General features: G+C 41.9%; 34 protein-coding genes and 2 tRNA genes. 14 read left to right on the forward strand and 22 right to left on the reverse strand.

The genetic code is table 11. From position 1 onward, the window contains the following. Nucleotides 1-575: 575 nt before the first annotated feature. Entirely contained in the window at nt 576-1,424 is an 849-nt protein-coding gene (gene pssA / locus AAEZ02_RS15330) for a CDP-diacylglycerol--serine O-phosphatidyltransferase (RefSeq protein WP_233768623.1), read from the reverse strand. A gap of 99 nt (nt 1,425-1,523) precedes the next feature. On the opposite strand from pssA, the gene AAEZ02_RS15335 reads away from it, so the two are divergent. Continuing rightward, a complete protein-coding gene (locus AAEZ02_RS15335; RefSeq protein ID WP_124012390.1) occupies nt 1,524-1,967 on the forward strand; it encodes a DUF4124 domain-containing protein in 444 nt (147 codons plus the stop codon). A 62-nt stretch (nt 1,968-2,029) separates the two neighbouring features. Here the strand turns inward: AAEZ02_RS15335 and clpB are convergent, their stop codons facing one another. From clpB to rluD, 3 genes are all read right to left on the reverse strand, one after another. Then, nucleotides 2,030-4,603, reverse strand: a complete 2,574-nt coding sequence (gene clpB / locus AAEZ02_RS15340; RefSeq protein ID WP_124012391.1) for an ATP-dependent chaperone ClpB — start codon at nt 4,601-4,603, stop codon at nt 2,030-2,032. 154 nt (nt 4,604-4,757) lie between these two features. Beyond that, on the reverse strand, nt 4,758-5,486 hold the full coding sequence (gene pgeF / locus AAEZ02_RS15345; RefSeq protein ID WP_124012392.1) for a peptidoglycan editing factor PgeF: 729 nt from the start codon (nt 5,484-5,486) through the stop codon (nt 4,758-4,760). Next, nucleotides 5,486-6,460 carry a 23S rRNA pseudouridine(1911/1915/1917) synthase RluD gene (gene rluD, locus AAEZ02_RS15350; protein ID WP_101034271.1) on the reverse strand — a complete coding sequence of 325 codons (975 nt, stop codon included), beginning with the start codon at nt 6,458-6,460 and terminating at the stop codon, nt 5,486-5,488. Before rluD ends, pgeF begins: the two co-directional genes overlap by 1 nt. A 134-nt stretch (nt 6,461-6,594) precedes the next feature. Between rluD and AAEZ02_RS15355 the strand changes: the two genes are divergently transcribed. The 3 genes from AAEZ02_RS15355 to AAEZ02_RS15365 all read left to right on the forward strand — a co-directional run bounded on the left by AAEZ02_RS15355 (nt 6,595) and on the right by AAEZ02_RS15365 (nt 7,906). Beyond that, entirely contained in the window at nt 6,595-7,356 is a 762-nt protein-coding gene (locus tag AAEZ02_RS15355) for an outer membrane protein assembly factor BamD (RefSeq protein ID WP_101034270.1), read from the forward strand. A gap of 329 nt (nt 7,357-7,685) precedes the next feature. Then, nucleotides 7,686-7,761 (forward strand) — tRNA-Phe (locus tag AAEZ02_RS15360). A 58-nt stretch (nt 7,762-7,819) separates the two neighbouring features. Continuing rightward, nucleotides 7,820-7,906, forward strand: a tRNA-Leu gene (locus AAEZ02_RS15365). A 307-nt stretch (nt 7,907-8,213) separates the two neighbouring features. On the opposite strand, the gene recJ is transcribed toward AAEZ02_RS15365, so the two are convergent. The 4 genes from recJ to brnQ form a co-directional block, all read right to left on the reverse strand. After that, on the reverse strand, nt 8,214-9,938 hold the full coding sequence (gene recJ / locus AAEZ02_RS15370; RefSeq protein WP_124012393.1) for a single-stranded-DNA-specific exonuclease RecJ: 1,725 nt from the start codon (nt 9,936-9,938) through the stop codon (nt 8,214-8,216). A 115-nt stretch (nt 9,939-10,053) separates the two neighbouring features. Further along, nucleotides 10,054-10,776: a bifunctional protein-disulfide isomerase/oxidoreductase DsbC gene (dsbC, locus tag AAEZ02_RS15375; protein WP_101034268.1), complete on the reverse strand. Its 723-nt coding sequence runs from the start codon at nt 10,774-10,776 to the stop codon at nt 10,054-10,056. Between the two features lie 127 nt (nt 10,777-10,903). After that, on the reverse strand, nt 10,904-11,809 hold the full coding sequence (gene xerD, locus AAEZ02_RS15380) for a site-specific tyrosine recombinase XerD (protein WP_124012394.1): 906 nt from the start codon (nt 11,807-11,809) through the stop codon (nt 10,904-10,906). 89 nt (nt 11,810-11,898) lie between these two features. Further along, nucleotides 11,899-13,230: a branched-chain amino acid transport system II carrier protein gene (gene brnQ / locus AAEZ02_RS15385; protein WP_232772151.1), complete on the reverse strand. Its 1,332-nt coding sequence runs from the start codon at nt 13,228-13,230 to the stop codon at nt 11,899-11,901. A gap of 477 nt (nt 13,231-13,707) precedes the next feature. On the opposite strand from brnQ, the gene AAEZ02_RS15390 reads away from it, so the two are divergent. From AAEZ02_RS15390 to AAEZ02_RS15415, 6 genes are all read left to right on the forward strand, one after another. Beyond that, complete coding sequence (locus AAEZ02_RS15390) at nt 13,708-14,466, forward strand: tRNA1(Val) (adenine(37)-N6)-methyltransferase (protein ID WP_124012395.1); 759 nt, start codon at nt 13,708-13,710, stop codon at nt 14,464-14,466. 55 nt (nt 14,467-14,521) lie between these two features. Next, a complete protein-coding gene (srmB, locus tag AAEZ02_RS15395; RefSeq protein WP_101034265.1) occupies nt 14,522-15,742 on the forward strand; it encodes an ATP-dependent RNA helicase SrmB in 1,221 nt (406 codons plus the stop codon). A 453-nt stretch (nt 15,743-16,195) separates the two neighbouring features. Continuing rightward, nucleotides 16,196-17,395 carry an efflux RND transporter periplasmic adaptor subunit gene (locus tag AAEZ02_RS15400; protein WP_124012396.1) on the forward strand — a complete coding sequence of 400 codons (1,200 nt, stop codon included), beginning with the start codon at nt 16,196-16,198 and terminating at the stop codon, nt 17,393-17,395. Nucleotides 17,396-17,397: 2 nt separating this feature from the next. Continuing rightward, entirely contained in the window at nt 17,398-20,550 is a 3,153-nt protein-coding gene (locus tag AAEZ02_RS15405; RefSeq protein WP_101034263.1) for an efflux RND transporter permease subunit, read from the forward strand. A 135-nt stretch (nt 20,551-20,685) separates the two neighbouring features. Then, nucleotides 20,686-21,303, forward strand: coding sequence for a TatD family nuclease-associated radical SAM protein (locus AAEZ02_RS15410; RefSeq protein WP_124012397.1), 618 nt, complete (start codon nt 20,686-20,688; stop codon nt 21,301-21,303). An 88-nt stretch (nt 21,304-21,391) separates the two neighbouring features. Continuing rightward, complete coding sequence (locus AAEZ02_RS15415) at nt 21,392-23,650, forward strand: PAS domain-containing protein (RefSeq protein ID WP_351123882.1); 2,259 nt, start codon at nt 21,392-21,394, stop codon at nt 23,648-23,650. 142 nt (nt 23,651-23,792) lie between these two features. On the opposite strand, the gene AAEZ02_RS15420 is transcribed toward AAEZ02_RS15415, so the two are convergent. The 8 genes from AAEZ02_RS15420 to tkt form a co-directional block, all read right to left on the reverse strand. After that, entirely contained in the window at nt 23,793-25,235 is a 1,443-nt protein-coding gene (locus AAEZ02_RS15420) for a hypothetical protein (protein WP_101034812.1), read from the reverse strand. Between the two features lie 89 nt (nt 25,236-25,324). Then, nucleotides 25,325-25,912 carry a hypothetical protein gene (locus tag AAEZ02_RS15425; RefSeq protein WP_124012399.1) on the reverse strand — a complete coding sequence of 196 codons (588 nt, stop codon included), beginning with the start codon at nt 25,910-25,912 and terminating at the stop codon, nt 25,325-25,327. Then, nucleotides 25,905-26,612, reverse strand: a complete 708-nt coding sequence (locus AAEZ02_RS15430; protein ID WP_351078503.1) for a hypothetical protein — start codon at nt 26,610-26,612, stop codon at nt 25,905-25,907. The genes AAEZ02_RS15425 and AAEZ02_RS15430 overlap by 8 nt, the downstream gene beginning before the upstream one ends. A gap of 401 nt (nt 26,613-27,013) precedes the next feature. Then, nucleotides 27,014-27,754, reverse strand: a complete 741-nt coding sequence (locus AAEZ02_RS15435) for a DUF481 domain-containing protein (RefSeq protein WP_124012401.1) — start codon at nt 27,752-27,754, stop codon at nt 27,014-27,016. A gap of 860 nt (nt 27,755-28,614) precedes the next feature. Then, nucleotides 28,615-29,679 (reverse strand): class II fructose-bisphosphate aldolase, encoded by a 1,065-nt coding sequence (gene fba / locus AAEZ02_RS15440; RefSeq protein WP_101034256.1) that lies wholly within the window; start codon nt 29,677-29,679, stop codon nt 28,615-28,617. 149 nt (nt 29,680-29,828) lie between these two features. After that, complete coding sequence (locus AAEZ02_RS15445) at nt 29,829-31,004, reverse strand: phosphoglycerate kinase (protein ID WP_351078497.1); 1,176 nt, start codon at nt 31,002-31,004, stop codon at nt 29,829-29,831. Between the two features lie 79 nt (nt 31,005-31,083). Continuing rightward, nucleotides 31,084-32,103 (reverse strand): erythrose-4-phosphate dehydrogenase, encoded by a 1,020-nt coding sequence (gene epd, locus AAEZ02_RS15450; RefSeq protein WP_124012403.1) that lies wholly within the window; start codon nt 32,101-32,103, stop codon nt 31,084-31,086. 190 nt (nt 32,104-32,293) lie between these two features. After that, nucleotides 32,294-34,288: a transketolase gene (tkt, locus tag AAEZ02_RS15455; RefSeq protein WP_124012404.1), complete on the reverse strand. Its 1,995-nt coding sequence runs from the start codon at nt 34,286-34,288 to the stop codon at nt 32,294-32,296. Between the two features lie 773 nt (nt 34,289-35,061). Here tkt and metK point away from each other — a divergent pair. Continuing rightward, nucleotides 35,062-36,213 (forward strand): methionine adenosyltransferase, encoded by a 1,152-nt coding sequence (metK, locus tag AAEZ02_RS15460; protein WP_124012405.1) that lies wholly within the window; start codon nt 35,062-35,064, stop codon nt 36,211-36,213. A 133-nt stretch (nt 36,214-36,346) separates the two neighbouring features. After that, complete coding sequence (locus AAEZ02_RS15465) at nt 36,347-36,955, forward strand: GNAT family N-acetyltransferase (RefSeq protein WP_351078492.1); 609 nt, start codon at nt 36,347-36,349, stop codon at nt 36,953-36,955. Nucleotides 36,956-36,974: 19 nt separating this feature from the next. Here AAEZ02_RS15465 and AAEZ02_RS15470 read toward each other — a convergent pair whose 3' ends face one another. The 3 genes from AAEZ02_RS15470 to AAEZ02_RS15480 form a co-directional block, all read right to left on the reverse strand. Further along, entirely contained in the window at nt 36,975-37,331 is a 357-nt protein-coding gene (locus tag AAEZ02_RS15470) for a hypothetical protein (RefSeq protein WP_351078489.1), read from the reverse strand. A gap of 233 nt (nt 37,332-37,564) precedes the next feature. Then, entirely contained in the window at nt 37,565-38,131 is a 567-nt protein-coding gene (locus AAEZ02_RS15475; protein ID WP_124012408.1) for a GNAT family N-acetyltransferase, read from the reverse strand. A gap of 3 nt (nt 38,132-38,134) precedes the next feature. After that, nucleotides 38,135-38,353, reverse strand: coding sequence for a hypothetical protein (locus AAEZ02_RS15480; protein WP_124012409.1), 219 nt, complete (start codon nt 38,351-38,353; stop codon nt 38,135-38,137). Nucleotides 38,354-38,475: 122 nt separating this feature from the next. Here AAEZ02_RS15480 and AAEZ02_RS15485 point away from each other — a divergent pair, with 122 nt between their 5' ends. Together AAEZ02_RS15485 and argR are read left to right on the forward strand one after the other, a co-directional pair. After that, nucleotides 38,476-38,964: an META domain-containing protein gene (locus tag AAEZ02_RS15485; protein ID WP_335689048.1), complete on the forward strand. Its 489-nt coding sequence runs from the start codon at nt 38,476-38,478 to the stop codon at nt 38,962-38,964. 195 nt (nt 38,965-39,159) lie between these two features. Further along, nucleotides 39,160-39,630 carry a transcriptional regulator ArgR gene (argR, locus tag AAEZ02_RS15490; RefSeq protein ID WP_101034246.1) on the forward strand — a complete coding sequence of 157 codons (471 nt, stop codon included), beginning with the start codon at nt 39,160-39,162 and terminating at the stop codon, nt 39,628-39,630. Between the two features lie 63 nt (nt 39,631-39,693). Here argR and AAEZ02_RS15495 read toward each other — a convergent pair whose 3' ends face one another. The 3 genes from AAEZ02_RS15495 to AAEZ02_RS15505 form a co-directional block, all read right to left on the reverse strand. Then, nucleotides 39,694-40,632, reverse strand: coding sequence for a Dyp-type peroxidase (locus tag AAEZ02_RS15495; protein WP_101034245.1), 939 nt, complete (start codon nt 40,630-40,632; stop codon nt 39,694-39,696). Between the two features lie 293 nt (nt 40,633-40,925). Beyond that, on the reverse strand, nt 40,926-41,675 hold the full coding sequence (locus tag AAEZ02_RS15500; protein WP_101034241.1) for a ferredoxin--NADP reductase: 750 nt from the start codon (nt 41,673-41,675) through the stop codon (nt 40,926-40,928). A 44-nt stretch (nt 41,676-41,719) separates the two neighbouring features. After that, nucleotides 41,720-42,325, reverse strand: a complete 606-nt coding sequence (locus AAEZ02_RS15505; protein WP_351123886.1) for a DUF5610 domain-containing protein — start codon at nt 42,323-42,325, stop codon at nt 41,720-41,722. Nucleotides 42,326-42,396: the final 71 nt, after the last annotated feature.

Below are 42,396 nucleotides of genomic sequence, written 5' to 3' on the forward strand. Positions count from 1 at the left end.
ACGTTGCTAACATGAACATCTTTCGATTTTTCATTCAGCGGCCGTTGACGCTAGGTCGTTGGCTTGGGGTGCGTATTCTACGCTTTCCCGTTGTTGCGTCAAGTGTTTTTTCAAACTTTCTTTTCGCCTTGAACTCAGTGTTTTGAACCACTTAATTCAACCTAACTCGGTGACTGCTTTCGCTGTCTGCCGTGTCAGTGGATGCGCATTATAGGCAATACAAGATTTAGCGCAAGCCCTTTTTCAATGGATTTATCAAAACAACGCCTAACCGAACACAATTCAAACAAAGCGATGTTAAAACGATTAAAATCACATCAAAACCTATCAATTCATAACTTAATTAGTCCTTTTATTGTTTGTTCTTGTTTGTTTACTCATACAAGAAACAATAAAAGGGAAACTAACTATAGTACAAATTTGCTGAATGAAAACACAAATGGCGATTAGATCATATTAAAATGAAAGATGCCTACTGCTAAGTAGGCATCATTAAGCAATCAAAGAAGACTAGTTGGAAGTTAGAGGTGGACTTAACAGAGCTTAAAGCAATGAGGCTCCATTAATAGCAGGTCTTATTGGACATCATCTTTTTGTTGTACTTTATCAGTTGGTGCTGAATGGGAAGATGAATGGCTATGGTTATCAGACTGAGTGGTTTTTTTGCTTATCGGTTCATCACCCATTATGTGTTCTACTTTTAGCTTCTTAATCGTTTTGATAGTGATCACGGGTCCAGAGAGTGCATATATATAGAAACCAAGACAAAGTATGATTGCAGGTTCTACAGAGATAATAACGAAGACCCCTACCAGCAATAACATAACAATGAAATTCACTTTCCCCCGCCAGTCTACTTCCTTAAAGGAATGATAACGGAAATTACTCACCATCAGTAAACCCGTTAACGCAGTGATGATTGCCACTATATAGCTAATATCTGTAGGGTCGACTTCATATTTAGTGCCGCTCCAAATACTCCCAGCAATTAATGCAGCAGCTGCAGGACTTGCAAGCCCTTGAAAAAATCGTTTATCCGCCACACCCACTTGAGTGTTAAATCGAGCTAATCTTAATGCTGCACATGCACAATAGATAAATGCAGCTAACCAGCCGATTTTACCTAAATCCTGCAGGGCCCAGTTGTAGGCAAGAATGGCTGGCGCCATGCCAAATGAAACCATATCGGCCATACTGTCATATTCAGCTCCGAAATCACTTTGTGTATTGGTAAGCCTTGCGACTCTGCCATCAAGTCCATCACAAATCATGGCAATAAAGATAGCAATTGCAGCAGACTCAAAGTGGCCGTTCATTGATGAAATGACAGCATAGAAACCAGAAAACAATCCTGCTGTTGTAAATAAGTTAGGTAATAGGTAAATACCTTTATTTTTTACTGGGTGATCAGGCGATTTTTGCATACACTTCAATCATTACCGTTTTAGATGTTGAATTTATACTCAAAGATAGCATATTTTGAAACATTCAAGCATAACGTCAATTAGCTCTAGGATACTCACATGAGAATTATGCGGATAGTGATTGGTTTGGCCACGTTAGCATTTAGTACATCCACACTAGCGGCGGCGATTTACACTTGGGTCGATACTGCTGGTGTTGTACATTACAGCCAGCAACAACCCTTGAGTGTAGATGCTCGCAAGATTTATAGTGAAGATATAGAACCATCGAAAATTGGAACTCACACCCCACAAAAAAAGGTCTCAACTAAAGTGGAGTCTGAATTAGAACGATCGGCAAAAATCATTAATGAAAAAGATAAGCAACAGGCCAAAGATATCTGTGAAAGTGCTAAGCACAGCCTTAATGTGTTAAAGAGTCACAGCAAATTAAATCAGCAAAATAAAGATACTGGCGAGTCGGTCGTAATGACAGAAGAGCAAAGGCAAGCTGCAATTGCTGAAAATACCGAACGAGTTAGCTTATTTTGTCAGAGTAAATAATAGAAAAAGGGAGCTGATGCTCCCTTTTTTATGCCGATGTCATCTAATAATTCTCAATAACATTATTGAATAAATGCTAGCTTGCCATCTTCCACTATGACTTTAATCATTTTACCCGGTAGCAATTGACCCCGAAGTAATTTTTGAGCTAATGGATTCTCTACTTCTTGTTGTAATGCTCGTTTTAACGGCCTTGCACCATAAACAGGATCGAATCCAGCTTCAGCGATTAATGATAATGCCGCATCAGACAATTCAATATCGAACTCCTTTTCAATCAAACGTTTGCGCAGCAACTCAAATTGAATACTGGCAATATGCTTGATGTTTGCAGCGTCTAAGGGATGGAATACCACAGACTCATCGATTCGATTTAAAAACTCGGGACGGAAACTTTGCGTCACAACATTCATAACCCCAGCTTTCATCTCCTCATATGTCGTATGACCAAAGCCCTCTTGGATAATATCTGACCCAAGGTTTGAGGTCATAATAATCACAGTGTTTTTAAAATCGACCGTTCTACCTTGACCATCGGTTAAGCGACCATCATCTAACACTTGCAGTAATACATTAAATACATCCGGATGCGCCTTCTCAACTTCGTCTAACAAAATGACAGAGTAAGGTTTACGACGTACCGTTTCGGTTAAATATCCGCCTTCTTCATAGCCAACATAACCGGGAGGAGCCCCGACTAGACGCGACACAGTGTGTTTTTCCATAAACTCAGACATGTCGATACGTACCAAAGCGGATTCGCTATCGAATAAAAATTTAGCTAACGCCTTACACAGCTCAGTTTTACCGACACCTGTCGGTCCAAGGAATAAAAATGAACCGATTGGACGTTGAGGATCGGCAAGACCAGCACGACTACGACGAATAGCATTCGATACTGCATCAACGGCTTCATTTTGACCGATGACACGTTGGTGGAGTGCATCCTCCATGTGTAACAGTTTTTCTCGTTCACCTTCAAGCATTTTTGACACCGGAATACCGGTGGCTTTTGATAGCACTTCAGCAATTTCAACATCAGTAACTTTATTACGCAGCAATGTCATATCTTGCATTTCAGCTTGTGATGCTAAATCCAACTGTTTTTCAAGCTCAGGAATACGCCCATATTGCAATTCTGACATTCGAGTTAAGTCACCGGCGCGTCGAGCCACTTCCAAGTCCATTCTCGCTTGTTCGAGATCGGCCTTAATGTGCTGTGTGCCTGCCAATGCGGCTTTTTCGGTATGCCAAATTTCATTCATCTCAGCCGCTTTACTTTCAACATCTCTCAATTCATGTTGTAAAAAATCAAGACGTTTACGACTGGCTTCATCGGACTCTTTACTTAACGCTTGTTCTTCTAACTTAAGCTGAATCGCACGACGTTCTAATCGATCTAGCGCTTCTGGCTTAGAGTCAATTTGCATCCTGATACTAGACGCTGCTTCATCAATTAAATCGATGGCTTTATCAGGCAATTTTCTATCTGAAATATAACGATGCGACATCGTAGCGGCGGCCACAATAGCAGGATCGGTAATCTCAACATGGTGATGTAATTCGTAACGCTCTTTTAAACCACGTAAAATGGCAATCGTGTCTTCAACACTGGGCTCATCTACAATCACTTTTTGAAAGCGACGTTCTAGTGCGGCATCTTTCTCAATATATTGTCGGTATTCATCGAGTGTTGTGGCCCCGACACAATGCAAGTCACCACGAGCCAACGCGGGTTTAAGCATATTACCGGCATCCATCGCGCCCTCGCCTTTACCGGCTCCCACCATAGTGTGTAACTCATCAATGAATAAGATGACTCGGCCTTCTTCTTGGGATAGCTCATTTAAGACCGCTTTTAAACGCTCCTCAAACTCACCGCGGTATTTGGCTCCCGCAATTAACGAGCCCATGTCTAATGATAATACCCGCTTATTTTTAATCCCTTCAGGGACTTCACCATTGATAATACGTTGCGCTAACCCTTCAACAATGGCGGTTTTACCCACACCTGGCTCACCAATAAGTACTGGGTTATTTTTAGTGCGGCGTTGTAATACTTGAATAGTGCGACGGATCTCTTCATCACGACCAATAACAGGGTCTAATTTACCTTGCTCAGCGCGCTCAGTTAAATCAACGGTAAATTTTTTCAATGCTTGGCGTTGATCTTCAGCATTGGGATCATCGACTTTCTGTCCGCCACGCATGTCCTCGATGGTTTTCTCCATTAATTCTTTACTTGCACCAGAGTCTTTTAATGCTTTGGCAAGGGGATCATTATTTTCCAATCCGGCCAAGACAAACAATTCCGATGAAATGAATTTATCTTTACGCTTTTGAGCCAGTTTGTCACACAGATTCAGTAAACGAATTAATCCCTGTGACAGCTGAACATCACCACCAGTACCTTCAACTTGCGGTAAACGCTCTAACTCTTGACTAATAGCTGAGCGAAGTGCGCTTACGCGAATACCCGCTTGGGTGAGTAAAGAATGAATAGAACCAGAATCTTGATTTAATAGCGCCATCATTAAATGAAGAGGTTCAATAAATTGATGATCGCGTCCCAATGCTAGTGATTGGGCATCAGAAATGGCAATTTGAAACTTATTAGTCATACGATCGAGTCTCATACAATCTCCTAGGATCTGATACTAATATAACGGGAAATTAATTCAGAAATGAATAATTTGTTAACTTAAAGATGGGGGGCATTTAATGTAAATTCAAGCTTAAAACATAACCTAGATCAAAAAATTGTTGTTTTTTTGAGCGCCATAACAAAATTTAGGCCTTAAGCCAGATTAGCGAAGCCATTCGACCCGTTTGTTTGTTGCGACGATAAGAAAAGTAATCAGGATCGGTAAAGGTACACACATCAGCACTATAGGTTTGAATTACACCAGCTGCAGACAAACGCAACCTTGCTAATCCGACCAAATCGCCTAAATACTTGCTGTTGTGGCCAACAAAGTGCATTGAAGCTTGTGGGTCTTTATTGATAAAAGCATCACGCACCTCACTGCCAACCTCAAAGGCAGAAGGGCCAATTGCAGGCCCTAAGTATGCGATCAAACTTGACGGTGGAGAATGAAACATCGCCAATGCCTGCTCGATAACGCCCTCACACAAACCTCGCCATCCAGCATGAACAGCGGCTACTTCACTGCCTTGTTGATTGCACAACAATATGGGTAAACAATCGGCGGTCATTACCGTGCAAACATGGCCAAACTGATTACTGTAACTGCCATCCGCTAATGCTATAGCGCTACCTGGTATCAATGTTTGTACATCAACAACGTTAGTACCATGAACTTGCTCGAGCCAAGTTGGCTCAGCTGGCAACGACAATCGTTGGCGTAAAATGGCACGATTAGCCAATACATGTTGAGGCTTATCACCTACATGGAGCCCTAAATTTAGACTATCAAAAGGGCTTAAACTGACACCGCCATAACGATTAGTCATCGCAATGGCGACATTATCAGGTATTGGCCAATCGTGCTTGAGCATTATAAATACACTATCGGATGAAGCTCAGTATCTACTCGAAGTGCTTTTGTCAGCTCAACCATGTCATCAGGAATAGGCGCATGCCAAGTCATGATCTCACAGGTGAAGGGATGAGCAAGTTCTAAACGCACGGCGTGTAAAGCTTGGCGCTTAAAGCTTTTAAGTAATTCAAAAAATTCTGGGCTAGCGGATTTAGGCGGACGAGGACGGCCACCATAAACCGGATCGCCCACTAACTCATGACCAATATGTGCCATATGAACACGAATTTGATGAGTACGACCAGATTCTAAACGTAAACGCAAACGAGTGTGAGCACGAAACTTTTCTGCAACACGGTAATGAGTCACCGATGGACGACCACCATGGATCACTGCCATTTGAGTACGACGAGTAGCATGACGTTCGATAGGCTCATCAACCGTACCACCCGCCGTCATAGTGCCTAATACAATCGCTTCATATTCACGAACGATATCGCGAGCTTGTAGAGCTGCAACTAAATGGGTTTGTGCTTCAACCGTTTTAGCGACAACCATTAACCCTGTGGTGTCTTTATCTAAGCGGTGGACAATACCAGCTCTTGGAACATGCTCAATATCAGGACAATGGTGCAATAATGCGTTCATCAATGTACCGTCGGCATTACCCGCACCAGGATGGACGACCAAACCAGCTTGCTTATTAACCACTAAAATATGATCATCTTCATAAATAATGTTGAGGGCGATATCTTGCGCTTTTGCCCGCACTTCTTCTTCGATAGTCGCGGTCACTTCTATCTGTTGAGTTTCGAAAACCTTTTCCCGTGGCTTGTCGACTGTGATACCGTCAATAGTAATTGCACCAGATAGGATCCATTCCTTGATGCGTGTGCGCGAGTAGTCAGGGAACAAACCAGCTAATGCTTGGTCTAACCTCAGACCGGTTTGTGTTGCTGTGATCTCGCTTTTTAGATTAATCTCTTGTGTCATAGGAACCGTACCCCAGTTTTGGGGTCCAAAGTGAATGAGCTATCTGTTACAATCGGATGTTTTCTATTTTACCGTGATTTTACCGTGAAATAGAAAAAATCTTAACAACAACTTAAAAAGAATTGAATTCAAGTATGCATAAAATTGCCAAAGTTGCCGCACTAGTATTACTTTCACTGGCTATTACAGCCTGTAGTAGCAGTCCAGAAGACGTTGATGTTGCCAGTAAAGCATCACCTGACGTCTTGTATTCTCAAGCACGAACGTCAATGGAATTAGGTAATTACTCTAAAGCCGTCCGTTCACTTGAAGCATTGGACTCTCGTTTTCCATTTGGTCCGCACAAAACTCAAGTTCAATTAGACTTGATTTTTGCGTATTACAAAATGGATGATGCAGCCTCAGGACTTGCCAATATTGATCGCTTTTTACGCCTCAATCCAACGCATCCTAATATAGATTACGTCTATTATATGCGTGGTTTAACCAATATGCAGGCAGATAATTACTTATTTCACGATTTAATGAATATTGATCGTACCGATCGTGACCCAAAAAATGCCCAAGATGCATTTAAAGATTTTGACCGATTGATTAAATCGTACCCAAATAGCAAGTATGCTGCTGATGCACAACAACGTATGCAGTTCTTAAAGAACCGTTTAGCGAAATATTCTATTCAAGTTGCAGAATATTATATCAAAATGAACGCATGGAGTGCAGCGGCAGTTCGTGCCCAATCAGTCATGGAGAAGTTCCCAGGAACACCTTTAACTGAAAGAGCATTAGAGATAATGGCTAAAGCGTATGACGAGTTAGGTCAGGAAAAATTACAACAAAACGTTAAAGCTGTGATGAAAGCAAATTTTCCAAATAATGAGATATTAACTAACTAGTCATTATTGAAGCTCAACGACAGTTAACGAATATTTAGCATTAAACGCTCCTCGGAGCGTTTTTTTATACCTGACTCATCAGCATTAGTAAATTTCATATCTACTTATTTTACTCTTTTTACTTGGCGCTGTTATCACACCAGTAAAAAGGCACCATAACACCTTTTAACTTAGCAACCATCATAGGAATGAAGTATTTATTACACCATGGTGCTTTGGCTGAATAACACTCGATACGACCAAAATACATCCAAACAAATCTAATTTTGATATAAATATAAAAAAACAGGTTGACTCAGCAGGTCAAAACCCTTTAAATTGCGTCCGTCGCCCGAATAGCTCAGTCGGTAGAGCAGAGGATTGAAAATCCTCGTGTCCCTGGTTCGATTCCGGGTTCGGGCACCATATTTATATTGGTGGCTACAGCGACTAATAAAATAAAGTTATTTTGCAATAATGTTTTGCAGGTGTGGTGGAATTGGTAGACACGTCAGCTTCAGGTGCTGATGCTCGTAAGGGCGTGGAGGTTCAAGTCCTCTCACCTGTACCAAATAACTTTATCCGTTTTAACAAAAAGGCCTCGCATTGCGAGGCCTTTTTGTTTTGATTGTCTATCTCATTTCGAAATGCCAAGACAAACTATGTTGGTTTATTCAAATAGTACGACATCACCCCTTCTTCACTTACGGCAGCTAACTTACAGCAATAGCACACTGTAAATGATCCGTGAGTTCGCCATAAAACTCAGTTGCAAGTTAGCGCTTAAATATCAATATGTCGCAAGGTACTATCAAACCGTTTTTCACTGGCAAGTCATTCAACTCGCCAGAACAATCCGCTACCACATAAAAAAGCAATTACATCGGCTCAATATAATCCACCATTAACTGCACGGTTTGTTTACCTCTAAACTCATTAACATCAAGCTTATAGACCACTCGGGCATGTTTAATGGTTGCGTCAGGCCATATTGCTAAATCCACATTAAAGGCAATACCGTCTAACATCGAACTGCCACATTGGGTCTCTAACAATAGCTTTAAATGTTTCTCGCCGACAATGCGCTGCTGGATAACATTAAATATGCCATCAAATAAAGGCTCTTCAAACGACTGTCCCCACGGTCCCGCATTACGTAACATAAATGCAGTATCAAGGGTCATTAGCTCACTTGACAGCTCGCCGTCTGACAGTAACTCTCCGGTCAGCTGTTCATAATCCAATATTTCTCTTACCGCATCATCAAAGGCTTGTTTAAATTGTTCAAATACGTCAGCTTTTAATGATAATCCTGCCGCCATCGCATGACCACCAAACTTAGTTATCATCCCAGGATAGCCACTATTAATGCGTTCGAGTAAATCTCGCATATGCAGTCCTTTAATCGAGCGGGCAGAACCTTTTATTTGACCATCCCCCGCATCAGCAAAGGCAATAACAGGGCGATGATAGCGATCTTTAATCCGTGATGCCAAAATACCAATCACGCCTTGATGCCAATCATCCTTAAAAATGGCGATGCCCCAGGGTAAATCATCTTCATTAAGCGACACTTGCAATAAACTCTTTAATGCCTCTTGTTGCATGCCGGTTTCAAGTTCACGCCGCTCTTGGTTTAGTCCATCCAGTTCGGCAGCCATTCTTCTTGCCAACATGATGTCTTCACACAGTAAGGTTTCTACCCCCAGCGCCATTTCATCTAGGCGGCCAGCAGCATTTAATCTGGGACCAACCGCAAAACCAAAATCGGCAGCAACCATCTTTGCAGGGCTGCGTTTGGCGACTTCTAGCAACGCGGTAATACCAACTCGACAGCGGCCACTTCTAACACGCTGTAAACCAGCATTGACTAAAATACGGTTATTAGTGTCTAACGACACCACATCCGCGACAGTACCCAAGGCGACAATATCAAGTAATGTTGCCAGATTTGGCTCAGTAATTTGTTGCTGTTGATACCAATTACGTTGCCTTAATTCTGCTCGCAAAGCTGACATCAGATAAAATGCCACACCAACACCGGCAATAGACTTACTGGCAAACTGACAACCAGGCTGATTGGGATTTACAATAACATCAGCATTTGGCAAGCTATTACCAGGTAAATGATGATCTGTCACAACGACGGTCATGCCCAGTAACTTGGCAGCCGCAACCCCCTCAATGGAAGATATCCCATTATCAACGGTAATTAATACATCGGCACTCTTCTTGTAGGCTACCGCAACAATTTCAGGACTTAAACCATAACCATAATCAAACCGATTTGGAATAAGGTAATCAAGCCGTTTAGCACCCATCATGTTTAACGCCAGCATGCATACACTCGTTGAGGTCGCACCATCAGCATCAAAATCGCCAACAATCAAAATTGATTGCTGTGCAACAATCGCATCAGCGATCACTACTGCGGCCTCGGCTAGACCTTTCATCGTCTCGGGACGCAATAACTTACTTAACACTAATTCACAGTTATCTTGATTAACACCACGGCGGGCATAGAGTTGTTTCAGTAATGGCGGTAAAGAACTGGGTAAATGATTATCATCAACCTGAGGGCGACGGACTATATTATGAGACAAAAGGCAACCTTAATCGGGCAATAAGAGAATGGAGCATAACAAAAAGGTGAGCCTAAGCTCACCTTGATTTTACGTTTATAGCACAGGCTATACGACTTTGATTTATAAGTGGGCGTTATAAGTTTGATTCAATAGTACGTAATAATTCTGCCGGAGCTTGATAACCTGGCACCATGGTTCCATTTTCTAAAATCAGTGCGGGTGTACCGTTAACACCAAACGACATACCTAACTTATATTGCGCCGCAATATCAATATCACAACTCGCGGCTTTAACATTGCCACCCGCTTTAGCTTCTGTCATCGCTTTTAAAGGATCTTTAGCACACCAAACGGCTTGCATCTCATCAGCATTTGCAGAAGGAATGCCTGCACGCGGATAAGCTAAGTAGCGAATCGTAATACCTAAATCATTATAGCCTTGCATTTGATTGTGTAGCTTACGGCAATAACCACAGTCGACATCGGTAAATACAGTGACGACATGCTTCTCATTTTTAGCTTTGTAAACCAACATTTCATCTACAAATGGTTCGAGCAATGCGATACGAGGTCCGGCTAGTGCTGCCTCGGTTAAGTTTTTCATGCCGTTGTCGATGTCATACAGATTACCATGAAATAACTTAGCGCCATCTTTGGTGACGTATAACACACCTCGGTCGGTCAGCACTTGATATAAACCGTCGATGGGAGATTGCTGAATTGTCATCACGTTGACACCTAGCGTGTCGGTAAGTTTTTGCTTTAATGCTGATTCGTTGGCTACATCAGACGCAGCTGACACCATTGGAGTGATAACAAGGCTGGCAACAAGGGCTAATGTTTTGGTTAACTTCATGATAATTCCTAAATTACACGGGTTCAAAGTGAATAGACCCGATTTTGTCAATAAAACTTACAGGCTTAGTTTAGCTAACGCAACTAAACTCACAGGCTTAAATGTAAGGATTTGATCAACCTCGCACTCAACCGCGCGGATGATGCTGGCTATGCAATTGCTGCAAACGCACTTTTGCCACATGAGTATATATTTGAGTGGTTGATAAATCACTATGTCCCAACAAAAGTTGTACAACCCGTAGGTCAGCACCGTGATTTAATAAGTGAGTGGCAAAGGCATGTCGTAACGTATGCGGTGATAAATGGCACTCAATTCCAGACCTTGCCGCATACAACTTAATTCGATGCCAGAAAGTTTGCCGAGTCATCATTTGCCCACGACGTGACGGAAACAGTACATCGGACTGTTTCATATTTAACAATTCAGTACGAGCAAACTTAATATACTGTTCAACCTCAGTAATGGCCACTTCACCCAATGGAACCAAACGTTCTTTGCCGCCTTTACCCATCACTCGGACTAAACCTTGACGCAAACTGATTTGCTCCATCGTTAAGCTCACTAATTCAGTCACGCGCAACCCGGTGGCATACAAGAGTTCCAACATGGCTTTATCACGACATTCAATCGGATCGTCGGTATTAGGCTCAGATAATAAACACTCAATTTGTGCCTCAGACAAGGTATCAGGCAACTGACGAACTAACTTAGGCGACTTAATCAATGAGGTCGGATCTTGGCTAATTTGCTTTTTTACCAATAAGTAAGCATAAAAACGCCGTAAACTACTGAGTAATCTGGCGGTACTGCTTTTAGCAAATTGTTTGTCAAAACGCTCTGCGAGGTAGTCGCGCAACACGGCTTGATCAACTTGCAGTAAGTCTTTTCCCTGAGACAACACATAACGTTCTAAATGTTGTATGTCGGTGCGATAGGATGCCAATGTATTATCACTTAACCCGTTAGTTGACCATAAGTCATCAACAAACTGGTTAATTAATGGATCGGGTTGATAAGCAGGTTTGGCCAAAGCAGTTTCCAATAAATAATAAAAAACGACGTTAGATAATCTATCATAACGCCGTTATATTGATCCGTTTATTATGGCCTATTTAACGTTTAAGCCTGCACTTTTTGAAGCCTCTTTTTGGGTAAAAACAAACACACAATCGCGGTCAACGCCGTAGGCAGCAACCAAGCCATACCCTCAGCATGTAATGGCATAAAATCTAAGAAGCTCATGTCCATCCCCGCGGTTTGTAACCCATCGAAAATGCCGAAAAAAAGTGCCACAGTTAGCACTATTCGGTGCGAAAACTCAGGTCGAGCAAAACGCTCCGTTAAGAAAGTGACCAACACTAATGCAATAGCGACTGGGTAAATCGTCATTAACACCGGAATACTCACACTAATTAATTGCGCTAAACCAACGTTTGCAACGGTGGCACACACTGCACTTAGCAGGACAACCAACAATTTATACGACAAGCGCGGTAATAATTCATTAAAAAATTCAGCACACGCAGTAACTAAACCGACTGCCGTGGTTAAACAGGCTAAGGTGACAACGGTCGATAACAATAGTGAACCAAGATTACCGAAGTGATACGTGACGTAGTTGGTTAAAATTTGCCCGCCATTGTCAGCGCCAATGGCAAAATCACCCGCAGAAGCACCAAGATAAAACAAAGAAATATACACAAATGCTAGACCACCAGCAGCAATAAAGGCGGCACGAATTAAATACTTGGTTTGATCAGCGGCTTCATTGACACCTTTTTTGCGTAATAAATCGATGATTAACATACCAAACATCAAAGATGCCAAGGTGTCCATGGTATTATAACCTTCAATAATCCCTTTCGTTAATGGACTATTAATGTAATCACCAACGGGTTGGCTCACCTCTGCGCCAGGAATAATAATCACTGAACTGGCCAATCCCACCAATAATAAAATTAATACTGGCGTAAGCACTTTCCCTACGCTGTCCAGTAATTGGCCTGGATATAAAGATAAAAACATCACCACGGAGAAAAACACTAAAGTATAAATAAGTTGGGCAATATTGAATTCTTTACCGCCTAACATCATCAGTGCATCAGGATTACCGATAAAAGGTCTTGCACCAATTTCGAACGCCACCAGAGCGGTACGCGGGGCCGCAAATGCCGGGCCAATAATAATATAAATAGCAATGGCTAATGCCGTTGCAGCAAATCCAGGTAATAATGCCATCACTTTACCGTTGGATTTGGCAACCGCAATTAAGCCTATCAACGGCATACCCACTGCAGTAATTAAGAAACCGAACATCGCAAAAGACATATTCTCGCCAGCAAGCATGCCAGCAAAAGGAGGGAAAATTAAGTTACCCGCCCCTAAAAAAAACGCAAAGGTCATAAATCCTAACCCAAGCGTATCCGTTACACTCATTTTGGTTGTTTGCACTACTCACTCCGCTTTGTTGTTATTTTTTACAAACCTAATTGATTACACCATCATTAGCTACTGCTAAACTGAACCAACAATGATTTGTAAAGTTAAAAATACACTTGAAAAATACTCAATTTGTTAAGACAACAACGGAAACGAGCTGTTAGTTCTATTTTCAGTGTCATGTTCCAGCCAAAATAGCTTAAATTAGACTTTCTACTCAATTTAATGCGTAAAAAAGTGTGCAGACTAATATCAAATATCGCCTTAATACTCAAGCTTCAGCACTCCAAACAATTAAAAAAACCTATTTAGTTGCGATTTGTGGCAAGGCTTGTGTACATATTCAGCACATCTATTGTTTTTAAGTTAATTTAGCATTACAAAAAATCAACGATGACAAGCGCTGGCAATTAAACCGCGACAGTAAAAACCAAAGCCGCTATGATCCTATTGAGTCGTTCATACAGCCCAAAGAGTACTCTATTATCTATGTCTTTTACGTTTAAGCAATTTCATATCGATGATAAACAGTGTGGAATGTCAGTCAGTACAGATGGGGTTTTACTCGGTGCTTGGGCTGAATTATCGCAATCTAGCAACATTCTCGATATTGGTGCAGGAAGTGGCTTGCTAAGCCTGATGGCTGCACAGCGCAGCCCTCATAACGCCAGTATTACTGCTGTAGAATTAGACGGTGCAGCAGCAAATGCCTGCCAATATAATATTCAACAAAGCCCTTGGCCTGAGAAAATTCAGCTATTTCAAGGTGCTATTCAGCATTTTCAACAACAACATAATCAAATATCAGCACCGTTATTCGATCATATCATTTGTAACCCGCCTTACTTTGAACAGGGTTTGCAGGCCAAAAATAGCGCACGAGCCGACGCAAGGCATACCAACACCTTATCTTTCGCTGAGTTACAGTACGTGATCGGTCAATTACTTGCTCCCCAAGGCACGGCTAGTATTATTCTACCGCAACAAAGTTTAGCCCGTTTTAGGCAACAACTTAACGCTCATGGTTTATTCGTTATAAAACACCTTGATGTTATTAGTGTTGAGGGAAAGTCTCCCAATAGAGCACTATTGGCAATACAATACGACCCAATGAGGGTTAATCCCCGACAAACCAATAACAAGGTCACCATTGAAACTCAATGTCTACAACTGGTGATCCGCGACAAACACGGACAATACAGCCAAGCTATGGCAGATTTATGCCGCGAGTTCTACTTAAAGCTTTAGCCTGCTCATTAGGTCAGTTATAATACTCAACTATTTTTCAGCGAGACCCAAGTGCATGCAATTTGAAGATTTCCAGCTCGACCCTAGCTTATTAGAGTCACTCAAGGCCATGGGACATCACAGCCCTACCACAATTCAACAACAAACGATCCCATTGGCCATGGACCAGCGGGATATTTTAGCGCGAGCGCCTACCGGCACAGGGAAAACGGCTAGCTTTTTACTGCCTGCATTACAGCATTTAATCGACTTCCCTCGGCGTTTTGAAGGCCAAGCACGTATTTTGGTGCTAACGCCAACGCGTGAATTAGCCAGTCAAATTCATCGTTATGCAAGTCATTTAGCCACTGGGCTTGATCTTAATATCGTCATCATTACAGGTGGTGTGCCATATGGCCCACAAGAAGAAGCACTTGCAGACAATGTTGATATATTGATCGCCACCCCAGGTCGATTAATGGAATACTTAGATAAAGATAAATTTGATGCCACTGAAGTGGAGATTCTCATTATTGATGAAGCTGATCGTATGCTTGATATGGGATTCTCGTCAGTAGTGCAATCTATTGCCATTGAAGCTCAAGGCCGCAAACAAAATATGTTGTTTTCTGCCACACTTGAAGGCAATGGGGTTAACCGTTTCGCTCGCGAATTGTTAAACGATCCGGTAGTGGTCGATGTAGAAGCGCCACGCAGTGAAAAAGCCAAAGTGCATCAGTGGGTGCATTTGGCCGATGATCAAGCACATAAATTTGCGTTGTTATGCCACATTCTTCAGCAAGAAAACGTTAAACGCACCATAGTGTTTGTTAAAACTCGCGAAATGGTTGCCAGCTTAGAAGGCTTATTGCTAAAAGCGAATATCCCTTGTGCATTTATGCGTGGCGATATGGAACAGAAAAAACGCTTCCAAGCACTGGGGCGTTTTTCTAAGGGCGAAGTCAACGTGCTATTGGCGACAGATGTTGCTGCTCGAGGAATTGATGTTGATGACATTACCCATGTCATCAACTTTGACATGCCCCGCTCTGCTGATGCCTATGTTCATCGAATTGGCCGCACCGCTCGTGCTGGCGCTAAAGGAACCGCGATTTCATTAGTTGAAGCGCACGATATGCGTATTATTTCTAAAATTGAACGATACATTGAATTACCGCTTAAACGCCGCGTGATTGAAGAACTTCGTCCTAAACACAAAGAAGCCAAGGTCCCAGGTAAGAAAAAAGCCAATGCAAAAGAGGCTAGAGTGACATCGAAAAAGTACAAGAAAAAGTAACCTACAGGTTTAGCTATACCTCGTCCTAGAATACCTTGACTAACGATTATTAAAGCGAATTACTCAGTAATTCGCTTTTTTTATCCTCAAAGCACTATATCGCATCATTAAATAGACATAATACAGCCAGAAAGTGTCAACTAATGTCAATTTGTGCACAAAAAACACTAACCCGAATAATCTAATATAACCTACTAATTAATAAGAGATAAAATATAATGGATTATTTTATCTCTATTCAAACATGGCAAAAAAAATCAGTTTATTAAGTGTTTATCGCCAAATCAGAAAAAACATAACTTTATGAAACATTTTATTTACATCAAACTATTTAGATAAACGTAATACTCTGTTAATTTAGACGCTATGAGTAATAAAATGAATTTGAATGAACATGTTAGCCAACGTAGTTAACTGTCTAAAGCATTATTTCAGCATGGATACGCAATAGAAATGATAAAAACCATATTAAGAAGATCATCACCACTGCTTATCATTGCTGTGTTTGTTGCCGCAGCCATGCTGCTTATCAGCACACAAGAAGCACCCGAGCAAAAAGATGAACCCATTAGCGTGCCCATTATTGATGTGCAAACCATCACGCCGCAAACCTTGTCGCTCAACTTACCGTCATACGGCGTGGTTAATCCCAAATATAAAACCCAGTTAGTCACCGAAGTTCAAGGGCGTTTACTGAACATTTCAGCAGACTTTGTTGCTGGCGGTGTCGTAAAGCAAGGCCAACAACTTGCCATTATTGAACCCTCTGATTACGAAGCGGATCTAATACAGGCAGAGGCGACACTTGCTCAAGCAACCGCCGCATTGAATGAAGAAAAAGCCCGTGGTGTAGTCGCTAAAATTGAATTTAAAGATTTTGGTACCGGTTTACCACCAGAGCTCGGATTACGGATCCCACAGCTAAAAAAAGAACAAGCTAACGTCAAATATGCACAAGCCGCATTAGCCCGTGCACAACGCAACTTAGCACGTACAGTAATTAGGGCCCCATTTGATGGCATTATCAAAGCACGCAATGTCGACTTAGGTCAGTACGTAACCTTGGGCACTAACTTAGGTGAACTCTACAACACCAGTATTGCTGAAATTAGACTGCCATTAACAAATGCAGATCTCGCGTATTTAGAGTCGGTTGATAATCCTGAAACCGCTGTCACACTCACCGCATTTCTGGCAGGTAAACAAGTCACTTGGCAAGGCAATATTGTTCGCAGCGAAAACGTCATCGACGAGCAAACTCGCATGGTGTATCTAGTCGCAGAAATACATGATCCGTATTTACGCAAAAATAAAACTGAAGGACAATTACCCTTAAAATATGGCAGCTTTGTGAACGCCGTCATCACAGGCCGCACGGTTAATAATGTAGTAAAACTGCCACGTCACGTGGTACGAAATGGTCAGGTTGCCGTTGTTGGTGCAGACAATATTATCGAGATGCGCCCAGTGAATGTTATTCGTTCAGATGCCGATACCATTTATATTCAAGGCAGCTTCAAGGCAAATGAGCGAGTATCCATGACTAGCATTAATAGTTTGAATTCTGGGCAGATCATTAAAGTGCTCGGAGAAGAAACCCAGTCAGCTCCAGTCGATACTGACGCCCAAGCCGCTACGACTGCAGGTGAATAAGAATGGATACTAATAAAGGGATCATCGCCTGGTTTGCGCGCAACAGTGTCGCAGCCAACTTACTGATGGCCGCCTTGCTTATTGGCGGTTTGTTTAGTGCGGTACTCATTAATAAAGAAATCTTTCCAACATTTGAATTAAATCTCATCAATATCAATGTTGCCTATCCAGGCGCAGCGCCACAAGAAATTGAAGAAGGGATTAATATAAAAATCGAAGAAGCGATTCAAGATATTAGCGGCATTAAAAAAGTGACTTCTGTTGCCAGTGATAGTGTTGGCTCAGTGACCATTGAGGTCGAAGACGGTTACGATGTGCAGCAAGTACTAGATGAAGCTAAACTGCGTATCGATGCCATTGCAACCTTCCCTGACAACATCGAAAAACCCAATATTTACCAAATAAAGCCAGAAAACAATGTGATTTGGGTATCTGTTTATGGCGACATGAACCTGCATGACATGAAAGAAATGGCTAAAGCGATCAGAGACGACATTACCGACTTACCAGCAGTGACTCGCGCAAAAGTCACCGGAGTTCGCGACTACGAAATAGGCATCGAACTGTCGGAAGACAAACTACGCGAATATGGCATTACGTTTACTCAAGTGGCTTTAGCGGTACAAAACTCGTCGATTGATTTACCCGGCGGTTCTATTCGGGCCCAAGATGGTGACATCCTACTGCGCACAAAAGGCCAAGCTTATACCGCAGATGACTTTGCGCAGATTGTGGTAGAAACGCGCCCAGACGGCAGCCGGATTATGTTACCGCAAGTGGCCACAATTAATGATGATTTTGAAGAACGTCTGGAATACACCCGCTTTAACGGCAAACCGGCTGCGGTAATTGAAATCACCAGTATTGACGATCAAAATGCCTTAGATATTTCATCACAAGTTAAGGCTTACGTCGCCGAACGTAAAAAAACCTTACCAAGCAATATTCAACTTGATACCTGGGGTGATTTAACTCACTACCTGCAAGGGCGTTTAAACATGATGTTGTCGAACATGTTTTATGGCGCTCTGCTGGTGTTTATTATTCTGGCCTTATTCTTAGATCTTAAACTCGCTTTTTGGGTAATGATGGGCTTACCTGTGTGCTTTTTGGGCACCATGTTATTAATGCCGCTTGAACCGTTTAACATGTCGATTAATATGCTGACCTTATTCGCGTTCATTCTGGTGCTGGGGATCGTCGTCGACGATGCCATTGTCATCGGAGAAAGTGCCTATACCGAGTTAGAGGAAAACGGCCACTCTTTAGATAATGTGATAAAAGGGGTACAAAAAGTGGCGATGCCAGCCACCTTTGGGGTGCTCACCACTATTGCAGCCTTTATCCCCATGATCATGGTGTCTGGGCCCATGGGCATTATTTGGAAATCCATCGGTATGGTGGTGATTTTGTGTTTAGCCTTTTCGCTGATCGAATCAAAACTGATTTTACCCGCACATTTAGCTCACATGAAAATCAGAAAACGCACCGCCCCAACGAATCCTTTCTCACGCTTTAAATTTGCTATCAACGAATGGTTACAGCATTTCATTCACAACACCTATCGTCATTTTCTTGAGCGCTGCATTAAGCGTCGCTACAACGTCGTGGCGGTATTTGTGGGGGTATTAATTCTGTCACTTGCTTTAGTGCAAAGCGGCAAAGTACGCTGGGTTTTCTTCCCTGATATTCCATCGGACTTTATTCAAGTGCAGCTTGAAATGGAAGAAGGCAGTTCTGAGCAGAACACCTTAAAAGTGCTGCAACAAGTCGAAGATGCGTTATACAAGATGAACGCCAAACTTGAAGACCAATACGGTTACCCCATGGTGAAGCACAGCTACATCGAACTAAGCTCACGCAGCAGTGCCTTTGTGTTTACCGAGCTGACTAAAGGCGAAGACCGTGAAGTAGACGGCGTCGCTATTGCTGAAGAATGGCGTAAACAATTACCCGAGTTATTGTCAGTTAAAAAGCTTAACATCAATGCCAGCACCAACGATGCTGGCGGCGATTTATCGTTTCGCTTAACCTCAAGTGATTTAAACCAACTGTCTGAAGCGGCCAAAGTGCTTAAGTCTAAATTGGCCACTTATGAAGGCGTATTTGATATTACCGATAACTTTTCTTCAGGTTCGCACGAAATTCGGTTAAATATCCGTCCTGAAGCCGAAGCGCAAGGGCTGACACTGTCAGATTTAGCTCGCCAAGTTCGGTACGGTTTTTATGGTTATGAAGCCCAACGTATTTTGCGTAATAAAGAAGAAGTCAAAGTCATGGTGCGTTACCCGCTCGAACAACGCCGCACTGTGGGTGACCTTGAAAACATGCTGATCCGCACCCCGTCAGGCGCAGCAGTGCCGTTTTCAACCGTAGCAGATATCGAAATGGGTGAGTCGTACGCGTCGATCACCCGGGTTGATGGCCGCCGAGCGATTACCATCAGCGCCAATGTGAATAAAAACAACGTTGAACCATCGAAAGTGGTCGCCGAAATTCAGCAAGATTTTTTACCCGAATTAACCGCACGATTCCCTAAAGTAACGTCAGCATTAGATGGCGGCAGCTTAGACGAGCAAAATGCTATGCTTGGTTTAGCGCAAGGATTTTTCTTTGCCATGTTTACCATTTATGCCTTAATGGCCATTCCATTAAAATCGTACACGCAACCGTTAATCATTATGTCGGTCATCCCGTTTGGCATGATTGGCGCCTTGTTTGGCCACTATATTCTAGGCTTATCCATGAGTGTGTTGAGCTTATGCGGTATTGTGGCGTTAGCCGGGGTAGTGGTAAACGACTCACTCATTTTGGTCGACTTTGTTAACCGAGCCCGCGAAGAAGGCAAGTCGCTAATGCAATCGGCTATCGATTCTGGTTGTTATCGTTTTAGGGCAATCATCCTTACCTCGTTAACCACCTTTTTTGGCTTGGTGCCCATTATTATGGAAAAAAGCTTACAGGCTAAAATTGTTATCCCAATGGCGACATCTCTAGCATTTGGTATTTTATTCTCAACGGTAGTGACGTTAATTTTGGTGCCCATCTTGTACATTATTCTGGATGATATAAGGCGCTTATTACGACGCGTTTTTATGTGGTGGTGGCAACCCAAAACAGTTGCGGAACCATTAGGCTCTGATGAACACCATTAACCCATATCGTTAGTCCCAAAAACAGAGCTAAATCAGCTCTGTTTTTTTTGCTGTAAAAACTGCGAGCTAAGCAACATAGTCACATTCGATATTTAGCTACAATACTTACCCTGTTCTCCATAATAAAAAGCTGCCATGAACGCCTCTACCTCACCCACGCCAACCTTAGTTTACGATATCGGCAATCACCGTTATCTCAATATTACGGCAAGATGCACCTTAAGATGCCAGTTTTGCCCTAAGCATAATGGATCGAAACAAGTGCACGACTTCGACTTATCACTCAGTCAACGTATTACCGCAGAGGATGTTTTACCCTTGTTAGGTAATGTGCATGACGTGGAAGAATATGTCTTTTGCGGCTTTGGTGAACCAACGTTAAACCTTGAATGTTTGCTGCAGCTTGCCCATGCCATAAAAGCACAAGGTGGGCGTGTAAGGCTTAATACCGATGGATTGGGCAACCACTTTCATCGTCGTAATATTTTGCCAGAGCTCAGCCAATGCATAGACAGCCTGTCAATTTCACTTAATGCCGACACCCCAGAAAGCTACCAGCAACACTGTCACCCCAAGCTGGCAAATTCCTATAAGGCACTGCTTGAATTTATTCAACTCGCACCTCAATACATACCGCAAGTACAAGTCAGTGCCATTAACGGACTGGCTAATGTAAACATCGAACGTTGCCGCGGTATCGCAGAGCAAAACGGTGCAATATTTAAACAACGCGAACTGGATAAAATTGGTTAAATAAATGGGCTATTGATACCTAGACGTTTTCGCCAACGTCGGCTTCATGCTAGTATTGCCAGTAAGAGAATGCTAAAAAAGTGGCACCATGTCTAAACACAAAGCAGTGGGTTCTTCAAACTCGTTATTAATTTCTTCACAAGCGAGTCATTGGTCGCAACAGCACATTCTTTCGCTGCTAAGCCAATTGATTATTTTATTAATTGTGGTGTTTATCGTCACTAATATGGTGGTCAATCTAGGCGAGCGTCGCCTGCAAGAAGATTGGGCAGATCAACGCTACAGTGAGTTGCAAACGGTAGCGTCTTTAGCCTCTGATAAAGTCTCATTTTTGCAGTTTAGAACCCAAACCATCGCAAAAGGTGAATTACTGCGACAATATCTGCAAAACCCATCAGACAAACTGCAATTAAAGACCATCGAAAACTGGAATTCATTGACTGAAAATATTCCTGAACTACTTGGGCTGGCATTATTTACTCCTCAAGGAGAACTCCAATTTGCCACCACGGGTAGTTTCAATAACATGCAACTACCCGCCGCGTTATTGGGCTCGGGTAGAAATATGGGCGGCAATGATATTTACACGTCACCAATGGCGTTTACTCCTATTGATGGCATATTAGAACCTTATTTTTATCAGTTATCGTGGATAGAAAACCCAGACCAAAGTATTAAAGGTTATTTGGTCACTTACAATTCTATCGTTAAACTACTGGAAACAATAAAGCCTGCTTTTTTTAATCAAAATTCACCATTACTCCTGCTTGATACTCAAGGTTTCCTCTATGCGGGTGCCTCTCAACCTGCGCCATTAGACAGTATGCCCAACACACTTGGGGCAAGTTTAAAACAAACTTACCCAGAATTGTGGCGTGTAATAGCAATGAATAACTTTGGTCAGTTTCACAGCCAAGACTCCACTTTTGTGTATTTAAAAGTCGAGTTAACCAACCAATACGAAAACAAAAGAGAATACTTTTTATTGTCTTATATTCGCCATGAAGACATTGCCACTCGCTATGCTCAATGGCGAATACTCATCATAGTTGCAGGATGCTTGATAGCACTGTTAGCCAGTTTACTGATTATATTAAGACATCGATTTGTACTTGAGAGACGCGCGAGGCAAAATAGCCTTCAATTGAGTAACAGTTTGTTTAGCAGTGAATTAAGCTGCTTAATCGTCAATGATAGTGGCCGTATCCAGAGCGTTAATGCCAAAGCCGCTGCCGCACTATCCTTACCAATTGATGATCTCAAAGATCGCAGTTTACAACGAGTACTGCATCTTGATGATGATCGTTTCAACCACATTAAAGATGCATTAACTCATCATAAGCAATGGAATGGTGAGATCAATTTAGAAACGCTTAATAGTAGTATGTTACAAACTCATATTCGCAGAGAAAAATGCCCTAACAGTAATGAGTATTATTGGTTAGTCACATTTGAAGATATTACCGCATTATTTGATAGTCAGAGCCAAGCCTATCTCTATCAATTAATGAGCAACTGTGCTGTCGCTACGGCGCTAACCGATGCCAGTGGCATGATAATAAAATGTAATAAGCAATTTGATCAGCTGATGTCTTTACACGGAGACACTGATATTTCTATCACAGAATTACTCGGCGATGAACTGCATAATCAATGGCAGAACATAACCGCGCAAATTAGCTTACAGGGGGAGTGGACCGCGCAAATTATGCCATTTAACCATGGCCGTTATGAGCATTGCTTAAAAACGACATTAACAGGTCAACTTACATTCGAAGGTGATATTGAATACCTTATTTGTACTTTTGAACAGACCACGCCAGTGGTGTCGGCCCAAAACAGCAGTAACGTCATTGGCCATCGAAGCGCCATAGTATTACGTTTAAATGAGCTTGAAAATTACTTTATCAACCTTAGTGAGCTCACTAAAGAACATTCAAGCTTACTCGTAATGGACATTAATCCAGAAGGCATTTTCAGCAATATGGGCAATATGAGCCAACTTGAAAAGCGTCAAAAAGACATTGAGCTACAGTTACTGATTGAGTTACCGCTTAATTATCAAATTGCGCAATGGCAGCTCGGAAAGCTAGTCATATTGTTGACCGAAACGAATGCAAACTCAGCCCATCAATATGCGATTAATATGATGCAGTGTCTGGAAGAAAAGAATTTGGGTGAAGGAATTAACATTGGTATCGCGAGTTATTTACAGCGACAAAGTTTGGACCAATACCTTGCTAACGCTGAAATAGCCTTAAAACGTGCTAAACAATCTGTTGACCAAAATATTTGCCAAGCATTTACTCGCCCTACCAAAGCCACAACATCCTCGAAAATTGACTGATTCAATCACCTGACACAGCGTTGCTTAACGTCAGGTGGTGATCAATATTGACCGTTGAACAGAAGATGAATAACGTCAAGTTATTAATAAATAGAAATAAAGCTATAAAAGAAAACTATTTTTAATTACTTCATCTGTAGTCTTATGTGTGCGGATTAGAATGACTAACAACCTCTGGAAGGAGTTCGTCAGACTCAAGCCTAAAAGGTTGTACATTATCAGGCAGCTTACTTTCATGAATATCAATAATACTTGAACGGTTCATGGTCACTTTAAAGCGGGCATATTCAGGTTCCTGTTTGCCATCACGCAACACAGCAACCAAATTGACTTGATAGCGACGCTCAACAGACTCATTGCTAATATTACCTTCGGTTTCTTTATATATCTTCGCTTTACCACGTTCTAAATGACGAGCAAAAGGCACTAGACTAAAATTCACTTGTTCTTGAATTTGTGAATAATCCGCCTCAAAGGGCTTATTTGTCACCTTGGTTGCAATACGATAATGCAGAACTTCTGAATCCACTTTATTCTGACTGTGGCGTTGCTTCATGATATCAGAAACCGCTTTTGGGATATCTTGACTGCGCATAAATTCGAGCCAAACTAATTGTTTAGCGACCACAGTTTGGGTGGTAGTATCACGTAAAATACGGCTCCACCTTGGACGGCCTCGTTGGATAAACCGCCACATAGCATTACGAAAATCCTCTTTAAAGATTTCCCTAAAACCATAAATAACCGCTAACGTCAGCAGCAAGGTCAAGGTTAATCCATTAAAGAAACCTTGGGCTTTTATTATCAATGCCGATACCACCAGCATCACAAGCCCCGTGGCAACTCCAGTTACGAATTTTTTGAGACCGACGCCTAATGGCTTTAATTCTTCTTTTAAAACAACACCTTGTTGAATTAAGCGTCTTAAAAGAAGCATTTTATTAGAGATCCGGTTAGCATCAAGCTGAGTCTGCAACGAGTTGTATTTGCACTCTTGCTCTCTATAGTGATTCTCACTACGGCATAAATTTAATACTTTTTCTTTAACATCACTATAGTCAGCACTTCTAGGGCTTCGAGCCAATGTCTTTAATAGCTGCTGCTCACAAAACCAGGACAGGTAATTATCGGCATGCTCAAAATAAGATTTCCACTTAGGATCGTTCGGTTCATTACGCCGAAACTTTTTAAATAGTTGCGTAACCACATCACACAGCTCATCTAATGCCGGATAAAACTCACTTGTGTCAGTATTTTGTTGTAACTCTTTGGCATCAGTTTCAATGGCGACAGCAAATTGATAAGCGAATAAGTTAAGGTATAAACGAAACTCTTCTAACGTTCGTTTATTTAAACTGACAAAACGTGACTGGACTAACGGTAAATGCAGTCCTTTAGAATAATAAGAACGACGTCCAAGAATACTACTGTGATAATAATCCTCTTCATCTAAGGTATGCGAACCAATGCCCATTTCTGTTGGCAAATAAAAATACAGATCAAATACCCGTTGATCACCAGGGCCCATTTGATGACTAAATTTAATTGATAACGCTTCTTCTTGTTTTACTTTAACTTTTGCCACTATATCTTTCACACACCTTTTTTCATTGACACTTACCTACTATACCGCAAAGGGAATATTAAGCTAAAAGTTAATTTATTCAATGAAAATTAGTCAGCAGTATTGGGGGATATTAACTGACAAGCCCAAACGTTATTACTTGGGAGAAATTTTAGCGTTCCCCGTGTGAATGTGTCATCTAAGTCGATCACCTGAACCTCCTGAGATATGCTAAAACCATCCATAAAGTGAGATGCAGTAATACCAAATTCATTCTGTAAATATGGGCGTAATAGACTGTTATCTTGCCAACGGGTCGGCGGTAGGGATAATGCTAAATGATAAGTAAATGAGCCCATATGAACCTCTTCGACCTTGCCTGATAATTGAACCGTTTCGGGATCATGAGTTGATGACTCTACCCTATAAGTCAGTTCGGCTTGATTGTGCTCAATGTATAAGGTTAACCGTAAGTTACTTTTATTAACGGTTAATGGTAATTCTCCTTGATGACTAAAATAACCGTCAGCATGGCAATCGAAATGCCAAACATTATGGGTACTAGCAATGCGATTAAGCACACTGGTCACAATAAATGTAATCAGCAAAAAACTTAATACAAAAAAAAGCTTGCCGCGTTTTGACTGTAATAATCGGCGTATTTTCATGTGCATTAATAGGGACATAAATCTAGCCACAAATGTGCACCTTTTGTAGCCATTCTTGAGTGATAAATGGCGTGCTCATGTTATCGATACTCACTTTAATGCTATTAACTAATGGTATCGCTTCACTGGAATCGGTCAAAATGAAACTCATGTAACCTTGATTAGCCGATAACGTCATCGTAATTGAATCCCAGCGGGCATGGTGACACAAGCGTAATTGTGTTGATAAGCAGTCTGCATGCAATAGCGCATTTTGCTGATTATCCTCCCCAAAAACAAACAGTTGAACAATATGTCCATCAGAGGTCAACACTTGCCGCAATACATCGGCTTGAGCAAGCTGAGGAGGGTTAAGGTTAGCGTAAACAAACAACAATATACTTAATAGAATGGCAATAATAAACAGATACTGACCTAACGATAATAGCCGATTAGGCATTTCCAAGATCTTGCTGCGCTTAGTGGTCACGGTGGTATATAAAATCACCCCCTGTTCAGGGATATATTCAATGAGATTAATATGACGATGACACAGATGATTAATAATTTTATTGATAATACCTAGCAGTTCGGCATGAGATAATTGATGCGCACAGTCACCAGATGCCACCACAGTTGCAAGCAAAGATAAAGGCACTACTTGCCCGCGATGCTGAACCAATTGGTTTAACACCCAATATTCATTATCGTTTAAATGCCATTGAGTCGCCGTTGACTGATCTGTCAACAAACGTTGTGCATTGTCGAACCAACAACATCCTATTTGCATCGCACTGTCTTAGTGTATCGACTGATTAAAAAAGTATACTCCCAAAGAGAGAGATGAAAGGATGCTAACTCGACTATCCTCTGGATAAGATTGCTAATTCGTGAGCAAGCCCGCGAATATGGCGTTTTTCTGCGCAAGGTATAATTGCATGATAGTAAATATAGAAATCGCTAACTTACGACATTGCTGATTAATAATGGGACACGCTGAATTAATCACTTACGGATAAAGATTGGGGGGATCCATTCGTTAAGGCGATAATAAGCCGACATTGTAGTCATTCAAAAAAACAGCTATAAAAAAGCTGGCAAGGCCAGCGTTTCGATACATAAATTCAAGTTAACATGACAAATAGTGTTAACTTAAAATGCGTAAAGTAATGTCATGTTGGTTTCAGTGTCAGTACTTTCTTTGTCATCAAGCGGTTCACTGTTATAACGAACAATAACAGCAAATTTCATCGCCAGTGAGCCAACGATATTGGCTGTTAATGAGGTTTCAGAACGAGCATCTAATTTACTCCCCCAATCGGCAACAAACCTCTGCTGGAACTTAGATGAATCACTAATCTTAGTTTGGAAATCAATCACGGCGTGAGCAACAACGCTATCTTCGCTATCATAACCTTCAGCAAGTGCGGATTCTTCATCCAGTTGTTGATAAATATAACCCGGACCCGCCTCAGCTTTTAAAGACATTCTGTCAGTATCAATAAAGTGTTGACCATAACCGGCAGAAGTCGTTGAGGTGAAATCGTAACCAGTGAATGGATCAACTTCATAGTTAGTGTTAGCAAACAAATAGCTCACATCGTTAATTTGGTAGTTGCCTTGCGCACCTAGGAAATAACGTTTTGCAGTCACTTCTTCAGAGTCTTCTTTGTACAAGCCTTCTAACACATACTGGTTCTCCCAGTTGTCTAATTCTTGTTTCAACGCTAGGCGCGCTTTAAACGAAGAAGTATCTGTATTACCGGTGGTTAACGTTGCACCTAATTCTGCTTCACCAGCAAAAGTGGCATCGCCTTCAACAAACTCACTTCCAGCATGTGCTGCAAATGGCATGGTTAGTGTAATAGCTGCAGTAAGTAGCAGTCTCTTCATGTCATTTCATCCTTTATTTACGATTTACAAAATCTAATGTGGGGGGTTATACGTTTAACCCCTAGAATATTAACACTTTGATAATAAAATTGAAAAAATAGTCATCCCATCAATCATTAAGTCACTAGGCTGTTGCTTTGCCAACATGCGGTGCATTAACAGCCACAGCATGGCTAAACCTATTCATCGAGCGCTAAAACGGCCCAAACACCCAGCAAGCTAAACGCTAAGTGGACCGCATCAGATCCCGCTATACATCACATGGAACAGGCCCATGCAAAAAGCCAACATGGCATCACCGCAGGCTCTTAACGCATTAATCACTACTAAGTTAAATGTCCTAACGGTTTCCATAACTAACGGCAGCACAAATAATTATCCTATAAGGAAAATAAGGTCGTTTTTATCACTAGTTCCCCATGAGATTAGGCCACCATATCATCACGAATAGCATCATAATACTGGTTAGGATTAAGCCTAATGTTGGCACTAGATACCTTTGAGACTTAGCAGCTCATAGCTGTTTAGCACCGACCATAGGGTCAATAATAATCTTGTTACCTATACCAATCAACAATCCGAACAATAAGATAAACATTCAAATTTGGCAATAGAATCACTGTGCCGCGAAAGCTTTGTCACCCAGGGCGTCTCACATTAGGTCGCGGCCATTAATGGCCACATCCATGAGATCTTTCGCCCATAACAGGTAAATCAATAAATGTTGACGTTATAGCATCAATTTTTTAACCGATAACCATGTTCGATAAGGTTTACAAAATAGCGTTTTGGGTTATTTTTTCACAAAAAATCAGCTCATTGATAAATGAGCTGATTAGTGGTTTTAGTGTAAGACTGGCTTACATTATTTTAGGATCAAGCTCACCAGATTGATAAGCTTTATACATTGCTTGCAGTGATTTAGGCTTAATTTTAGAGCCCATACCCGCACAACCAAATGCTTCATAACGGATGGTACAAATGTCAGCCATCGCTTCCATTGATGCTTTCAAGAATTTACGCGGATCAAATTCTGCAGGATGTTCAGCCAAGAATTTACGCACGGCACCCGTTGATGCTAAACGTAAATCAGTATCAATGTTCACTTTACGCACACCGTGCTTAATACCTTCAACGATTTCTTCTAACGGTACACCGTAAGTTTCTGGAATTTCACCACCGTACTGGTTGATGATTTTCAGCCACTCTTGCGGTACTGAAGATGAACCGTGCATAACCAAATGCGTGTTAGGGATCCGCGCATGGATTTCTTTAATACGGTCGATACGTAATACATCACCGGTAGGTTTACGGCTGAACTTGTACGCACCATGACTGGTACCAATGGCAATCGCTAACGCATCTACATGAGTATCAGCAACGAACCGAGCAGCTTCTTCAGGCGACGTTAGCATTTGGTCCATGCTCAGTGTTCCCACAGCACCAACACCATCTTCTTCGCCAGCTTGGCCAGTTTCTAAACTGCCTAAACAACCAATTTCACCTTCAACAGACACACCACAAGCATGAGCAAATGCCACTGTACGACGAGTGACATCTACGTTGTAGTCGTATGATGCAGGTGTTTTACCATCGGCCATTAACGAGCCATCCATCATGACTGATGACATACCTAACTGAATTGAACGCTGACAAATGTCAGGATCAGTACCATGATCTTGATGAATACAAACTGGGATATCAGGATACTGCTCAAGAGCGGCTGCCATTAAGTATTTTAAAAATTGTGGGCGAGCATATTTACGTGCACCGGCAGAGGCCTGAACAATCACAGGGCTGTCAGTGGCTTCAGCGGCTTGCATAATTGCACGCATTTGCTCAAGGTTGTTAACGTTAAAAGCAGGGACGCCATAACCATGCTCTGCAGCGTGGTCAAGCAGTTGTCGTAGAGAGATAAGAGCCATTTTGTTCTCCAATAATAGGGTGATTACTCACCTAGGTCGCTATCGTTTGGACGGATTTTTTACTCTGTCGCGGCTAAAAAATAACAGTGACAGAGCGGTTTTTTTTATAATAATTATTAGGTTTACGCTACAAATACTTGATGTGTGAACTAAGCGCCACGCTTTTCAAGCATTGCTACTGCGGGTAATTCTTTGCCTTCTAAAAACTCAAGGAAAGCCCCCCCACCGGTTGAAATATAAGACACTTTGTCTGCAATATTGTACTTATCGACTGCCGCCAGGGTGTCACCACCGCCAGCAATAGAAAATGCTTTGGAATTTGCGATCGCTTCGGCGATACGCTTAGTGCCTTCGCCGAATTGATCAAATTCAAACACGCCCACTGGACCATTCCAGACGATCGTGCCCGCTTGTTCAATAATTTTAGCTAAGGCTTCTGCGCTGTCAGGACCAATATCAAAAATCATATCGCTGTCAGTCACCTCGCTAACCGATTTAAGCGTCGCGGCAGCCGTTGGACTAAACTCACTCGCGACTACCACGTCAGTAGGAACCGGAATATCACCACCACGACTTCGGGCATTGGCCACTAGACGCTTGGCCTCTTCTACTAAATCAGCTTCATACAGTGACTTACCTACTTTATAGCCTGCTGCAGCAATAAAGGTATTAGCAATACCGCCGCCCACAACAAGTTGGTCAACTTTAGTTGAAAGGCTTTCAAGTACGGTTAATTTAGTCGACACTTTAGAACCACCAACAATCGCCACCATTGGACGAGCTGGATTATCAAGCGCTTTGCCTAGTGCATCTAATTCTTGGGCTAATAACGGGCCAGCACAGGCAATGGGGGCATACACACCGACGCCATGAGTAGATGCTTGGGCACGATGAGCCGTTCCAAATGCGTCCATAACATACACATCACATAATGCGGCCATTTTTTTAGATAATGCTTCATCGTTTTTACCTTCGCCAATATTAAAGCGAACGTTTTCAAATACGACGACTTCGCCAACATTAACCTCAACACCATCAAGATAATCACTCACTAAACGCACTGAGCAATCTAACGCTTTCGTTAAATAATCCACTACAGGTTGCATTGAGAATTCGGCGTTGAACACACCTTCTGTTGGGCGGCCTAAATGTGACATCACCATGACTGCGGCGCCTTTTTGCAGCGCAAGTTTAATCGTTGGCAATGACGCCCGTAAACGCGCATCACTGGTCACAACGCCATCGCTGACAGGCACGTTTAAATCTTCACGAATAAGCACCCGCTTATTTTGTAGATCTAAATCTGTCATGTTAATAATTGCCATAATTAGCAGTTCCTTTTTAAGTTAATACAAAGTCTTTGTGCGCAACCGGCTTAACCCATTACGGCATAATCTGTTTATGTTACCGATCTAATTTTGCTTGGATCATCGCTAAACTGGTATCAAGCATGCGGTTGGCATAACCCCATTCGTTATCGCACCATAATAATAATTTGACCAAGTGGCCAGCGCTAACACGGGTTTGGGTACCATCGACAATACTTGAACGTGGATCATGGTTAAAGTCACACGATACCAGAGGCTCGTCAGTATAGCCTAAAATACCATTAAAACTTCCGTTTGAGGCAAGTTCTAACACACTGTTGATCTGTTCAATATTGACTTTTTTCTCAAGGGTGACGGATAAATCGATCGCGGTCACATTAATGGTGGGCACACGCACAGAAATAGCTTCAAACTTATCTTTCATGTGCGGCAAAATACGTTCGATGCCTCGAGCTAATTTAGTATCAACAGGAATAATGGACTGGCCTGCGGCGCGCGTTCGACGTAAATCATCATGATAAGCGTCAATGACCTGCTGATCATTCATCGCCGAGTGAATAGTCGTAATAGCCCCACTTTTAATTTCAAAATGCTTATCCAATACATCGATAACCGGGACAATACAATTGGTAGTGCAAGACGCATTAGAAATAACCGTATGGTCTGCACGCAATAAATCATGATTAACACCATACACAATGGTTGCATCAACATCTGCAGAAGAAGGATGGCTAATCAGCACTTGCTTAGCGCCAGCATGAATGTGTGCTTCGCAAGCTTGACGATCAATTAAGCTGCCGGTGGCTTCATAAACGATATCAATATCAAGCTCAGCCCAAGGCAATAAGTTAGCATCAGCTTGATTGAGTAACAAAATACTGTCATCACCAATAAGCAACTGATCACCCTTTAGCTTAACGTTATGCTTGAAACGACCATGAGTAGTGTCGTATTGGGTTAAATGACAAATAGCTTCTGGCTTTGCCAGCTCATTAATCGCCACAATTTGAATTTGTTGACGTTTACCAGATTCGTACAGTGCACGAAGTATTGAGCGGCCAATCCGGCCATAACCATTAATTGCAACTCGAATCATTTAGGGTCCAGTATCATTCACCGAGGTACCTATGGTGTCATCAACTATTGTAGAAACACTGACACATAAGTGACTTAGTAAATGTTATTTAGTGTGAATTAAAGACATAAAAATAACGGCCTGCAATAGTATTGCAGGCCGTTATTATACAGATTAACCACCTAATAGATAAGTGTTTAATCTCAGATGATTATCCTAAAGATTGGACAGTTTTTACTACATTATCAACAGTGAAGCCGAAATGCTTAAGTAAATCACCACCAGGGGCTGACTCACCGAAGGTCGTCATACCCACTACGCCACCATCAAAACCAATATACTTGTACCAGAAATCTGTATGTGCAGCTTCAATGGCAACACGTTTAGTGACACCTTTTGGCAAGACAGATTCTTTGTAGGCAGCATCTTGCTTATCAAACTCAGTCGTAGAAGGCATAGAAACCACACGCACTTTTTGACCTAACTTGGTTAACTCGACGGCAGAATCCATCGCCAATTGCACTTCACTGCCGGTGGCAATCAAAATCACCTCTGCAGTGCCTTGACAATCAGACAGTACATAACCACCTTTAGTCACGTTAGCTAATTGCTCAGTGCTACGCGCTTGTGCTTTAAGACCCTGACGGCTAAAGACTAGCGCTGTTGGTGCATTGCGACGTTCAATCGCCACTTTCCATGAAACAGCCGTTTCAGCTGCATCACATGGACGCCATACGGCCATATTTGGCGTTAAGCGCAAGTTAGCTAATTGCTCAACAGGCTGATGGGTTGGACCATCTTCACCTTGACCAATTGAGTCATGGGTATACACGAAAATATTTTGAATACCCATTAATGCAGACATACGTACTGCGTTACGCGCATATTCCATAAACATCATGAAGGTTGCACCATAGTTAATAAAACCACCATGCAATGATGCGCCGTTCATAATACCGCTCATGCCAAATTCACGTACACCGTAATAGATGTAGTTACCGGCAGGATCGTCTTGAATACCTTTTGAACCAGACCAAAGCGTTAAATTAGAACCGGCTAAGTCTGCGCTACCACCGAGTAATTCTGGCAACATGGCACCGAAGAAACCTATGGCATTTTGCGATGCTTTACGGCTGGCAATACCTTCAGCTTTATCTTGGCTTTGTTGGATAAAAGCTTGTGCTTTAGATTCGAAATCTGCAGGTAAATCACCTTTTAATACCCGGCGATCATATTCTGCAGCGAGTTCTGGAAATGCAGCTTGATAAGCGCCAAATTTTTCATTCCATAATGATTCATTGGCCACACCTTTTTGCTTAGCATCCCAACCAGCATAAACATCAGATGGGATTTCAAAAGGAGCATGTGGCCAGTTTAAGAACTCACGAGCCGCGGCGATTTCAGCATCACCTAATGGTGCACCATGGCAATCATGGCTACCCGATTTGTTAGGCGAACCGAAACCAATAATGGTTTTACAGCAAATCATCGATGGCTTGTCAGTGACTGATTTGGCTTGTTCAATTGCAGCACGGATAGCGTCTGGATCATGACCATCTACACCCGCAATAACATGCCAGCCATAGGCTTCAAAACGCTTAGGCGTATCGTCGGTAAACCAACCTTCAACATGACCATCGATAGAAATACCGTTGTCATCCCAAAATGCCACTAACTTACCAAGACCCAATGTGCCCGCTAATGAACTGGCTTCGTGAGAAATACCTTCCATTAAACAACCATCGCCTAAGAAACAGTAGGTAAAGTGATCAACAATCTCGTGGCCTGGGCGATTAAACTGAGCCGCTAAGGTTTTTTCAGCAATTGCCATACCAACAGCATTACTGAGCCCCGCGCCTAAAGGACCGGTTGTGGTTTCAATGCCAGGGGTGTAACCATATTCTGGATGACCAGGGGTTTTTGAATGTAATTGACGGAATTGTTTTAGCTCTTCAATTGGCAATTCATAACCCGATAAATGCAGTAAAGAGTATATAAGCATAGAGCCATGACCGTTTGATAGTACAAAACGATCGCGATCGACCCAGTTAGGATTAGTTGGATTGTGCTTTAGAAAATCATTCCATAGCACTTCGGCAATATCAGCCATACCCATAGGGGCACCTGGATGACCAGAATTGGCTTTTTGAACCGCATCCATACTTAGGGCGCGAATGGCGTTAGCGAGTACTTTACGAGATGACATGCTCTCTCCTGCTTGTTTGTGAGTAGCTGACAATTGTGAAGTCATATTTTCCCCTACTAGGCGATGTGACGCAAATTAAAATTTCTCACATTGCATATTTATACCCAAACGACCTCGAAAGACAGGATTGTGCATGTCCAGAATTGACCCAGTTCAAGGGTCTAGGAATAGAGCGCCTGCGGCTGCTAGGAGCGGACTCTGTCCTACTAGGGACAGCTTCAGAAACGATAACAAGAGATAACAAGCGAACGCTGCGCTCACGGATAGAGCGGTCTAGCACCTAGGCTCGTGGCTTATCATCTCTTGATATCGCTCGTCACCGCTTGTCATCTCAGGAATAGGGACCGCTTCGCTGCTAAGATTTTATAGCATCAAGCAGCGAAGCGACCTAGTACCTAGCCATATGCTCAAATACCAATGAAGGGCATTGATGAGCTAAGTCATTATTTATTGACAGTCAAGCTTGAAAACAGCGCCATATCAGTCAAACATAACCTTATATCGCCATTTAAAGCCTAATAATCAACCCTGATATTGTTCAATTTTTGGCACTAAAGTGATTATAAAAAACCATAAAAACATCTAAAATTATTTATAATCAATTAGTTAATTAGCAACGAAGCTAAAAATAGTTATTTTGAATATAAAATATTCATGCATCACTGCACAATTATAAAGTTAAATTCGTATAGGGGGGGTGTTATCAGATTCGATTTCGACTAAAATAGACGTCTAGACGTATATTCAAATGCAACCAACGAGATTTTCCTATTATGGCAAAGCACTTGTTTACCTCTGAGTCTGTCTCAGAAGGTCATCCAGATAAAATCGCCGATCAGATTTCTGATGCGGTATTAGACGCAATACTTGAGCAAGATCCAAAAGCTCGTGTTGCGTGCGAAACATATGTTAAAACCGGTATGGTATTAGTGGGCGGCGAAGTCACCACTTCTGCTTGGGTAGATATTGAAGAAATTACCCGTAAAACCGTGCGCGAAATCGGTTACACCAATTCGGATATGGGTTTTGATGCAGATTCATGTGCTGTACTGAACGCCATTGGCAAACAGTCACCAGACATTAATCAAGGTGTTGATCGCTCAGATCCGGCTGAACAAGGCGCGGGTGACCAGGGCTTAATGTTTGGCTATGCCAGCAATGAAACCGATGTATTGATGCCTGCACCTATCACTTACGCGCACAAATTAGTTAAGCGTCAGTCTGAAGTGCGTAAAGATGGCACCCTACCTTGGTTACGCCCAGATGCGAAAAGCCAAGTAACGTTTGCCTATGACGATGGCAAAATCATCGGTATCGATGCGATTGTATTGTCAACGCAACATCGTGAAGACGTGAAACAAGCTGATTTGATTGAAGCGGTAATGGAAACCATCATCAAGCCTGTATTACCGGCACAATGGTTAAATAAAGACACTAAATACTTTATTAATCCTACCGGTCGCTTTGTAATTGGTGGACCTGTTGGTGATTGTGGTTTAACCGGACGTAAGATTATCGTAGATACTTACGGCGGAATGGCCCGTCATGGCGGCGGAGCATTCTCTGGTAAAGACCCATCTAAAGTAGATCGAAGTGCCGCTTACGCTGCACGTTATGTGGCTAAAAACATTGTTGCGGCTGGCCTTGCTGATCGCTGTGAACTTCAAGTGTCTTACGCCATTGGTGTGGCAGAGCCAACATCTATCAGTATTGAAACATTCGGTACCGGTAAAGTGTCTGAAGAAGTGTTAATCAAATTGATTCGTCAACACTTTGAGTTACGTCCATATGGCTTAACGGCAATGCTAGATTTGGCACGTCCAATCTACCAACAAACCGCTGCTTATGGTCATTTCGGTCGCGATATATTCCCTTGGGAAGCGACAGATAAAGCTGAAATCCTTCGGGCTGATGCTGGGCTATAATGAAGAAACGCATATCGTCTTAGCCTAGCGACTTTAGGCTAAGCAAAACGATATCAAAAATAAAACCGCCATTGGCGGTTTTATTTTATCTGATTTATTAGACTATTATTTGATCTCACAAATGGCTCACGTTATGTATCACCCCACTTGGCTAGACACAAAGATAACGGCAAACCACCAGCCATCTGTTGCGACTAAATCCATTGCGGTTAACCCAAGAGCAACTAATCCGACTGCGATTGAACTCACGGCTATCAAGCACTGTGCCAGTAAACTTTCTGCTATAAAAGCGTGGTCTGCACTCAAATTATTTTATCGTCAGCATATGCCTTATGCTCGATTAGCCCAAAAAGAAGCGGTTGCAGTGATTCATCACCTACACTCTTCTGGCACAGATAGCACAGACTTAAATCAGCAAACAATCGTTGCCGCAATAAGAATTAAACCGATAGGCCAATATCAATTGATAAGTGGATTATTAGTCCATCCTCACTATCGTGGCCAACAACTTTCAAGTCAGTTATTGCAATTTATCGCGCCCAAATTAACGAGTAGACATTGCTTCTTATTTGCCCACCCCTGGTTAATTGGCTTATATCAACGGCAGCACTTTATGGTGATAGACCCGAGTGCGTTTGCTAGGTTACCGGCAGAGATAATGCAGTTATATCATCGATATCACAGTGAGCAACGGCCATTAGTGATAATGCAACTCCATGACGCTGAAGTGACAGCGCCATAAATACGGGGTGATAGGCTCATTAACAATGATCAAAATGAGCCGTTTCAACACACATAAACGATACTTGCGGCATGGTCATTACTGGCACCACTTTGACACAAATTGACGCCTTATTAATCCGCTCGACTTGGGTAAACAATGTAATCGCTGCATGGTAATCATTGGTTACCCCACAAAATAACCACGTTTGTTGCCAGCACACAAAATATCCCGACGGCTGCAACTGTGGATCATCTTCATCTTGTAAATCAGCTGCAACACACTCAAACGTCTCACTCGCGTCAGTCAATACCGCAGCAATCAGCTTCATATTGTCAAACGCCGATAACCTTAAGCCAAGGTAAGGTAAAAAAAGGGTTTCAAAGTCAGTACTCATAATATTCCTAATAAATAACCTCAGCTCGGGATAGCAAACGATAATCAAACAACTCTTTGTCCTGCTATCGGTGTTGCATTGACTGACAATAGGGCCACAACTAACACGTCAATGTCCCTTGTTAGCAAAGCCAATGGCCAGTTTGATATTGCAGACTTGAAATAAATCGGTTTTTATCGATATATCCCTTATACCGCCTTGACGTTAAATAACCACCTTAACGACACAATTGATCAGATACCATTTACCGTGGCAGTGGCAGTGGCAGTGGCCAGTAAACAATAATCACGTTGTTCAAAACTAAATTGATCAATCTCTGTCATCGCCGCTTTTTGTTGATGTGCGGCTAATGAACGCGCATTGTCTGCGGCGACATACGTAATCATAAATGGAAAGGTATTGCTTACTTGTTTTTTTAATTCAGTGACTAACGCCGAAAATACTCCTTTGCCACGTTTTGATTCTTGGATCCAAACCGGCCCATATTGGCATGAATTAGTGGTCGATAAAGTTTGTCCCTCTAAATCGGTAAACTTAATTTTTTGAATAATATGGCGATACAATGGTTGCGCGGAAAGAAAGGACCATTTGGCTGCCATCACATAACCAATGATTTGCTCTTGCTCTTCTGCCACGATAAACCAATGCTGATTGATAAGCTGTATCACCTCGCCTTTGCTGAGTGAATGAGCATGAAGTTGGTTATTTGAACCTAGCAACTCATCATCTACATGAGCACGTTCTAACTGCACAATAGCAGCAACATCGGTTAATAACGCCTTACGGATAATAAATGACAATGATTATTCCTTTGACCCTAAATTGGGAGATTGTTTCTTAGACCATTCTATCACTAGCGCAACAGGCAGCGGAGACATAATTAATGTCCCCACACCAATAAGTAAGGCAATGACTAATATACCACTGACTTGCTGGCCTATATCACTTTGCCAATATAATCCTACGCCCACCAGCAACATGATTAAACCAACGATATGCAACACTTTGAGTAATTTGATCATTTTAGACTCTTTAATACGTTAAATAATGTTCATTAATCCGAAAAATTACAATTATTTACGCTCTTACTCACCTTCAAGTAGTAGAATAACGGCAATTTTTTCGTATTTGGAACTCTCTTCGCATGATAAAGCATATTCTTGGCGCCACCGTTATATTTTTAGGCCTTAGTGCTTGTCAAAACCACACTCAAATTGTCTCAAATGAACAATTAATTGGTACTTGGCATGTAGAAGTCGTCCTTGATACTCCTACCATTAATAATAGCCCAGCAAAATTAGTTTTTGCCCAAAATGGTGAGTTAAGCGGCAATAACAGCTGTAATCAATTTTTTGGTCATTACGATCAACAAGGAAATCGACTCCAAATGGCACCGTCGGGTTCAACTATGAAAGCTTGTGTAGATAGTTTAATGGCCCAAGAAGCGGATTTGATGCACGCTATTGCACAGGTACAACAGATTGATTTCTCAAAAGGCAAACTCAATCTGCTGTCTGAAAAGGGTGATACGCTATTGGTACTAACAAAACAATCATCGCCACGATCGTTATACAAAGAATCGTTATATAACGAGTCGTCCGATAAAGCCTCTTTAAATACTGCACCCTATTAATTTATAGTTTATAACCTCAATACTGTGAATTATTCACTTAAGTCGGTAGACTTATTACTCACCCAAGTGTCAGCTTAAAGTTCCACTGTAAAATGAATTTTTATTCAATAAATCTGATTCTTTCTTGACTTAACAAGCCAATATATTCAAAATATGCTAGTTTTTTGAATAACAACTATAAGATGAATTATCACTATGCCAGCGACAAGAAATCAGGATGAGCTCGTTCGAACTTTTAAGGCGATTCTGAAAGAAGAACGTTTTGGAAGCCAAAGCGAGATTGTTATTGCGCTTCAAGCCGAAGGATTCGGTAATATTAATCAATCTAAGGTCTCTCGCATGCTCAGCAAGTTTGGTGCTGTGCGAACTCGAAATGCTAAGCAAGAGATGGTGTATTGCCTCCCTGCCGAGCTAGGCGTTCCGACTGCGGGTAGTCCAGTTAAGAATTTAGTACTGGATGTTGACCATAACCAAGCCATGATTGTGGTAAGAACCAGCCCAGGTGCAGCGCAATTAATTGCACGTTTGCTCGATTCAATAGGCAAACCAGAAGGCATATTAGGTACCATTGCCGGCGATGATACTATTTTTATTTGCCCAGCAAGCATAAAAACTATTGATGATACTCTCGAAACGGTTAGATCCTTATTCAACTATAGTGAATAAAAAAACCGTTCCAATAAAAAAGCAATGCCATGGCATTGCTTTTTTATTGCCTAGGATCGGCGTTTACACATCATCAAATTGAGTTAAAAAATCCAGTGATGGTACAAAAAATGACGACCCAGTCAACGCTTTAGTAAACGACATTAGATGATCATGATTTCCATGACCATCACCGTGCACCATACTGCGGAGCATTTTTTCGAAGTTATCAGGTGTACGGCATACAGAAAGAAACATTAGCCCTTGTTCTCTAATCGAACCATATGGCATGCTTTGGCGTAAAATCTCTAATGCGTTACCCTGTGGGTCCTTTAAATTGACTCGTTTCGTATGGCTGGTTAATGGCTTATCTTCTGACTCGTACTCAATATCATCAACTTTGGTTCGACCAAAAATATCTTCTTGTTTTTTAAGTGGTAAACGATGCCATTTACTTAAGTTATGCATGTATTTTTGCACATGTAGATAACTACCAGATACAAAGTCTTGATCTTCATCACCGACGAGCGCAACTTGTTGACGATGGCGCCCTTTAGGGTTTTCAGTACCATCAACAAAGCCGGTTAAATCACGACTGTCCATAAATCGAAAACCGCGCTCTTCATCGACTAACTCAACCAAATCCTCAAACATTTGATTAATTTCATTAGCAACAAGATGCAAAATATCATAACGATCGCAACGGATATGAACAAACAGATCATATTCCATCGCGGGAGCATCACGATTACCGTCATTCATTGCAGGAAAAGGTTTCAACAATGCTGGACGAGCTTCTGGATAAAAAGTATCCCAAAAATTGGCCCCAATACCCACAAAGCCATTAAAAGCACTGTCTGCATACTGATCCGTGAGTTCGTAAATGTATTGCGCCACATTAGCAATGGACGGACGTAGTTGATCTTCAACACCGTCATTGGCATTAAACATCAAGTACACACTGTGTAAATTCCCTTCTGCGCAAATCCCTAACTGTTCACGAGGCATAACTTGGTTACCCATATTAACTCATCTACCTTAATACTTTATGTCGGCCTAAATGGTTATAACTTAACGCTTTGATGTAATTAAGTAGTCATTAGATAACCAATAGCTTCTTTTATCAATTCCGCTAATTAATAGCTTATCTTAATTCAATATACATTACCCGAAGTGTACTCACATTTAGCTGATTTGTAATCGATATTGTACTCATATTGGGTCAGGTAAGAGGTTGATCATTCATTACAATTATTATCATACTGTCTGTGAATATGGCGAGCAGGGCCACCACTGCATTCTCATTTACGATACTATTACCAATATTTTTCGACCGTTATTTGCCCAGGAGCACGTCGAAGATTTTTGGCTAATCCTTTATCTACTAGGGCTATTTGAGCGTCACTTATCATCCCTGGGTTACCACAGATCATCACTTGAGAATGTTCTGCATTAATCCCTAACCCCGCTTTTTGTTCAATTAATCCGCTGCTAATGCCATCAGGAATGCGACACGATAACCCTTCAGGATAGTCTTCACGGGTCACAATCGGAATAAACACAAACTGCTGTGGATGTTGTTCAATAAACTGGTTAATGGTTGCTAAATAAGCTAAATCTTCAGCGAACCTGACACCATAAACTAATACGACTTTTTCAAAGCGTTGCCAAGGTTCTGCCGTTGCCAGCATAGAGATAAAAGGACCCACAGCGGTACCGGTAGCAAAGAACCACAAATGTTTGCCTTGCAATACGCCGTTAGGCACTTCATCTAAGGTCATAAATCCAGTCGCTTTGGGCGTCACTTCAATGGTGTCTCCTGGGTTTAATGCTTTTAGATCTGGAGATAATTGCCCATCCTCTACCGACACCGCCAGCACTTCGACATAATCCGTACCTGGAGAATTTACCAGTGAATACGCCCGCGCGACACGCTTTTCATCACGCATTTGGCTGAGCTTAATAAACTGACCTGCGATAAAAGGTTCGACATCGGCTTTGATGCGCAATGAGAATAATTTATCATTCCAATCAATGCGCTCAATTACCTTACCCGTTGTCCACATAGTCACTATCCTTATCGCTGAAAGCCTATCTTAATCATAAGAGACTAAGTAGCTTGAGTCACGCTTTGTGATCCATCTTTAGTCGACTTATCCTGTCTAAATTGCGCTAACCCTTGCTGTATCAGCTCATATGTTTTATCAACACCAGCAGCAATATCGCCCTCTAGTACTTTTAAACCAGACAAAATATCACTTGCCTCTTTAAAGCCGTGATCGATTGCATCTCCAATTTTGAGCATAAAGCTGTCAACTTGTTCATCGAGCACCATAGATTGGTTTTGTTGTTGATGCACAGAGAAAAACGCTGTTGCAAAGCTAACAATACGATCAGCAGTTGCTTCTGGCGAGTAATCCACCCCACTCGCAAGGCTCTTTTGGACTGAGTTTTCTCCTCGCATTGGTGCAAGCTCTTCGTTAATGGCTTCAATCGCGGCGCGATAAAGTAATGCCATGGACTTGTCACCGGCAGCAATGCTCACTTCCTCTTGTGCTGCCAGAATGTTGTTATTCATTATTTGACGACTGAGTTGGCTCGCTGATATTTTGGTGGATAAGTTGACCGCTGAGCTAGCGTTATTGGAAGCGGCTTGAGTTGACGAAGTGGCGGCACGGGTTGAAGTGCTTTTACTTTCTAGTGCAGGGGTTGTAATGGTCTAATGAAACTGTAGAGATTTATAGCTTAAAATAAGCAAAATCTTAAAGGTATTTATTATGATTAGAA

Source organism: Shewanella sp. T24-MNA-CIBAN-0130 (assembly GCF_040310185.1).
Taxonomy (GTDB): Bacteria; Pseudomonadota; Gammaproteobacteria; order Enterobacterales; family Shewanellaceae; genus Shewanella; species Shewanella psychromarinicola.

Bases quoted from the DNA above. Each gene is read 5' to 3' on its own strand.
- pssA (WP_233768623.1), bottom strand. From the start codon at position 1,424: ATGCAAAAATCGCCTGATCACCCAGTAAAAAATAAAGGTATTTACCTA.
- AAEZ02_RS15335 (WP_124012390.1), top strand. From the start codon at position 1,524: ATGAGAATTATGCGGATAGTGATTGGTTTGGCCACGTTAGCATTTAGT.
- clpB (WP_124012391.1), bottom strand. From the start codon at position 4,603: ATGAGACTCGATCGTATGACTAATAAGTTTCAAATTGCCATTTCTGAT.
- pgeF (WP_124012392.1), bottom strand. From the start codon at position 5,486: ATGCTCAAGCACGATTGGCCAATACCTGATAATGTCGCCATTGCGATG.
- rluD (WP_101034271.1), bottom strand. From the start codon at position 6,460: ATGACACAAGAGATTAATCTAAAAAGCGAGATCACAGCAACACAAACC.
- AAEZ02_RS15355 (WP_101034270.1), top strand. From the start codon at position 6,595: ATGCATAAAATTGCCAAAGTTGCCGCACTAGTATTACTTTCACTGGCT.
- dsbC (WP_101034268.1), bottom strand. From the start codon at position 10,776: ATGAAGTTAACCAAAACATTAGCCCTTGTTGCCAGCCTTGTTATCACT.
- AAEZ02_RS15390 (WP_124012395.1), top strand. From the start codon at position 13,708: ATGTCTTTTACGTTTAAGCAATTTCATATCGATGATAAACAGTGTGGA.
- srmB (WP_101034265.1), top strand. From the start codon at position 14,522: ATGCAATTTGAAGATTTCCAGCTCGACCCTAGCTTATTAGAGTCACTC.
- AAEZ02_RS15400 (WP_124012396.1), top strand. From the start codon at position 16,196: ATGATAAAAACCATATTAAGAAGATCATCACCACTGCTTATCATTGCT.
- AAEZ02_RS15405 (WP_101034263.1), top strand. From the start codon at position 17,398: ATGGATACTAATAAAGGGATCATCGCCTGGTTTGCGCGCAACAGTGTC.
- AAEZ02_RS15410 (WP_124012397.1), top strand. From the start codon at position 20,686: ATGAACGCCTCTACCTCACCCACGCCAACCTTAGTTTACGATATCGGC.
- AAEZ02_RS15415 (WP_351123882.1), top strand. From the start codon at position 21,392: ATGTCTAAACACAAAGCAGTGGGTTCTTCAAACTCGTTATTAATTTCT.
- AAEZ02_RS15435 (WP_124012401.1), bottom strand. From the start codon at position 27,754: ATGAAGAGACTGCTACTTACTGCAGCTATTACACTAACCATGCCATTT.
- fba (WP_101034256.1), bottom strand. From the start codon at position 29,679: ATGGCTCTTATCTCTCTACGACAACTGCTTGACCACGCTGCAGAGCAT.
- AAEZ02_RS15445 (WP_351078497.1), bottom strand. From the start codon at position 31,004: ATGGCAATTATTAACATGACAGATTTAGATCTACAAAATAAGCGGGTG.
- epd (WP_124012403.1), bottom strand. From the start codon at position 32,103: ATGATTCGAGTTGCAATTAATGGTTATGGCCGGATTGGCCGCTCAATA.
- tkt (WP_124012404.1), bottom strand. From the start codon at position 34,288: ATGTCATCTCGTAAAGTACTCGCTAACGCCATTCGCGCCCTAAGTATG.
- metK (WP_124012405.1), top strand. From the start codon at position 35,062: ATGGCAAAGCACTTGTTTACCTCTGAGTCTGTCTCAGAAGGTCATCCA.
- AAEZ02_RS15465 (WP_351078492.1), top strand. From the start codon at position 36,347: ATGTATCACCCCACTTGGCTAGACACAAAGATAACGGCAAACCACCAG.
- AAEZ02_RS15470 (WP_351078489.1), bottom strand. From the start codon at position 37,331: ATGAGTACTGACTTTGAAACCCTTTTTTTACCTTACCTTGGCTTAAGG.
- AAEZ02_RS15480 (WP_124012409.1), bottom strand. From the start codon at position 38,353: ATGATCAAATTACTCAAAGTGTTGCATATCGTTGGTTTAATCATGTTG.
- AAEZ02_RS15485 (WP_335689048.1), top strand. From the start codon at position 38,476: ATGATAAAGCATATTCTTGGCGCCACCGTTATATTTTTAGGCCTTAGT.
- argR (WP_101034246.1), top strand. From the start codon at position 39,160: ATGCCAGCGACAAGAAATCAGGATGAGCTCGTTCGAACTTTTAAGGCG.
- AAEZ02_RS15495 (WP_101034245.1), bottom strand. From the start codon at position 40,632: ATGGGTAACCAAGTTATGCCTCGTGAACAGTTAGGGATTTGCGCAGAA.
- AAEZ02_RS15500 (WP_101034241.1), bottom strand. From the start codon at position 41,675: ATGTGGACAACGGGTAAGGTAATTGAGCGCATTGATTGGAATGATAAA.